Here is a 56,778-nt window from a genome sequence, read left to right as displayed (position 1 = left end):
TGAAAGGCCGATACCTCGACGCCGGTTCTCAGCTGGAACGGGCGACGATCTGCTCGACGACGGACAAGCGTTGCCCGCACTCCGGGCAGGTCGCCTCACCGAAGGCATGAGTCAGGGCGTGCGCGACGTCCTCATGGCCGTCGGTCAGGGCAAGGTCGTAGAGGCGTCGGCCGAGACCTTCCAAGGCACGGGGATCGGCCGGATGGAGAGGCAAGGTCTCGACGTCGTCGTCGGAGAGGGCGTAGTCCTCCGCCGTGCTGAAGAAGCCCCGCTCTCCGAGAATCACCCACAGCGACGTGCATCCGTCGGGATCGGGGCACTCGAGCTCGTATTCCTCGCTGACGACGCCCCAGATCAGGTCCTCCGCCCAGTGGATGTCGCCCTCGAGGTTCAGGATCGCCTCGACCAGATGGCAGTAGTCGTTCCGATCGGCGGTGACCGGCCGCCACTGGTTTGCGGCGTCCAGTAGGCGTGTGACTTCCGGCGTGTACTGGTGGCGCAGGTTTCGGGTCTCGTACCGCTGGTCGGCTTGGATGAGGAGCGCGCCGGCCAGGTGGAGCGCAGAAGCTGCCACGTCGGCTTTGCCGGACTCCGCCATGTCGGCCAGCGTGGGCAGCACAAGTGGATGGGCGACATCCAGAGTGCCGTTGTGGTACAGCTCCGTCCAAAGGTCGCTCCAGGCCTGACTGTCCTGGCCCGTGGCAGCGCGTTCCAGCAGGGCCTTCAGACGGTCGGCATCGGCGTCGTCTGAACGGGGAACAGGGGAACTCGTCGTCATCAGCGGCATCCAAGCAGACTGTCGAAGGTCCCTCGTCGGCAGATCATGCCTGGTACTCGGTGAGATCGATGGCGTGAACGCGCAGCGGGTAGCCGTACACAGGGTGTGCCGCCTCCCGTTCGGGCACCATGCCGAGCTTGCGGCTGATGTTCTCGGAGGCGTTGTCACCCACCCGGTTGATACTGATGACCCGGTCCAGGCCACGGTCCTGGAGTGCGAACTCCAGCGTGGCGTGGGCGGCCTCGGACGCGTATCCCTGGCCCCAGAACTGTGAGCCGATCCGCCAGCTGATCGCCACGGCGGGCATCACCTCCGGCAGGAACTCGGGCACGGACAGTCCCGTGAAGCCGATCAGTTCGCCCGAGGCCAGCAGCTCGATGGCGAAGAGCCCGAAGCCCTCCTCGTCCCACTCCTCCTCCCACCGCTCGATGTCCTCGGCCGTTTGGTCCAGGTCGCGCACCGAGCCGTCGTCGATCCAGTGCATGACCCGTGGGTCCGCGTTGATGTCCGCCATCGGCGCGAGGTCGTCGTCGTGCCAGCTGCGGAGGAGGAGGCGGGGTGTGCGGATCTCGATCATGCGCCCATCCTGCCGAAGGCAAGGGCCTCATCGGTAATCCGGCACTCGTCGGCGCTGCCGTCGCGGAACCACTGGGCGTCAAGCCGCCCGCACCACACACCGTGACCGGTGGAACAGCGGACGGCCGGACGGACGACGTGCCACTTCGTACGACGACCGACGCTCAGCGCCAGCCGAGTTCGGGTGCCACGTGGGTGAGGATGCTCTCCAGTACGTGGGCGTTGTAGTCGACCCCGAGCTGGTTCGGGATGGTCAGCAGCAGGGTGTCCGCGGCCTGGATCGCCTCGTCGTCCCGCAGCAGCTTCACCAGTTCCTCCGGCTCCGCGGCGTAGGAGCGTCCGAAGATGGCCCGGGTCGTGTCGTCGATCATGCCGACCTGGTCCCGGGAGTTGCGGTCGCGGCCGAAGTAGGCACGGTCGAGGTCGTCGGTCAGGGCGAAGATGCTGCGGCTGACCGAAACCCGGGGCTCCCGGGTGTGGCCCGCCTTCTTGTACGCCTCGCGGTACGCCTCGATCTGCTTGCGCTGCTGGATGTGCAGCGGCTCGCCCGTCTCGTCGTCCTTCAGCGTCGAACTCTGCAGGTTCATCCCCAGCTCGGCGGCCCAGACCGCGGTCGCGTTGGACGCGGAGCCCCACCAGATCCGGTCGCGCAGGCCTTCGGAGTGCGGTTCGATCCGTAGTAGGCCGGGCAGGTTGGGGAACATGGGCCGCGGGTTGGGCTGGGCGAATCCCTCGCCGTCGAGGACCTTGAGGAATTCCTCGGTGTGGCGGCGGGCCATGTCGGCGGCCGTCTCGCCCGGTGCGGGGTTGTAGCCGAACAGGCGCCAACCGTCGATCACCTGTTCCGGTGAGCCGCGGCTGATGCCCAGTTGCAGTCGACCGGCCGCGATGAGGTCGGCGGCACCGGCGTCCTCGGCCATGTACAGCGGGTTCTCGTAGCGCATGTCGATCACGCCGGTCCCGATCTCGATCTTCGAGGTGCGCGCACCGATCGCCGCCAGCAGCGGGAACGGGCTGGCCGCCTGCCGGGCGAAGTGGTGCACCCGGAAGTAGGCGCCGTCCACGCCGAGCTCCTCGGCCGCGACCGCAAGGTCGATGGACTGGTGCAGGACGTCCGCAGCCGACCGGGCCTGAGAATGCGGGCTGGGCGACCAGTGGCCGAAGGAGAGGAATCCGATTTTCTTCACCTGGTGCCCAGCGTTCGAAGGCCGCATTTGATTCCCGCAGCCACGCGTGGCCTTGCGCCGGCGCCGCTCATTCCTCCAGGTCGGGAGCAGCGCGGGCGCGGACGTGGTCAGCACCTCGGTGCCGGCGAGCGCGTTTTCCTGCGGCATCAGGCGGGGGTGCTCGCCGGGGTGTGCGTCCTGGCCGGGGTGAGGAGCCCCCGTCGTGCTCCGGTGGAGCCGTCTCGTCACTGTGGACCGGGCGACTCCTCCCGGATCTCCTGCAGTGCCTCCTCGAACAGTCCTCGGGCCCGGGTGAACCAGTCCGTCAGCACTGCGATCTCGTCGGCCTCGTAGTCGGCGAAGAGGGCGGTCAGACGTTGGTACACGGGGCCGTACACCGCCAGGATGCGTTCCTGAGCTGTTTCCTCCATGATCACGACCACCCGTCGGCGGTCGCCCGGATCCGGGGCGCGGCGGATGTAGTCGGCCTTCTCCAGCCGGTTCAGTACACCCGTCACCGCCCCCGTCGTCAGCCGCGCCCGCTCCGCCAGGTCACCGGCGACCAAGGACTCGCCGGCCATGGAGGCCTCGATGAGAAAGCCCAGGCAGGTGAGGTCCGTGACGTTGAGGCCGAGTCGGCGCGCGATGTCCTGCTGGCCGAACTGCGCCGTCGCGATCATCCGGTCCATGGCGTAGAGCGCCTGGTCGCTCGTCGCGGCCGGACGTGCCTTGCGGTGCCCCACAAATTCCCCTTAGCATCTAAGTAGCTTAGCTCGTGAGGTAATCTAGCTCTGATGAGCGGCTCATGGCCACCATTCCCTCATCCTCACAGCTCTCAAGGAGCACGATCATGTCCATCCACGGGGACGACGCATACGACCTGGGGCACACGGCCGCCGGCTGGACCGGAGCGGCGGTGGCGGCACTGGGCTGCGGATTGTGCGCTCTCGGCGTGATCACGACATGGAAAGCGCTCGTATTCGCCGGCTCCGGCGTTCTCGTCCTGGCGCTCCTGATCGCCTGGGCACTCCACCTGGCCGGCTGGGGCAAGCCGAGCGGGCCGCGTCCGGTCGAGCAGTGGGACCGGCGTGCCCGGGACACGAGCGCGAGGGAGGGGCACCCCGACTGCCTGGGGTGCCGCCTGGCGGGACGGCAGGGCGCGCGGCGCACACACTCCACGGCTGCCGTGGAACCAGCCGAGTCCGACTTCCAGATCCCCGACTCGACCCTCGCCTGACCGCCGACTGCACCGGTCACGGCCCGCTCGAACCGGCCCACAGCCGAATCCGTCCTTGTTGCCCGCGATCCTCCTCCTGACAGGCCATCTCATTTGGCTCGTTCGATAGCCGCCGGGCGTGGAGGTCGTTGAGCGGCTGGTGCCGGACGAGTTGTGGGAGTTGTTCCAGCGGGTGGCGCCGGAGGCGCCGACCCGTCCGCAAGGAGGAGGTCGACGTCGGCGCGGAGACCGGGAAGTCCTGGCTGCGATCGTGTTCGTGGCCACCTCGGGCTGCACCTGGCAGCAACTGCCCTCTGCCTCGTTCGGGCCATCGGGGGCGACGGCTCACCGACGCTTCACGGAATGGTCGAAGGCCAGGGTGTGGGCGAGGCTCCACCGCCTGCCTCCATCTCAGAGGAGAGCTCTGACGGTACTCGGCCTATCAGGCGAATACCCTCGCAGGTGACCTGAGCTCGCGATACGCCAATATCAACCACCTACACACCCATCCTCGGCCTCGACATCCACCGTTACGCCCATCTCATGCCGAGTGCGGCGAGTTGGTCTGCGGTGAGCACGTCGCGTCTCGATTTGGTGTTCGAGACCCACACGCCAAGGGCTCCTGGTCGGCAACGCCTGGGGCCGGGACGACGTCCCGGCCCCAGGCGTTGCCGACTACTGCTGCTGGTCGCGGTGGGTCAGTGATGGCCGTGGCCGCCGTCACTACGACGGCGTTGGAGCGTGAACTTCTCGAAGACCGACAGCTCACCTGTGGGCGTGATGATGTTGTAGTAGGTGACGTGGATGCGGGTCATGTCACCGGGGCGACGGCCCGGGTCGACGGCGAACTCGGCGAAGCCGTACGGATGCTCCGCGTCGCGGACGCCGATCCAGACCGCCGTCTCCTGCTCCTTGACCGAGTTGAACTTGCCGACGTGCTCCGTCTGGACGTATGCCGAGTGATGCCCGTGACCGTCGGCGTCGTCGGTGGTGAAGCTGTTGTTGGTGATGCCGGACACGCCGCCACCGCCGAGGACCATGTGCGTGGTGCCATGCTCGCTCTCGATCACGTCGAGTGCGGTCTGACTCGGGTTGGGCGTGAGGGTGACGCTGCCGGAGACGACGCCACGCACCGCCAACGAGCGCTCGTAGTCGTGCTCGTGGCCACAGACCACCAGGTCGACGCCGTACTTGTCGAACAGCGGGCCGTACGCCGCGCGCAGCGCGAGATCGGCGCCGTTCGCGGCGGTCGCCGAGCTGATCATCACCTGGTGCATGCAGATGACGATCCAGTCGATGTCCTTCGAAGCCCGTGCCGACTTGAGCTCCTTCTCCAGCCAGGCGAGCTGCCGACCACCGGAGTAGCCGTTGATGTAGACGTCGCCGCCCTCCTGCAGGGCGATGTCGTCGTTCTGCAGGGTGATCACCTTCACCGAGCCGACGGTGAAGGAGTACCAGAGGTTGTCGAGTTCGGGCTGGGTCTCGGTCGAGGGCAGCTCGAAGTAGGTCTGGTACGCGTCGAGACCGAGCTTGCCGTTGCCCAGCTCGATCTCATGGTTGCCCGCGGCCGGCATCCACGGACGGAATCGCGCCGAGCGGCTGTTGTTGGCGAGGAAGTCGTGCCAGACGCGGATGCGGTCGGGCCCGGTGTTGGCGTAGCAGAGGTCACCGTTGAGGAGGTGGAACAGCGGGCCGACCTTCTCGATGCCGGTGACGATGTCGGCAGCGGCGGGCGTGGCGTTGGGCTCGAAGTCCCGGCCCGAGGCGTCGGCCGGGTTCGCTCCCGTCTTCCACGTCACGCTGGGCGCACCCTGGTCGCCGAAGCTGGTGAAGGTGAACGGAGCTCTGCCGGACGGCGCCGTGTGGAAGGTGCCGGCGTCGGGGGTGGCGCCGTCGTGCTGGGCCGCGTACAGGTAGTCGGTGTCGGCCTTGAGCTTGCTGATCAGCGCGTGATGGACCCAGACCGTCCGCCCGGAGGTGCCGTCCACATAGGTCTTCGTCGTCGCGTGCACTGTGGAGCCGAAGCCGCCACTCAGCGTGCCGTAAACGACCCGGGGGTTCTTGACGGCAGCGTCGGTGACCCACGAGACGACCATCTGGCTGCGTGGGTCGGCGCCGAAGGTCAGGTGCAGGCCCTGGACGGGGGTGGTGGCCGAGCCGGTGGTGAGACCGGTGACCTCCGACTTCGCCGGGACCGCCTCGGCGGTTCCGGCGCCGAGGACCAGTGGCCCGGCGGCGGCGCCGGACACTGTCGCGCCGAACAGGCCGAGCGCGTTGCGACGAGAGATTCTGGTTTGCTTGGGTTCTTCGGACATTCCAGGGGCCTTTCGCGTCGTCGGGTGCAGTCGCACACCGACCGGACAGCAGCGCTCCGAACCTGACAGCGGGCTGCGGCAGGTCAGCGGTGCGCGCACTCACGGACGCTAGGAAGCACGGTCGACCGGAGCGGTGAGACAGGTATGAACGCCAGATGTCGGTCACCGCAACGGACGGCAATTCCCGGCGGCCTGGCCCTGTCTTGGCTAATGCCTTGGAGCGGTTTGAGTGTTCGGGCGCGCTCCCGTCAATCGTGATGAAGTCGACGCCCCGAGGCCCGCGCGCCATCTCGTCGGCACAGGGTCTCCGCGACGGTTCGATGTCCCGGTGCGGGACGTCACGTCGGATGGCGCGTAAAGCTCAACCCGCGATCGCTGCGGCGGCATCGGTACGAAAGATCATGCGAGGCCGGGCGCGAGTGCCAGCAACTGTTGCGCAACCACGACCTGCAGTCCCTCTCCAGGCGCAGCTGGCCGCGCAAGCGAGGCATCCCGCACCGCATCGCCCGCAAGGCTCGAGTCCTACACCCGGCTCGGCCGGCACCGCTGGACGATCGAGCGCACGATGTCCCCGCTGGGCGGCTGCCGCCGTCTGCACCGCCGCTACGAACGCAAGGCCGAGCACTTCCTGGCCTTCGCCGCTATCGCCTGCAGCCTCATCTGCTACCGCAGACTCACCCAATGAGACGGCGTCTAGAGCGATCGATCAGGCGTGTGTGGCTACTCGAGCTTCTGCTGATCTGCGTCCTCTGGCGCGCCGTAGGCCACGCAGGACCGACGCCGGTTATTTACCCAACGTCGCTACAGCCTCCCGCAGCTGATACCAGTCAACTTGGACTCCGCGATCAATCGTTCCGCTGCGAGGGACCGAACGAACCCCGACGGCTGATCAATAGAGGCCCTCGGGTCCCCGCTCTCCGTTCTGTGATACCCCGGCACCGTCCGCCTCGTGAGCGGCCGAAGGACAGATCGACCACCGCGTCCTGGTGGGAGCTACGGCACAACTTCGTGTCCCTGCACCACGACCATGGCACGCCCCTTCCTAGTGCAGCTGCACCACCGTGAAGTGCCGCTCGACACCCGGGCTTTCGAGTTCGTCCAGTACGGCAACTGCCAAGTCCTCGGCACTGATGCGGGATTCCCCGTCCGGGCCGAGCAGCAAGGTGTCCGTGCCGCGCCGGTACCGGCCGGTGCGGGCGCCGGGTTCCAGCAGGGCCGGCGGGCTCAGGTAGACCCAGTCGGCACCTGAGTGGGCCCCGCAGGTCCGCAGCTGGGCGATTCCGACGGCGGCCACGTCGCGGTACTCGGCGGGCACGTACACGGGGTTGTCGGCGACCGGCAGATCCGGGGTGCCGGGGCTGCGCAGGGCGCCGGCGCCGCCGACCACGAGGACGCGGATCCCGAGCCGGGCCGCGGCGTCCAGCACCGTACGGGTGGCGGTGACCAGGAACTCCTCGTCGGCCGGGAAGGTCCGCACGGTCAGGACCACGGCGTCCGCTGCTGCACCGGCCAGTGACTCGCCCACCGCGGCCACGTCATTCACGTCCACCGCGACCGGCGTCACGCCCGGATCCTCACTCGCCGGCTTCCGGGACAACGCCAGCACCCGGTGCCCGCGCCGGCTCGCCTCGGTGACCACCCTGCAACCCACCATCCCGGTGGCCCCGAGCACGGCGACCGTCATGCGCTGCGTCATCGAACGTCTCTTCCTTCGTCGCGGTGTTCTTCCGTGTGGCCGGGCCGAGTTGCGCGGCCACCAACGCGGTCAGCGCCAGAGCGAAGCCCAGGGCCTGCGGCGGGCTCAGCGACTCGCCCTGCGCGACCCCGATGACCGTCGCGACCAGCGGAGACAGCAGTACCAGGGGTGCGGACGCGGCGACCGTCAGCCTGCCGATCCCGCGGAACCACAGCGCGTACGCGATCAGTCCGCCCATGCTCCCGAGCCACAGGTAGCCTCCGGCGGCGCCCGCGTCGATCCGTTGCGGCACCCCCTCGACGGCCAGGGTGAGGGGCAGCAACAGCAGGCCGCCGACGGTCAGTTGCCAGCCTGCCAGGGTCAGCGGTCCGACACCTGCGGGCCGGCCCCAGCGTTTGGTGAGGACGACCCCGCCGGCCATGGTGGTCGTATGGCCCAGGCCGGCGAGCACACCGACCGCGTCCAGTTGCGCCTGCGGTCCCAGGACGACCAGGCCCACTCCGAGCACACCCAGCACGCTCCAGGCCAGCCGCCACAGTGTGGGCCGGTCGTGGAGCACCGCGAGGCCGAGAGCGGCGACCAGCAGCGGCTGGGCAGCGCCCAGGGTGGCGGCGACACCCCCGGGGAGCCGTTCTGCGGCCACGAACAGCAGGGGCATGGCGCCGATGTTGAGGACGCCGAGAACCGCGGTCTTCCACCACCACTCACCACGCGGCAGCACTCGGGTGATGACCAGCGCGAGCAGCCCGGCGGGCAGGGCCCGCATCAGGCCCGCGAACAGCGGATGCCCGGGCGGGAGCAGCCGTGTGGTCACCACATAGGTGGTGCCCCAGGACGCGGGGGCGAGGGCGGTCAGCAGGACGGTCGTCGCCTGCGTCTTGTTCCGATGCATGAGGGGAGTCTCGGCCGGGCATACCGATGATTCCAAAGCATGGTTGTCATCACAGTCATGAATGAGCACGATGAGTGCGTGGACCTTCAGCAACTGCGCTACGTCGTCGCCGTCGCCGACACCCTCAACTTCACCCGTGCCGCGGAGCGCTGTCAGGTGGTGCAGTCGGCGCTGAGCCACCGGATCGCCGCGCTGGAGCGGGAGGTGGGGGTCCGGCTGTTCGCACGCTCGAGCCGCCGGGTCGAACTGACCGGCGCGGGCGCCGCGTTTCTCGTGGGCGCGCGCGAGTGCCTGGCCGCCGCCGACCGTGCGGTGGCCGACGCCGCGGCCGCGGCCGGTGTGGTGCGTGGGCGGCTCGCCGTCGGCGTGATCGTGACCACGGCCGCAGTCGACGTGCCGGAGGTGCTGCAGCGGTACCGCGCCCGGCATCCGGACGTCCGTGTCGTCCTCCGCTCCGGGCGCAGCGACGAGTTGGCGGCGGCGATCCGGGCCGGGGAGCTGGACATCGCTTTTCTCGGCCTGCCGGAAGGTGAACGGCCGGCCGGTCTGGAGACCGTCGTCCTCGATCACGACCGGCATGTGCTGGTGGTGTCGGCGGGGCACCGGCTGGCGGGTGCCTCCGGAGTCGCGCTGGCGGAGATCACCGACGAGACGTTCGTGGACTTCGTGGCCGGGACGCCCGCCCGCGCCCAGTCCGACCGGGCCTTCGCGACCGCCGGTCTGGTCCGCGACGTGGCGTACGAGGCGGGCATGGTCGAGCTGATCATCCGGCTGGTCGCGCGCGGACTCGGCGTCGCGTTGCTGCCGCAGGCGTTCATCCGACCGCTCGCCGAGGACGATCCCCGACTGGCCCCGATCCCGGTGGCCGATGGGCCGCGCCGCCTGGAGTACCTGGCCTGGAGCCGCTTCAACCCCAGCCCGGCGACCCGTGCGATGCTCGACGTCCTCGGCGTCAGGCCCTCGTCGCCAAGGTCCTAGTCGGCCGCTGCACACACTGTTCGTCCTGCGTCCCGGCGGCAAGCGTCCGGCCCTGCAGGGGAAGACCTCTGCTCACCGCCGAGAACCGCCCCGGGCGTTGCCCGAACCACCCCTGCGAACCCTTCGGTTGCGCCACCACGTCACCACCCACAGGACGTTCACCCCGCCCAGCGTGACCAGGACGGCCACCGAGTCCGCCCGGACCGCGAGACCGTGTCCCGGCCCGAGTCCCCTTACCGCGTGGGCCAGGAGAGTGAGGTCGGCGGGGAGGGTGACGGCGGCCATGAACGCCAGGCAGAGCACGGTGCCGATCACGAGGACGACGCTGTAGATACGGACGGCCCGGCGCTCGTGCCCGGGCAGCCGGCGGCTGGGATCACCGTCCCCGGTCCCGTCGGAAGGGAGTGCTCGGGTGACCCTTCGGACCACGTACCGCGCGTAGGTGCGTCCGTCGCTGTAGAGATTCCGGCAGCCGGTGAGGTCCTGCAGGACGAAGTAGAGGTCCGTGCGGGTGAACACCATGAGCTGGAAGGGCAGCGGCATCAGCGCCAGCAGCAGAGCGGCGGCAAGCAGTCGGTGAGCTGTCGTATCGGGGGCTGTCGCGGTGAGGAGCAGGACGACGGTCGAGGCGACCGACAGATTCAGGGCGATCCCGGCCAGGTAGGCAGTCAACCGGTGGGGTCGGGAGGCGAGTTCGATGCCGCTGATGTCGGTCTGCATCACAAGGAACTGAAGCCGCGTGCCCAGCCGGATGCGCCCCGGCACACCCGCCGCACGCGCGGTCGCCAAGTGCGCCAGCTCGTGGGCCAGCACGAGCGCCCACCCGGCTGCGGCCCCGCTCAGCAGCACCAGGCTTCCGTGCGGACTCCACAGCAAATCCCGGTAGTTCGGCAGTAGTTCGGGACGTCGGATAAGGACCACCACGGCGGCGGCAAGCAGCGTCACGACGGTGAGGGCGAGCGCCGGGTGCAGGGTGAAGCGGACGTGTCGCGGGCGGAGCCACGGCAGCGAAGGGCGCGGTGGCGCACTGTCCGCAAGCGCACGGTCCCCGATCCGCGCTACGAACCCCAGCGCGGCCAGGTCCCCGACGAAGTCCGCGATCTCGAAGTCCTCACCGGTCTCCTCGTGCAAGGTCCGTGCCGTACGGCCTACGCTCAGCCCCGCACCGAGCAGTTCGACGGCTCGCACCCCGACGTCCGGAAGCGCGACGAAGGTCTGAGTCGCCATCCGGCCGACGATCCACTCGTCCCGGTCCCGCCGCACCGCGAGGTCGTGCAACACCACGCGCGCCGACGGCTCGACGAGGGGAGCGTCGTCAGCCACCGCATCGCTCACGAGGGTTTCACGACAGGCGAGTCGGCACTGGACTTCGTACCGCATGCGGGGCAGTCGGGACGTGGATCCGAGCGTTGCATGATCGGATCACCGGGGACCATGAGGTTGAGGCCGAACCGGTAACCGGGGTCGGTTGGCGGGATGCCGCACAGCAGCGCGATGGCCGCGTGTGCCAGCAGGCCGCCCGACAGGCCCGCCGTCACGGCGTTGACCGGGTTCCAGGGCATACGGGGCGACGCCGCGTCCTCGTCCTGACCGGGTCCGAGTCGCAGATCCCGCCGCTCGGCCTCCGTGATGCGCAGGCACTCCCAGCACGCGCCCCGGCCCGGTGCGAAGACCCCGACGCTCACCAGCGGACCCCGGTAACCGGCCTCCGCCCACGGCATTCCGGCGTCCAGACAGACCTCATTGGCCCACCTGCGGATGACGGCGGGCCGGTCGGCGGCGAGCAGGAGCAGGTCGTACACGCCCCCGGACGGCATCCCGTCACCGTCCACCTCGCCCGACAGCAGCCCTGCCAGGTCCCTCGGCCCGCGCACTTCGCGACGCTCACCGGTGACCGTGACCGTCGAGTTGAGTCTGCGCAGCGCCCCAAGTGCGGCGTCGATCTTGGGCGTTCCGAGGTCGCGCTCGCCGTACAGGGTCTGCCGGTTGAGATTGGAGAGCTCGACGACGTCCGGGTCCACGCAGTGCAGTGCGCCGATGCCAGAGGCGACGAGGTCCCGGGCCGCGGCTCCGCCGGTGCCGCCGACGCCGATCAGCAGGACGCGGGCGCGACGCAGCCGAGCCTGCGGCTCCCAGGAGCTCTTCCTCGGCCGCAGGTCCATCCAGCGGAGCAGCGTCATTCCTCTGCTGTACCGCTCCCGTTCCGGCGCGGACAGCTCGGTCGGCGGCGCGGCGCCGGCGTCCTCCACGAACCCTGCCTCGGTCAGATCGGCCATCGCCTGGCGGATGTCCGCGACAGACACTTCCAACTCGGCGTTTAGTAACAAGACTTCGTCGACGATCTCCGATGGGTCCCGCGTGCCGTCCATCGCCTCGACCAGGGTCCATACCCACCCGTCGGGGTCCGTGACCTCGGAACCGATGCCGTAGACGACGCTTCCGATCCTGATGTGACCGTCCACCGTGCGGTAGGGCCGGTGCTCCGGCTTGATCCGGGGCCGTCGCATCACTCGCACCGTCATCTTCACGCCAATCTCGTCAACACCGGCTTCTTCAGAGGCAACAGCGATTGACAACGGTGACGGCTGGCGCGAACTCTGGCAAGAGCACGTCGACCCTGTGCGCCCATGCGGACCCGGCGCACACCGACCGGCCTCACGGAGGGACACGACATGGCGAAGAGCAAGATCGAGATCCGGCCGCTGGACAAGAAGGAGACCACCGGCGAGAGCGGCGGTAACGGCGGCTCCTGATCGGACACGCATTGAACGACCGTTATTTCACGGTCGCGGAAGTCACCGATTCGGCGCGGAAGTTGGTTTCGCGGTTCCCCGGAACCGCCCGACTGCGCCGGATCGGGACGTCCCGTGAGGGCCGCCCGCTTCTGATGCTGTCCGCCGGACACGGCCCTCACGACGCCCTGGTGGTCGCCGGACCGCACCCGGACGAGCGGGCGGCGGGCGGCACAGCCCTCGCGCTGGCGGAGTTGGCGGCACGAGGCGACCGGCAGTCCCCTGCAACCGATCCGTCCCTCGTCACCTGGAACATCGTCCTGTGCCTTGACCCGGACGGCGCCGCCCTCGCGGAGGCGGGAGCCGACGCCGGCCTTGTTCTCGGACGCGGCTTCGATCCCGTGTCCGTACCCGGCCTCGGAAACGGTGCCGAACCCGGATTCGGCCCAGGCCTCGGCCCGACCTCCGCCAAGAGGCCCGCCAGTCTTTCAAGTTACTACCGCACGGCCTACCGCCCCATGGCCGCCGAGCAACCCGAATGGGCCCCCGTCGCAGCCCACCCGATCCCGGAGACCCTCGCCCTCCTCCGCGTGATCGACGAACTGCGCCCGTTCGTCCAGTGTTCCCTGCACAGCACTGATGTGGGGGGAAGCTGGATCCAGTTGACCCGCGACCTCCCCGATCTGGCCGTACCCTTCCGCGAGTCCGCCGACGCGCTCGGCATCCCCCTCCAGCAGGGCACCTACGACGCGCTGTACTGGGAGAACCCCAGCCCCGCGATCTACGTCCTGCCCGCGGGGGACAGCGCGGCCCGCCTGGCGGCCGGGTCGGAGGACATCGCCCGCTCCACCTGGTGCGCACCCCAGCACTATGGCGGCGTCACCGCCATCATCGAAGTCCCCATATGGGCCACCCCCATGGTTGCGGACACCACCCCGGAACCGGAGGCCGTCCGCCTCCTGAGCGACCTGGCCGACCTGGTGCGCGACGGCGGCCGACAGGTCACCGCGGTCCTCGACAAGGCCCGCGGCTTCCTGCCCCCACCCGAGACCGACCCCCTCCGCCGCGTACTGGAGTGGATGGCCGCCGGTCTCTACGACCTGGTCGCCACCTCTTGGCAACCGCTGGCGCAGCAGGTCGCCGCCGCGAACACCCCCGAGGACCCCCGCCACCTGACAACGGCCCAGGTCACCGCATTGGACATCGTGGCCCGCCGCCAACCCCTGAGGGCAGCGGGCCTACTGCTGCGCCTGCTCGAAGCGTCGGCCAACACCGCCGTCCCTGCGCTCCACGACGAACTGAGCGACCTCTTCACCACCTGGAGCGCAGATTTCGAGACCGCCCTGCGCACACATCCCGTCCCCGTCGGCGCCCAGGTGGCCCATCAGACCCGTACGGCAGTGGCAGCGGCGGAGTGCGCGCTGAAGGCCCTCGGCCAAGGCTGAAGACCTCGGGACGGACAAGACTGAGAACACCCGGCCGAAGCGGCACCCGAACCACACCCTGCTGCTCGCAGGACGAGCAACCGACGATCGTCAAGGTCCGCTCGACACGGCGACGGTCTTCTACGGTGCCCCTTTTTCTGTCCGCTCATCCGGCTGGGCGCCGTCCGCGGCAATCGATGTGGAACTGGCCTGCTCGGATCGGGCGGCGCACCGGTACCGCGTGACCTCACGTTCCGTTGATATGGACCTGCCGCTGCGCGGATGGCAGCAGGCCGTCGGCCAGGACTCCGAGCCGTGCGACAGCGAACACATGGTGCTTGAGACTGCCGGTCAAAGGCCCGAGGAGTCGCAGGACGCGCTGCTCTGCCGCCTTGACCTGCCTTGACCGACCGCACGGACGCGCTCGGCACGTTGTGAGGGCGGGTTTCCATCTGGAAGTCCGCGTCGCGACGGGGAAGGACATGCCGTGCATTTGGTGGGCAAGGCCTTCCGCCATCGCAAACTGCGCCGTGAGCGCCTCGAACACTCACACCTAGCCTCGCGCTTTCACGAGGTGGGCTGTCCAGGAGTTGATCAGAAACACGGATGCAGCCCGCAACGTCCTGTTCGAGGGACGTCGTAACGTCGCCGTCGGACGGGTGGAGACGCCAAACGCCTGTGGAGCGCCGGTAAGACGGGCACACGTGCCCGCACAGCGCGGTGAAGCAGGAAGCCCCCGGAAGGGTTAGGCGACCCAGGCCGGAGTCCCTGGCGTTAAGGCCATGGAGCACGTCAAACTCGCCGGATGAACAACTACACGTGCACGCAGTGCGGCACCGCTGGTCTGGCGGAGGGTTTCATCGAGGACGCCGGTGAGCATTCGCGCGGGTACGCGCGCTGGATCGAGGGCGCGTTGGAACGGGGGTTCTTCGGCGGCGCCAAGCGGTTGGGTCGGCCCCGCCGGCAGATTGAGGCGTACCGCTGTCCCAAGTGTGGACACCTCGAACTGTTCGCCGCCGCCGAGGTGTAGCGGGCTCCCGGTGTCTCGCCCGCGTGCCCGTCCGCCTGGGCAGGCACACGGGCGTTGTCGCGTACCGCCCATTGCCACACGTGTAAGAGGCTGACGTGAGACGGCGTGCTGTCGAGCCCGATTCCGTTGCCTGCCTACGGCCTCACTCGTACACGCTGCTCGGCATGCACAACCGGGGCATAGTTCATAGGGTGCCAGTGCCCGGCTTGGACGGCAGGGCCTGGCAGCCCCGCGCTACCTCGCACGCCGCGCGGGACTGCCGCACCTTCTCGGGGACCATCCTGTAGCGGCGTACTTCCGGGGGTGCTATGGCCCTTCTGCGGCGTGGCCAGGGTGCGGCGCACTGATGACTGATGTCACCGTGGAGAACACCGCACGGGCCGTCCACGACCAGAGGATCCGCGGCTGACGCCAGCCGTCGTCAGCCGGATCGCGACTGATAGGTGAGGGCGTGAGCCCCGGCGGTGGTTCGGCACCGCGGATCTCAGAGGCACCGAGCGCTGGCGAGCGCAGTCAACCACCTTGGAGACCTCATGCGTCGAGGCCACCGTACACATGGGCCTTGAGGCACTGAGGTGCCTCAAGGCCAACGGCCTCGCCTCGGTAGAGGGCGATGAGCGAGTCCTTGCCGCGCCACCAGGTGTCGGTCACTGCCTTCACTTCGAGTACCGGCTCGTACCCGCGGAGCTCAAGGGACTGGACTGCCTTGCCGGTGATCTTCGTGACGGTCTTGGCACAGCGACCGGCATGGTCGGCGAGCGCCAAGGATTCCACCCATCCGTCCGTGCTGGCATGCAGGGGTGTCCAGCGATAGGCGTCGATTCCGAAGGCGCCCTCGGGACCGATCATGAATCCGTGGGCCATTGACACCCGGCAGGTCCCGGCCGGGAACGACCAGCCTTCTGCCGCCGAGCCCTCGGGACAGCCGGCGTCCAGGATGCGGGGGCCGCCCCAGCGGTCCTGGAAGTCCGCGGCCCGCTCGATTTCCGCAGCGGGGACCCCATGCCCGATTTAGGCGTCGCGGTGGCGCTGGACGTTCTGCTGAGGAACATGGATGCCGTTCACCTCGATGAACCTCTGCGCCCGGCGGCTCAGGCCAGTTGGCGCGACCGGGATCGGCGACGTGGAGATGTCGGCCCTCATAGCTGCTCGCTGCCGCTGGGGTGGAGCACGACCTCCGCGATCTCCCGCACGCGGTCCATGGTGATTCCCGTGCGCTGTTCGACGGCGAGAGGATGTTCGGTGGGCTCGAGCTCGACGTAGGGGCGCTCACCAACCGGGCGGGTGTGGACATGCGTCTTCAGGTTGAGGGTCGTGGTCGAGTAGACCTGCAGTTCGGTGGTGAGCCAGCCGAAATACGGCTTCTCAGCCTCGCGGCCCAGTCTGTCCCACAGATCTGCACTCGGGAGACGTTCTCACGGCTGAGAGAGACCCAGACGTCCCAGGAGAACACGTCGTCGGTGTCGATAACCGGTATCTCGATCAAGCCCTTGACGAAGTAGTGCTGTCCAAGGATCACGCACTGGTCCGACGAGAGCATGGAGTCGTCGGCGCCGGCGAAGGCCGGATCCCGGGCAAGGGGTACATCGACCCGGATTCCTACGAGGGCGAACTGCGATACCGCCTCGATCGGTGGGCACGGCAGTCCCTCGAGAACCGGACCGCGAGCAAGCGCTACAAGCTGCAAAAGCAGCGCGCTTTGGCGATGTACATCTTCCCCACCTTCGGCAACTGCGACATCCGGTCTGCCGAACACTTCAGCAAGGCAACCATCGGGGCCTGGGTCAACAAGATGCTGAGGACAAAGGTCAAGCGCGGAGCGAGGATCAATGACATGTCGCTGGAGACGCTGCGAGGGCGTAAACGGACTGTTGTCTTCGGTTCTCTAGGAGGCCGTTATCGCCGAGCCGCCGCTTCGGGACCGAAATCCCTGCGATCTGATCCGACTCCCGACGAACGACGACTGGGGCCCTTCCGCCATCGGGCGGGATCTATGCTGTGACCTGCGGCCACCGTCTCATCGTTGGTCCACACAACTCATGATGATCAACGGTGGCCGCACCCGTCTCCGTACAGGCCCACAGTCTTGCGTCAGCCAACCTTGAGCGCGTGCCCACCAAAGGATGGCCTTCTCGGAGCGCGCGAAGATCAGGCGTTCCACCACTCATCGGTTGCACTGCCGACTTCGTAGTGCCACCACCCATCCTCTTGTCCTTGGGTCAGGAGCGCCTTGATTCCGTGGAAGTCGCCACCGGCCGGTGCGTTGAAGGCCATCATCGGGAATTCTTCACTGAAGACCTCGCCACCGAGCCCGAATCTCGAAAGATGCTGATGAACTGCCTGGGGGCTACGTCCCAGCGGGCCGGAAGGCACAGGCACAACGCGAATCGTGCAGTTGCCGGAGGCGCTGACCCGCCCCACGGCCCAGTGAAGCCCCTCTGAGTCGGTCTGGAACCGCACAACGTCACCCTCAGCCACCCCATTCTGAAGAAAGGGGACGTTCTGTACGCGCGCCGTGTCAGCGCTGAGCCTCGTAGCCCATAGACCCTCGGTGTCCTGCGGGAACCACCCCTCGCGAGGAACGAACCGGAACCAGACCTTGATCTTCTCGACCGTGCTCTCCATGCCGGGCATCATGCGCCACCCGCCAAAGGCACGTCGCACCGGGCCTGAGCTGGGCGATCAATCTTCGCTGTCACGAGAGAGCCAGTAGACGAGCCTTGGATGGCAGGTGCTCAAGGTTCGCTGTCACCAGACGCCCATCAGCAAGATCGCGATCTACAGCTGGAGTGCTAAGAAGGTCCTCAGGTCAACTACAGCGTCCTCATACGAACGGCCAGCAGGCTTGCCACCAGTTGCCCACGCGATCAGGAGCAGTCATGAATGACTATGACCCGACACGTCACTCGCCGGTCGGCTCAGCCCAGGCGACCATGGCCGTGCGAGCACGCCACTCAAGGGTGCGGCGGTTGCTGTCGAAGAAGAAGGGTGGATTGATTGTGGCCGCCGGGCTGACGTGTGCGTTGGCCGGACTGGCCACTGCTGGCACGTCCGCCGCAGCGGTTTCCTCGTCGTCCGTGTTGTCCGTTTCTTCCACAGCCACAGCCGCAGCCTCAGCCTCACCGACGGTAACGCCCAGCCGGCCCGCCGGTGGCGGGCCCGTGGCTGGGCCGTCTGCCGGGGGTGCGACCGGCATCGTCGAGACCACGTCCACGTCGGGCTTCACCCTGTCAACGGCAACGGGTGTGAAGGTGACTGTCGACGAGGAGTCCTCCACCACCTATAGGAAAGGGACCCGCCGCGCCTCGGGGCGAGCCGTGAAGGAGGGCGCAAGCGTCCTCGTCCTGGGGACGGTCGACAGCCCGACCATCACGGCTACGAGGGTCATCGTGCAGCCCAAGGGTGACGGCGGAGTTGCGGCTGCCGAGGCGGCAGGGGTGATCCCCTTCAAGCAGGGGACGCCGTCACCGGCGAAGTCGGTCGGTCAGATCCCGGACTACACCGAGGGAGAGGGGACGATCGTCAGTGGGGCGGCGGCTGACAAGGCGACCAAGGCCGCGCAGGCCGTCGTCCCCGGAGGCATCAACGACCGGGTGGTGAAGCTGAGCAATGGTGAGTATGAGGTCCACAACATCAGCGTCAACTGGCCGCACCACATCTTCGTGAGCAAGAACTTCAAGGTCCTCGGCTACGAGTAGTCCCCGCGATAGTGCGCCGGTGCCCGTGGCTGGCTTGAGTCCCCTGGTGGAGTGCCGCCAGGGGCAACCCGGCCTTCTGGACCCACGGCGCATCAGCGTTCGCCGAGCGGACCGAGGTCAGGATGTGGGCCGGGCTCCACCGGGCTGCCGACGCTTCCCGCCCCCGCCGGCAGCCCCCATTGACGTCCGCGCGGTGAATCAGCTCCACGCGGTCACGCCCCGGCACGATGGGCGACCAGGGCCGTGAGGTCGTCGTCGAGGGCGCCTGAGACGTAGGCGCTCAAGTCATGGTGGAGGTGGGCGAGGAGCTGGCGGGGAGTTGCCAAGGACCATCGGCGGATGCGCTGGCTGAGGGGGTAGAAGGTCCCGGTGAGGTCGCGACTCTCACTGACGCCGTCGGTGTAGAGCAGCAGCCGATCGCCGACGGTGAAGGGGACGACGTCGATCTGGTACTGGGCGCCGAGCAGGGCAGCCAGGTTGACGGGCGGTGACGGCGCGCTGGGTTCCACCTCGCGCACTTCTCCGTCGTGCAGCAGCAGCGGAGGGGGGTGCCCACAGGTGACCAGGCGCGCGATGGACTGCCCAGCGGGGATCTCGACCAGCAGGGTGGTGACGAAGCACTCCATCGCGTCCTCACTGGCAAGGTCCTCGCAGTATTCGTTCATGCTGGTCTCCAGCCGGGCTGCCAGGTCCGCCAGATCGGGTGCGTCGCGCACGTTCACCCGGAACGAGCTGAGCACCACGGAGGCGGCCTCGACGGCTGGAAGTCCTTTGCCGCGCACGTCGCCGATGATCAGCCGCACCCCGTGCTGGGTCTGGCGCGCTTCGTAGAAGTCTCCGCCGATCTGGGCGTGCGGGGCAGCGGCCTGGTAGAGGAGTTCGATGTCGACGTGCCCGAGGTGGGGCGGTAGCGGACGTAGCAGCACCTGCTGCGCGGTCTCCGCTACGGTGCGGATGTCGGCGAGGGTGCGCTCCCGGTGCTGGCGTACCCGGCTGGCGTAGGCGGCGGCCAGGGTGATGGCCGTGATCGCCAGCATCGTGAACAGGCTGGATGTCCCGCCCAGGTCGTGGTTGTAGGTGGCCGCGAGCCCGATGGCGGCGACGAAGGCGAGCAGTCCGATGGCCAGCGTGCCGGCCAGTGGCCACGTGGCGGCGGCCAATGCCGGCGCAGCCCCCAGCAACCGGTTGAACTGCAGGTGGGGCGTGAGGGTATCCGCCACCACGGTCAGCGCTATCAACAGCAGTGGGGCAAGGCGGATCCACTCGAACGGCTGGCCCACTTGCCGAATCCACCGGAGGCGCCAGTTCGGGCCGATGCGCTGCCGCAGGGGCCGAAGGGGGATCCTCCGGGATGACGTGGGCTCCTTGACCTGCGCACTCATGCCTGGGCTCCTGGGACGGGAACGGGATGTACACGCGCGTGTCCGTGGAGCGAGTACATGTCGGACCGCGGCGGGCTCGACTTCGACGCCCGTGGCGACCAACGCACAACGTGCTCTTGAAGGGGGTGGCGGCTTTCGGGATGGCGGCTCATGTCGGAAGGTCTTGTTCAGTCCAGACGGTCTTGCCGGAAGCGGTGTAGCGAGTCCCCTGATGCTGCGTGAGCTGCGTCACGATGGGCAGGCCGCGGCCGCTCTCATCGCTGCGCTCCGGCTTTCGCAGACGGGGAGCCGCGCTGCTGGTATCGGAGACCTCGCAGATGAGTGTGCGGTCGTCATTGATCAGGCGGAGTTCCACCGGCCCCGTGGAGTAGCGAATGGCGTTGGTCACGAGTTCGCTGACGATCAAGGCGGTGGTGTAAGCGAGTTCGTTGAGCATCCACCTCGCCAACTGCCGGCCGGTCCACCTGCGGGCGGCGGCGACAGCGGCGGCGTCAGGCGGCAGGCTCCGGGTCGCTACGTTGTCGGCGTCGAACGCGCGAGTGCGGGTCACCAGCACAACCGGCTCGTGTCCGCAAGACACGTCCCAACGGACAGCCTCAAGGATCTCCTGTGCATCTGGTCCGGATCGGCTCAACACCTCGTAGAGACGTTCTGCAGTCGCCTGTGCGTCGCAAAGCGGGGCGTCATCACCGCCGCTGTTCAAGAGCAGGATGCTGCCCGAGTGTACGTCGATCTCGGTGGCCTCGAAGGGCTGGCCACCGGCGCCCAGCGGTGGATGGGAGGCCAGGACGGGGGAGTTGACGGTGCCGTCCGGGTGGACGACCACGAGGTCGGCATCGCCCGCCCGGGACAGGGAGCAGTGCGCGGTGACGGGGTCGTAGACCACGCATATGCAGCTGGAACCGACGTACTTCAGGCCGAAGGGGTGCTGAAGGTGAGCCTCGTGTTCTCGGTCCAGACGGCTCGCCACCTCGTCCAGGCACGAGAGTATTTCGTCGGGCGCCAGGTCTTGGAGGGCGAGCGTGAGGATCATGGCTCTCAGCTGGCTCATGCCCACCGCGGTGTCGGCGCCCTCCCCTTCCGTTGCGCCTACCACCAGAGCCACCCGCGCGCCGGACAGAGGGATGATGTCGAACCACTCGCCGCCGGAGCCTTCCACCGGGACGTGACTACGGGCAGCCTCAAGTGCGCTGAGGGATGGAAGCGCCTCAGGAAGCAGGGCCCGTTGCAGGAGCCGGGCGCGGGCCCGCTCTTGGATGCGGCGGCGGACGAGGTCGATACACAACGCAGCACGTTCCGCGAACGTGGCGGCCGCTTGAAGGTCGCCCGCGTCGTAGGGACCCGAGTCGGCTCGGCGATACAAGGCAACCAGGCCGAGGACAACGCCTTGCACAACGAGGGGCACCACCACGAGGGAGTGCACCCGCGCCTCCCGCATCACGCGTGCGCGCGCTGCATCGCGGGCGAGCCACAGGCTGTCGTCGTTCAGCTCGCGGATGAGACGTGGGCGCAGATGGGCAAGGGTCTGTCGGTAGGGGGTCGTCGGCGGGACCGGAATCATGTCACCGACCGCATACGCGGGCCGGACCCCACTGGCTCCCCGCCGAGACCGGAAAGCGGCGCGCCGCAACGGCGTACTTCCGCAAAGGGCACCGGGTGGGGGCACCTCGCCACGCAGAGTCAGCTCCAGCAGCTCCACGGTGACGATGTCGCCCAGCTCGGGCACTGCGGCCTCGGCGAGATTCTCGGCAGTGCGGAACATGTCCGTGCCAGTGTCGCTCGCCAAATTCTCCGGTTCTGAATGGATGCGGGCAATCACGGTGATGGTCCTATACGCAGGGGCAATCTCTGAAGCTGAACGTCGCGAGGCTGGATGGGCGCCGTGTCGCGGAACGATCAGCCGTGCTCGGCGGGGGCGCAGCGCGGGCACGCGCCCCAGAAGGTCACCGCAGCCTCGTCCACCCGATAGGACTCGGGCAGGTCGGCCACAAGACACGGAGCCTCGCCGATAACGCAATCCACATCGATGATGTCGCCACAAAACCGGCACACGAAGTGGTGATGATTGTTGTGCCGCTCGGCCTCGTACCGGGCCTGCTGGCCGGTGATCTGCGTACAGCGGACCAGGCCGACCTCCGTGAGAACGCGCAAGACGTTGTAGGTGGCCTGCAGGGACAGCCCGCCTGTGACCTCTTGCGCCCGACCCCGGACGGCCTCGGCATCGGGGTGGCCGCCCAATTCCTCGATGGCGGTGAGCACCGCCATGCGCTGCACGGTCACCCGAAGCTCCGCCTCACGCAAGCGCGCCGCGGCTCGAGCCATGGGGTCGTACACATCTCGATCCTTGCCTGCTGTCTCGGCCCGATGGGTGCCCTGATGCACAAGACCCGAGCCTGCTCGAAACTTGGCCATCGTTCCTCTTCTGGGTGAGTTACGAGCCCGAGGGCCTCTCCGCACCGGCTTCGAAGCCGCTCAAAGTCGCGAGGTCGTGATCTCGGAGGCGTCCTGCCCCGGGCGACATGGGCTGTTCGGCTGTCTCGATTTACTCTAGTGTCTTGAGTCATTCAAGACAATAGGGACAATCCACTCTTCCATCTCTTACTGCCTTTGAAGGAGCCAATCCAGTGTCCCGCTACCTAGCATCGCCGCCCTCTCCCGCCCTACCAGGAGGTGCTGGACGTGCACATTGCCGCGATGCGCCGCCAGCTCGGCGTGCCGGGTTTCTCTGCGCCGCCTGCAGACCGATCACCTCGACCTGTACCAGATTCACCACCCCGACCCGACGGTGGACGTGGAGGAAACCCTGTCGGCACTGTCCGATCTGGTCCACAGCGGCAAGGTCTGCACGATCGGCGCGTCGACCTTCCCGGCCTCGGACGACGGCGAGGCGCAGTGAGTTGTCGAACGGCGAGGTCTGGAGCGCTTCCGCACCGAGCAGCCGCCGTACGCGATCATCAACCGGAGCATCGAACGCGAGGTGCTACCTACCTGTCAGCGCTACGGGATAGGCACGCTGGTCTGGAGTCCGCTCGGCCAGGGGCTGCTCACCGGCCACTACCGCAAGGGCAAGCTGACCGACACCCACGGCGCCGGCACCATGCCGCAGCACTTCAACGACGGGCGCAAGCTCGATGTGGTCGAACAGCTCGTCCCGCTCGCCGAGAAGGCCGGCCTGCCGATGACCCACCTCGCGATGGCCTTTGGTGGCCGGCGTTCTCGTGCATGGCCTACAGCGCGGCGTTCAGCCTGGGATCCGCGGATGCCTGTTACCAGCGGGGTGCGGTCGGGCTGCGGCTGAAGCCGTTGCAGATGGCGAGCACCAGGAGAACGTCGAGGAGCCGGTCCAGCACGGTAGGTTGGCCGGGCTCAGGGGTGACCAGTCGTGCGAGAGCGGCGCGATCACGTCAGCGGATCGCCGACCGCCACTGACAGGTCAGCACCTGCGGCAGTGCCTCCGGTATCCCGCTGCCGATGTCGCCAGAGAACCGGTAGGCGCCACAGAGGATGACGGTCGCCCGCGGGTCCTCGGCACCCCCGTCGTAGGCGTGCCGGGTCCGGAAGTCCTCCGGTTGAGGCACCCGGCGTCCGGCTCGTGGCCGATGTGGTGATCGGGGCCGCCGCGGACGAGCATCACCTGGCTCGGCACGAGTTCCACCGCGCCGGCGGGGTCGTCGAGCCAGCCATCCCCTGCCCCGGACGATGGTGTGCACAAACCGCTGGATCGAGCCGGCCGGCCGCAGCCCCCACGGCGGCTCGGCCACCGTCCGGGCGAAGACGGCGCCGGAGGCGCGTGCCCGCGCAAGGCGATCGTGCAGTATGTGCACGCAACCAATATCAGCGAGACAACCACATCGGCCAATGATCCGAGCGTTTGGCATAAAAGAACGAGCGATCTGCGCATTTATTCACCTATGGCACACCCTCACGCCTGATCCATAACCGCAGGAGGGGGCCCGGTAGAGCCGCTGCCGGTCCGCCTTCTCCGTGTGCGATCCACGCCTCCACTGGAGACTGGTGACTGAGGGTGGGACTGTGAGGTTGTGGGTCATTTGTGGATGTCATGGTCGCTCGACGGTGTAAGCGTTGCTGGGGCGGAAGTAGCCGATCTGGCTGCTGCGGTGACGGTTTTGGATCGCTCTGTGGACGGGGCGCGACGGATGTTCCGTGGTGCTGGCGCTTGGGAAAACATGCGGCGGGGGGCAGAGGTTGTGAGGGCCCTCATGCTCGATGAGGGGGGCGAGGCTTTGGAGCGCGGCCAGGATTGGTCGTCGTGCCGCGGCGGCGTGCGTGTACAGCTGGCTAGGCGGCATGACGCGAAGTAGCCGGCCCCTGCGTGCAAGGTTTCTCGCCCCCAGCTGGCGGGGCGGGGAGGTCCTGACGGAGCGTCAGGGGCCTACTCCCGCCGTGTTCCCACGGGAACACGGCGCAGGTCGCAGCACGACGGAATGCGTGAAGATCCATGGAAATCCGGAGAGATTCGGGGAGACCATCGCATCGCCGCAGGTCACAGGCCTGTATGGACCCGGTTCGAGTGCGGTTCGGGCACTACTCGCACCTGGCGCAGGGCGCGGGCCCCGGTACGTCGGATGCTGCTGGGGATGATTGCGGGCGCCGTCAACCGGCGCTGGCTCGGCTTCTATGCCTCGTGCGCTTACCGGTTTCAGCCGACCTGGCGTCAGGTGCGCAGGCCTGGCCGGCGTGGGTTGGGGTGGGGCGGAAGGACACAGGTCAGAACCCTGCGGGCATCCGATTGTGCGGGAGACGCGGCAGGGATGATCCCTCATGGTCGCGCGGGAACATGAGGGCGCCGCCTGGGAATCGGTGAAGATCGGGGAAGATGCGGGGGAATCTGCCCAGGTCTACGCATCGTCGCAGGTCAGGGCGTCGTGGAGGGACCACACGGCCGGGGCCTCGGCTGTGTAGTTCATCGGCAGTCCGCCCCGGAGAAGATCACGCTGCCGAAGGTACATGCGGCGTCCATGGAGCAGGACAACTCCAGCAGCGGGACTGGCACCATGTGATGGTGCCTGTTTCCTTCGAACTTCCCGACATCGCGCAACCGGCCCTGGAAGTGCTGCTGCGTGGTCTGGCCGGCAATCCCTCGGCGCCTGCGGAGGTCCTGATTCGTCTGACGGCGGCGAACATCGATCGGTCTGGGCTGGCCCAGCGCCGCGACCTCCCCGCGGAGGCTGCGGCGGCGCTTGCCTCCGACCCTGATGTGGCCGTGCGGTTGGGTCTCGCCTCGAATCCGAACCTCCCAGCTGCGGTTCAGGTCGTCCTTGCAAGCGATGCTGACCCGCGGGTGCGGGGTCGGCTGGCTGAAGGAGCGGAGTACTTCACCACCTCCGGCGTGCACGGGCGCCGAATCCCAGACCCACTGTCGCGCGAGGTCTACGAAGTACTGTCCCGCGACACGGAGCCGAAGGTCCGCCGCGCGCTGGGCTTCAACCGTCATCTGCCAGACGACGTGCGGGCCGTGATGCTCAATGACTCGGACCCGCGAACGGCGGCCATTGCTGCTGCCGAATGGCCTTCGGCCCCGACCGATCGGATCGGAGAACTCCTGGCGCGGGTGACCGGCGCCTTCGGCCGGCAGATGCTCCTGCTCCGCCTGGACGGTCCGCTTCCCGCAGAGGCAGCACACGCCATGCTTGCCGACCTCGACTCCGCCGCAGACAATGAGTACGGCAGGGGTCTGCTGGGGCAGATCGCCGAAGTGGTCGACCTTGACGCCGGTCTGACCGACCGCTTCATGGCCAGTCCGGACTTTCGCGCGGCGGTGGCGGCCAACCCGACGCTGTCAGCCGAGTATGTCGCGGACTTGACGCACGATCCGGACAACCAGGTTCGCGCGGCTGTTGTCGCACGGCGCGGCCTCGATCCGGCGTTGCGCGAGTCGATACCAGTCGACTACAACGACCGGAGCAGCGACATCGTCGGCTGGCTGCTCACTGAGGACCTGTCCGAGCAAGAACAACTTGCCTTCGCCCGAAGCCGTCATCAGATCTTCCGCAAGACCCTGGCCATGCGGCCCGATCTACCGGAGGAGATTGTCGAGATCCTCGCCCGGGACGAAAGCTTCGCGGTTCGACTGTTCGTGTGCGAGCGGCAGTCGAATGCCCCCGGCTGGCTGTTGACCCAGATCGTCGAACAGTGGACCAGCTACAGCCGATGGGACATGCTCGCCCACAAGAACTTCCCCGCCGATGCCGCCACTCGCCTGGCCGGTTCCGATGAAGCCCACGACCGTGCGGTCGCCGCAGCACATCCCGGTTTGTCGGCCGACACGCTCGAGATCCTGCTGGCCGACGGCGATGACGCTGTCCGAGGTCGTGCCGCGACCAACCCTGCCATCCCAGCCGACCGGCTGATCGAACTGCTCGGGTCCGCCGACTCCGTCATTGCCGCAGGAGCTGCCGCGAACCGGATGCTTTCCGTGGTCACGATGCGCCAGATGGTTGATCAAGCAGGTCTGTGACGACACGGCGCGATCACCGGCCTGGTCGAGATACTCGATGATCTGTGCTTCGTCCACTGGGCCGAGCTGGAGCTTCGAGTCGGTGGTCGCGCCGCCGGCTGGTCAGATACGTAACCGTGCAACCAGTTCCAGCCGGACACCTGACGGTTCCGCTCCAGACTGACGGCCTTGTTCATGGCAACTATCAGCGCGCCGAGCACGTCAGGGCGTCAAGTTCCGCAGACCGGGAGCTCCCGGCGCCATGCGGAGCTGGGTGAAGTACTCGGTGCGGAGGATTCGTTCGCGGCGCTCGCCGTCGAGCCGGGAGAGAAGCGCCGGCAGTGGCCGCTGGCTCACGAGCTGGCTGCGGTGAGAGCGGATCGCGGCCCACTTCTGATCGAGCCAGGCCGTGACGTCCACGGTGGCGGTCGCGTACTCGTCCGGCACAGTCAGGAGCGTCTTGCCGACCCCTTGGAGGAGGGTCCCAGGTCGCCGATCCCGGAGTGGGGATGTGTGGTCGCGTAGAGAGCGCTGGTCTGCCACGGCTCTCCGGCCTCGGCGTAGAGATGGGTGAGAGCGGCAGCCTCGACCGCGAGGAGCGCCACCTGGTGGGTGCGCCGATGATCCGGATGTCCGGTGAGTTGGCCGAGCACGTCATGAGTCACTACGACCGTAGGACGGAACTCCCGAATGTGGGCCACCACTTGGGCGACGGCCTCGTCCAAGTCCACGTCGCACCATCGGGGCCGCCCGGGTGCCGACGCCTTGTTGCGGGCGTCGCGGTACCCGAGCAGCCGCGACGCGTCCGCGCCGAGCACTGCCGAAGCGTTGGAGAGTTCGGTGGCCCGCGGACTGTCTTGGGACCAGGTCGTGGTGACGACCGCCGTGCGGGCACCGGCAGCGGCGTGCTGGGCGAGCACGCCGCCGGCCAGGAGGCTCTCGTCGTCGGGGTGGGCGAACACTCCGAGCATGGAGGAAGGCTCCGGCTCGGACGGCGGGGGAGTGGGTGTCGCCACGGGTTGGAAGCCCTTCTTGAGGAGGGTGGTGCTGTGGTGAGGTCAGATGGCGGGTGAGCGGCCGCGCACGGGGATTGGTCCGTGCGAGTCAGGCACGCTGTCCCCCTGCTGCGTGCAGGCCCTGCGCACCCCCGGGAACACGGCCCGGCCACTGGAAGACGAGCCTCGCCGACGGTTTGTCGAGCACGTCACCGGCAGGCAGTTGCTCGTCAGGCGTGCCGGCCGGGTGGACGGTCATCGATGGGTAGCCGCTCTCGCGCACCTTCCGGTCCCAAGTCCGCACGCAGTCGGCGAAGCGTTCCGCGAGCTTGTTGGCGGCCGGGCCGTAGGCGTGGATGAGGAACTCGGTGAGACGGTTGTCCGGGTGCGGGGCGTCCTTGACCTTGCGGTGGGTCAGGTAGGCGAGGGAGCCGTCCGTCACCGTCGCGGCAGCGTCCTGCTGCGAAACCAGCGTGGAACCCTGCGGGGCGGCCAGGCGGCAGAACCCTGCCAGCGTCGTCGCGGCGTAGATCTGCAAGGTCTCGAAATTGAATGCACCTCGGGTTACGAGGTCGGTGGTGAGTTCGTGCCGCGGCCCGCGCAGCGCCTTGTCGAGCCCCGCGGCGTCACCAGGCTCCCCGTCCTCCCACCGCACTGTGACTTCGTCGTCGGCCAAGCGGACGGCCGGGGCTGTGCGGGCGGCTGCGCCCCGGTCCCGCACGAACCCGCAGTACGTCCAGTGCTCCGTATGCAGCACGTCGCCACGCCTGGCCAGGGTGAGCGAGCGGGTGTATCCGCCGATCTCCAGCGGCACGACCAGCCGTGCTCCCTCCGCGATTTGTTCGCGCCAGGCCGGGGCGATGTCGTACGCGTTGTGCGTGATGATCACGCCGCCGAACCCGCCGGCCGGGACGTGATGGGGTGGTGCGCCGTGTCTGCCGTCGCCGAGGACCGCGGTGACCCGGCCGCTGCCGGCTTCCGCACACAGCCGCCGGGTGCGGTGCACCACGTATGGGTCGATGTCCACGGTGACCACGCGGCCGCCTTCGCCGAGGACGTGCGCCAGGAGCTCGGCGTTGTACCCACCCGATCCGACTTCCAGCACGGTCGTACCCGGCTCCAGCCGGAGTTGTTCGATCATGTCGGCCTGCAGCCAGGCCGCGGAAACGGAGCTGAGCGCGGTCTGGGGCGACTCCCCGACTGTCACCACGGCGAGGTCGTCGTGATAGGCCGTCTCCAATGGAGCCTCAGGCACGAACCGGTGCCGGGGGACCCCGCGCAGCGCGGCATGGACCCGCGGTGAGGGCGCCCAGCCCTTGCCGATCACGGTGTCCGCCATCCGCTCGCGCAACCGGATCGCCTCGGCAGGCTCCCCGTGCACGGGTGGGGCGGCGGTGACGCACTCGTAGGAGCGGACAGGTGGCAGTTGGGGCAGCACTCCGGGCCACACCGCGGTGAGAGCCTGGGCGCTGGGCGCGAAGATCTTCCCCAGAGTGTCCAGGGTGTTGAGGTCATGCCACTCCCAGCGCACGAATCGGTGCGGCTCGGGCAGACCGAGTTCGCCGTTCCAATTGGTGACGCGGACCACGGCGGTGATGCGGCGCACATCCAGCCGGTCGTCGTGGAGCACGGTGATGACGTGAGCGTCCGCCTCGTCCGCCGTCAGCCCGGTCTCCTCCGCCAACTCCCGCACAGCGGCTGCCGGTGCGGCCTCGCCTGTCTCGATGCGGCCTCCGGGCAGCTCCCACATACCCTGGATGGAGCGGCCCAGCAGGACCCGGCCGGACACGTCGGTGACCACAGTGGCGGCACCGAGGACGGCCTGCGGCTCGGGCCGTAGCTTCTCCTTCGAGCTGAACGACGCAGCCGGCCCGCGCAAGGCCAGCACCCCCAAGCCCTCCGCGTCGAACCGTTCGACGTGCTCGAAGCCATCGGTGATCGCGGCGAGTTCCTTCTCGTCCAGCGCGATGTTGCGCCGCTCTGGCGCGGTGTGCTCCACGACCGGCGTGATGATGACGAGCACCCCGCCCTCGCGCAGCCGCGCGGCCAGACGGCGCAGGACTCGGGCACGATCGCGGATGAAGGCGATGGACAGCCGCAGGACGATCAGGTCGTAACCGTCCTCGGCGAGGTCGGTCAGGTCGTCGTGCTCCACGTCCAGGCACAGCCAGCGCACTCCCTTCACCTCGGCTTGCTCTTCGCGGGCTCGATCGAGCGCGCCCGACGCGAAGTCCACGCCGTCGACTGTGTACCCGAGCGAGGCGAGGTAGGCGGCCATCTCGCCGGTTCCGCAGCCGACGTCGAGGGCGCGGCCGCCTTCGGGTGCCGGGGCGTGCTCGACGAGCAGGCGCTTCTCCACCTCCCCGAGCCGCCGGAAGCCTCGCCCGCCGGTGTAGTGCTTGGACCAGTCGGTCCGGGTGATGCCCACGGATCGCTCCTCGTCGTTCGTGAAAGGCGGGGTGATGATGCGGTGTCAGGGCAGTTCGACGGGGCCGTACGCGGACCCGTCGTGTTCCCGCGGATTCAGGGCGATTCCGCGCCGCGGTGAGACGGACGACGTGGAAGACCATCTTGATCGTGCTGCAGGGCCGGTCGAACCGGTAGCGGTCGCACTCGGCGCCGGCCGCAGCCAACAGTGCCTCCTCTCCCGTGGGCGGGCCGGGGAGGGAAACGTCGGTACGGGTCATCTGGTTGCTCCCTCGTCGAGCGGGCGGGGTGCGGGAAGGAGCCAGGACAACCGACCGCACGCCGATGCGGCCCGCTGGCTACCGTTCGGCTCGAAGTCGAGGCGGTAGCGGCTGGGGCTGTCGGCCGCCCGCCACCTGTCGGCCAGGTCCTGGAGTTCCTTCCAGATGTCGCGCGGACCATGGGTGGTGACGTCCCAGCGACCGCGCCCCACCGGCTTGACCCGCAGCCACGATCCGCACCTGGGTGCGCCGATCACCAGGTGTTCGGCGCCGAAGTCGCGCACCAGCCCGCCGAGGAGGTGGTCCACTGCGAGCCACAGGCCTCGGTCGGTGTCCGCGGGCGGCGCCAGCATGCTCCGCTGGGTCCAGGTGCCCCGGTCGGTGGCGATGCGCCGCCGGAACTCCTTGCTGAGCCGGATCCGTTCCATGCCGTGCCCGGCCCGGTGGGCGAAATCCACCGCCCGCAGCTCCGCCGTGATCCGCCCGCCGGTGGTGCGCTGTACGACGGCGAGGGCGGGCCACGAAGGGGAGGTGCTGGTGACGTGCGCCAGCAGCCGGCCCCCGGAGGCAAGCTGCTCGACGAGGGCAGCCGGCACACGCGCCACCGCGTACGACACGAAAATGCGGTCGAACGGCGCCCGCGCGGAGCACCCCTCGTCCCCGGACCCGCACACGGTCTCCGGCCGGAAGCCGAGGTCGGCAAGCCGGGCCGCGGCCGAGTCGGTGAGGTGCCGGTCCCGGTCAAGGGTGACCACGCCCTGGTCGTCGCAGATCTGGCAGGCCACCGCGGCGGTCACCCCCGCGCCCGTCCCGACGTCCAGCACGCGCTGACCGGAGCGCAGATCCAATTCCTCAAGCAGTTCGGCGGTCAAGCTCATCACCGTCGACATCGACGTGATCGACGCCCCCGACCGCGTCCCGTGCGCCCGGCCCAGCAGCGCCTCCCCATCGTGCTGGACAAGTACGCTGGCCCCGCCGTACAGCAGCGCCAGCAATTCGGGACGATCCTGCGGCACCGACCAGTCCAGCAGGTCCCACCGCGGCGGCTCCTCGCCCGGGGCACTGCGCCGCACGTACGCCTGCGGCATCAACACCTCACGGGGCAGTATGAGCAGGGCGTCGCGGACCGGACCCGGCCGCAGAGCCCCTTCCTCCTCGAGACGGGCGACCATCGCCGCCCGCGCGGCTGCCGGATCCGCGTCCGCGCCCGTCGGCGCGGCACCGCTGTCCCGGCCCGGGGAGTGCCCAGGTACCTGGTCTCCGGCGGTGGGGCACGTCTCCAGAGTGCTCATCGCTCGCCCCAGCCCATCTCGGAGTAGCGGCGCCCATCGAGAATCCCGTCGATCGCCTGTCGGGTGTACGGCACCACCTCGGCCGGGAGGTCCTGCGGATTCCACCACCGCCACTCCACGCACCGGTCCGGCTCGAGTACTTCGGGGTTGCCGGCCCAGGACCGGGCCTGGAAGACGAGGCCGATCCTGGGCTGTGCGTTGGGTGAGTCGACGATGTGAACCGTGTGTACGAGCTGGACGTCCTCGGGCGCGATGGTGAGGCCCGCCTCTTCTTTCGCCTCCCGCACCAGACAGGCGATCGCGGCTTCCCGCTCGCAGTGGCCGGCCAGGAAGTGCCAGGTGCTCGGCGCGAACGTCGATCGGGGGTGACGCAGGCCGAGGAGGAACCGGCCTCGCTCGTCCTGGAGGTGGAGATGGACACCGACGATGTGGAACTCGGTCCCCGCCGGGGCGTTGCCGGGCAGTGGACGGGCACCGTCCGGCTGTTCCGCCGGTGCGGGGAGTTCGGCCGCGTGGCGGCGGATCAGTTCCCCGAGTCCGGGGCTCGGGTGGAGCCTGTCGAGCATGTCAACGGTGAACCATTTCAGTAGGACGCCTTCGCGGAGGTCCACAGAGTCGGGGTCACCACTCCAGCGGCCGGCGTAGACCTGGATGGGCACCGCGAGACCGTCGATGCTCGTTGTTGCCTCCACGGCGAACGGCATCAGATCGGTTGGCTCCAGGCCTGGCGCCTCCTCGGCCAGTTCCCGCCGCAGGGTCGCCTCCAGGCTGGTGTCCTGGCTCGTGCGGCCGCCACCGAGAAGAGCGAACGTGCCAGGAGCCCAGACGCCTTCACGGTGATCCCGCAGGTGAAGGAGGTATCTGCCATGGCCGTCGTGGATCAGAGCGGAGGCGTTGACGGGCTCGGGCTGCCCGCCAAGGCCACGGTCTTCGGCGTTGAGGAGCTTGGCGCGCAAGGACGGGGACCTGACGTCGGCGAACTCAAGCCACTGGGCACCGGCAACCTCCGCGTCCTGCAACGAAAGCCGCGGGTGCCGCTCGGGCACGAGGTAGAAGGCGAAGCGGAAGTCGAAGTGCAGGTGCGCGCCCTCGCCCTTCGCGGGGTTGGCGTCGATGGCGTGGACGTCGATGTCGATCGGAGTGCCGAGGAACTGCGGTGTCAGGCACAGGCAGGCCGGCAGTATGCCGGTCTCCTCGCACACCTCCCGTAAGGCCGCGGCCAGGAGGGTCCGGTCGTCGTCGACGTGGCCGCCCGGTGCGAGTAGCAGCCCGGTGGCCTTGTGGCCGATGTGCAGGACGCGTCGCTCACGGTCGATGACAGCCGCGCTGCAGGTGACGTGACCCGGGAGCGTGGCGCGGCTGGTCGGATCGTCGGCGCCGTCCAGGACGGACAGCAGCCCGGTGAGGGTCTTCCGCTCGTGCGCATGCCGGGCCAGGTAGGCCTCGACGGTCACGCGAATGTGGGAACGGGTGGGCGGCACGTCATCACCTCTCGGTCGGTGGGGGCCGGCGCAGGGGTAGGACGACCTGGGGGCCGGCTACGGACGATGTGTCACGTGGCTTCCTTCGGGACCGAGGTCGCGGAGCGCCGGGCTGGAGGCAGTGGTGCGTCCGCAGGGGCGGTAAGCCCGTACTGGGCGGCCTGTGCGGTGAACATGCCGCGGTAGAGGCCGTCGTGGTGGGCCATGAGGTCGTCGTGGGTGCCCTCCTCGGCCACGGCCCCCTGGTCCAGGACGTAGATGCGGTCGGCGTTGGCTGTCGCGGCGAGGCGGTGGGTGACAAGCACGACGGCGTGCCCTTGTTCGGCCAGGGACCACAGCCCTTCGAATGCGGCGATTTCCGCGTGCGGGTCGAGCGCGGAGGTCGGCTCGTCGACGAACAGGAACGGTGCGCGCCGATAGAGGCTGCGTGCGGTCCCCAGCTTCTGCCACTGGCCACCGGAGAGCTGTACACCGCGCTCGTAGCCCTTGAAGACGATCGAGTTCCAGCCGTGTGGCAGCCCCTCGACGAGGGTGAGTACGTTCGCGTCTGCTGCGGCTTCTCGCACGCGGCCCATGTCCCGCGGGCGATCTCCGGCGCCGATAGCCACGTTCGCGGCGGCCGTCATCTCCCAGCGGGGAAAGTCCTGGGCAAGCAGACCGACCGCGGCGAAGAGACGGGTCCGGTCGGCCTCTCGCAGCTCGATCCGGCCGTCGTTCCCGTCCTCCCACCACACCTGCCCCTCCGTGGGCAGCAGCAGCCCGGCCAGCACCTTGGTCAAGGTCGTCTTGCCGGAGCCGTTCGCCCCACCAGGGCCGTCACTTCGCCCCGGCGGACCGTGAGGCTCACTCGATTCAGCGCGGGAGCGTCGGCCCCCGGATAGGTGAACGACACGTCGTCGATTCGCACTTGGTTCACCTCTGCGGGGAGCGAGGTGCCCGTCGTGGGAATGGCGTGCTTGCCGGCCGTCTCGATGGCGGTCTCGGTGTCGGTGAGGAACAGCAGTTCCTCGTACAGCCTGTTCACCTGCTGGACAAGGGACGTCAGGCGTGCGGTGGAGGTGCGGATCGCGATGACCGCGGTGCCTCCGACAGCGAGCGGCAGCCCTCCGCCGGCCAGCAGCCACCACAACACCCCGTAGCAGGCCAGTGACGCCAGACCGGCGAATCCGCCGGCGACCAGGTCGGTGGACGCCTGCGCGCGGGCCAACCGACGCTGCTCGGCCTCGGTCTGCCGCGACATCTCCTCGTAGCTGTCCAGGAGTTTGGTTCCGGCCGCGTGCACACGGATCTCCCCGGCGGCGTGCGGCCGGGTCAGGTAGGCCAGTAACGACGCGATCGCCCGCCGGTGGTCGACCCAGTTCAACCGCGAGATGTAGTCGCGACGTGCGGAACGAACCGCCCCCCATCCCTTCGGAAGGGCGATCGTCAGCAACATCGGCAGCAAGGCCCAGTGTAGTGACGCCAGCACGACTGCCGCCGCCACCATCCCGATGAGCACGTTACCCACGCCCACCGACAGCCGAAGCATGCTGCGCGCGGAGTCGGTGCCGAACTTGCCTGCCTCCAGCACCCGCTGGATCTCCGGCCGCTCGGTCGCCTCCACCTCGACTCGGGTGACGGCCGTGTAGTACCGGCTGGATACCGCCCGCTCCACCTGTGGCTCCAGCCGGCCCGACATCGCCGTCGACCACGCAGAAAGCAGTGCCGCCGCCACTGCGGTCAGCCCCAGCACGATCAACGCAGGGAGCGCCTGACGTAGTTTGTCTGCGGTCGGCCCGTCCGAGAACAGCTGCGTGAGAACGCTGTTGACCGCGATCAGTCCCCAGGCGGAGGTCACTCCCTGGCCGAGCTGCGCCACGACGACCCCGGTCAGGGCCTGCCGATCCGTCTGCCATCCGGTGCGCAGCACCATGGCCATCATGCGCGGCAGAGCGGCCGCCATATGCCCGAACGACAGTCGGGTCAGCGGGCCTTGATGACGGACGTAGGACTGGTCGTAGCGAAGCCGACCCCCGTAAAGCTCGTGTTCCGCTTCGGAGATTCCATCTTCGGTCCCTGTGGTGCTCGCGTCGCATGGGGCATCGCGGCGTGGTCCGGCGTGGGTCAACGGCGCTCCCTGTGAACGGCTGTGGCGGTGTCGCTGGGTTCAACGACACCGCTCTGGTTTCGAACACATGTCTTTCGGCCGGTGTGAAAAGTCCCGTGCTGTAGGGCTCCTGGAGAGTGCGAGATGCATGGACCCTTGTCCCGCAAGAACGCAGTGCGAGAGCGGGTTGGCCGAAACGCCGATGGTGACCGGACGATAGGGGTGGCCCCGACCATGTGCTTGGACCGCGAGAAGCGCCCGTGGCTTACAGCACGCCAGGTGCCGACGCACAGCCATCTGCGTCCCTCCCGGCCGATGCCTCGGGCCGGACAAGCGGCGATGCGCCACAAAAACCTGCCATAGAGGATCCGTGTGACGCCCTCCGCGACCGGCTCGTCGTGATCCGTCCCGCAGTGCGGGGGCCGGCCCAGCGAGTATCCTGCGCGCATGCGCGGACAGTTCACCGGCTGGCCGGAGCAGGCCATGGACGTGTTGTGGCAGCTTCAGGGCGAACCGAACCACGCGACTCGTGAGCGCCACCGCGCGGACCGCGAACGCCTGGTCCGGCAGCCGATGATCGCCCTGCTGAACGAGGTCGCGGACACCGACCCCCGGTACGAGGACTTCTCCGTCTGGCACTACCGCACCAACTCCTGGTGGTGGCAGCACCAGGGCGCGGTGATCCGACTCGGCCGCAAGATCGAGATCGGCCTCCGGTTCGACCTGGACGGCCTGCGGATCCAGGGCGCCTGGTGGTACCCCGACCCCGGCCAGGTGGACATGTTCCGCAAAGCTGTCGCCGCCGAGGGGAGCGGCCGCGAACTGTCCTCCATCGTCGAGGACGTGCAGAAGAAGGGCTACGACATCTCCGGGGACGTGATGAAACGCCCCCCGCGCGGCTATCCGACGGACCACTCCCGTATGAACCTGCTGCGCCACCGTTCGTTGATCGCTGCCCGTCTCCTCGGCTGCGAGGAGTGGCTGCACACCCCCGAGGCGGTCGACCGGGTCCTGTCGGCAGCCGCCGACCTGGACGCCCTGCTGATGTGGCTGGTCCGCCACGTCAAGCGCGACGCCTGAAAGGGCGGGCGACGAGGGGGCTGTCCGTGCGGCAACTGATGGGGCAGGAGATCGACAGGTTCTCCTCGGGTTTCGGCCACGTCGTGGGACCTCTGCTTGGGGTGAGTCAGGACGGGAGCCGCTCCTCAATGTCGGCGCCTCGAGCCGCAACTACCGGTTCTTCGCAAACGTGCAGGTCATCATCAACGCCGACCCCCGCCTGGTCGTGGCCACCACCCGCCGGGCCCCGGGGACATGGCCGACGCCCACCGCTCGCTGCCAGGGACTGGCCGCAGCGGTCACGGCGGCCCTCTTCACCCAGGCCCGCAACCACGGAGCGCAAACGGTCCTTCTCGCCTATGCGCAGGAGAGCGCCGCTCGTATCTACCGCCGCCTGGGCTTCTGCCCTGCCGATGCCACTCTGCTGATCGCCAACCAACCCACACGGTCGTAGATTTGCGGTCCGTAATGATGGAAAGGCCCGTCTGCCAGGTTCTGGAGCCCAGTGGGCGTTTGCACGTCTCCTTCTGCACGGCAGTCCAGGTGAGCCCAAGGCTTCGGCTGGCGAGTCCGTGCCCTCATATCGCGCCTACGTGACGGGAATAGGGCGACGGTAGGTACGCTCCCGCCATTGCTTTGCCTCTGGATCCCACGTGAAGGCGACGCGGTATCCGTCTTCACGTACCGTCGCGGCGATCCAGTAGCCGTCGCCGTCCCAGCGGATCGTCGCGGTCGTGCCGGGGCGCCGATCGGACTCGCTGAGCGGTGCATCCGCGGCGCACAGCTCCGGAAGCTGAGCAAGCGCCTCGGGTTCGACGGCTACCTTCATCTCGACCAGCCACCCGTCCTCGGTACGCAGGTGGATGAGATCCACGACGTCGGCAGGATCGTCGAGACTCGCTCGCGCCTGTCGACGAATGAACCGGTGCATGATTTCGCGCGTCCCCGAGCCCATCCCCTTGGCCAGAGCGTTCCCGAAGTAGGTGGAGATCGCCTGCAGGAACGGCGTTGCTGTCATCGTCGCTACGACGAGTATGACGTCTGACAACTCGGCAGCAGGTGATGCGGCTTGGTCGCTGCCGGGTTTGTCCTCGGGAAGTCCTCGTGGCCCGTAGGTGCGTTCGCTGCTCATGATCCCCTGCTTTATCGCCGGTACTTGTCACTCGTTGAGCACCCAGGGTATTGAGGGGCCGTCTCCGTTGACTCGTGCTCGCGCGCAGTCCTTATCGGCGCCCCATAGGGCGGCCGCCGTGGTGATCAGCGAGTCTGCATCGGACGGCGGCTGTGGTCAGCTGCACTCGGTCCATTCCTTGAGTGCAGCGTCCAAGTTACGCGCGTCCACCGGCCGATACCTGGGCGGCGAGGTCGGCGGCTTCCTTGGCGGTGACCCGTACGGGCAGGCCGCTGGTGTATTGATAGCCGACCGCGACCGGGGCGAGGCGAGTCCCGTGATCGCACCGATTCTCGAAGACGGGTGATCCTCATGACCGGCTCCGATGCACGGCATGGTTCCCGGCATCTGCCCCGTGGCGTTCATGAGGCGGTGGAGCCGGCGGGTGCGCTGCTCCGGCTGGAGACCAGGGGGGCGCGCGAAGGCGTCCTCGATGGTGCCGGCCGACCAGAGGGCGGGGCCGGTCCGTGCGTCCACCGCGAACAGGGCGTGGGGGACGTTCGCCCAGGAACCGGAGAAGAGGCCCGGCGTTCCCACGGGAGACGGCAGGTCTGCCTGACGGGCGCTCCCATCAGCTCCCAGGGAAGGTCCAAATACCCGGCCCGTCCGCACAGCCCTGCACTGGTTGTCTGCGCAAGCCCGGAGCTGACCGGTATGCCTGAATCGGCGCTGGACGAACTCGTCGACCAACTGATCCAGGAACTGGACGCGTTACGAGCATGGACGGCTCCGGCAGCGAGGAGGCGGGCGCATCCGTGCTCGCGGCGCAGGCGGCATCAGGAGGTACCGTCGTCCGCCTCGGCTGCGAGTGCGACGCGGCGCAGCAGGTTGGACAGGGAACGGCGTTCTTCTTGCGTGAGGGCGTCGAGCAGCCGATATTCCTCGTGGCCGATCACGTCCATCGCAGCCAGCCAGGTTGCGCGGCCGGGTTCGGTCAGTTCGACGTCGACGCGACGCCGGTCTGCCTTCGACGGTGTACGGCGCACGAAGCCGCGGCGCTCCAGGGAGTCGAGGCGGCCCGTGATCGAAGCCGGGGCGAGGTCGAGGTCGGCGGCAAGCTCGGACGGGGTGGCCATGCCTGCGCGGGCGGCGAGCTTGTGCAGGGTGTCGAACTCGTGCCGTTCCAGATCGCAGTTGACCAGCGACCGCTCGCGGACCTTGCTCAGGTGCGAGGTGATCTTCTGCATGCGGGTCACCGCGCCCTCGATGTCCGGATCGAGGTCGGGCAGCACCGCCTTCCAGCGGGTGACGTGCTCGTCCGTCCAGTCCTGCCCCGTGGGCGCGATCCGCTCCATGGCTCCAGGATACGGCGTGACGCTTCAGCCTCGTATATTTCGGTGTCTGATGTTTTGTTGCCGAAGTTTCGATATCGAAATACATTCGGGGGCATGCCACACAGACTGCTGCGCAACCGTGCTTTCCAGCTGCTCTTTCTGGGGCGATCGCTGTCCCTTGTCGGCGACGCGGTGGTGCCCGCTGCGCTCTCCCTCGCCGTGCTGCGGGCCACCGGCTCCACATCCGCTCTTGCACTCGTCCTCGGTTGCTCGATGGTCCCGCGACTTCTGCTTCTACCCCTTGGCGGAGTCGTCGCCGACCGGTTCAACGCCCGGACCGTGGCGCTCACAACCGACCTGGTACGCGGTGTCACACAACTCTGCATCGGCTTCCAACTCCTCAGCAATACGTCGGAGTTGTGGCAGATCGCGTCCGCCTCGGCGGTCGGCGGGGCTGCCTCCGCGTTCGCCATGCCGACCCTGCCGCGGCTGATCACCGGCACGGTGCCGGACACGGACCGGCAAGCCGCCAACTCCGCGCTCGGCGTAGTCAGAAGCGCCACCGGCCTAGGCGGCCCGGCTCTTGCCGGCGTACTCATCCTCACCGTGGGACCCGGCTGGGCGTTCATCCTGGACGCCAGTTCCTTCGCGGTCAGCGCATCCCTGCTCGCCGTAATCCGCATCGCGCACGTCCCGGTCGGGCACAGCTCCCTCCGAACCGACCTCGTAGAGGGCTGGCAGGAGGTCCGCAGCCGTGACTGGTATTGGGCAAGCCTGATCGCGCACGCCGTTTGGAACGGCGCCGCGGCCGTGCTGACGACGCTCGGACCTGCACTGGCCATACGGCAGTTGGGTGGTGAGCAGACCTGGGTGGAGATCCTCCAAGCCGGCGCAGTCGGACTACTGCTCGGCTCCCTCCTCGCCGGACGTGCCCACCCCCGCCGGCCGATCTTCGTGGCCAACCTGGGCCTCGCGACGTACGCTCTGCCCCTCGCCCTCTTCGCGGCCGGCGCTCCAGCCGTCGCCGTTATCGTCGCCTACGGCCTCGCCCTCGCTGGCCTCGGCTTCCTCAACCCCGTCTGGGAGACCTCCGTCCAGGCCGCCATCCCGCCCGGTGTGCTGGCCCGCGTCACTTCGTACGACTGGCTCCTGTCCCTGGCCGCCATGCCCCTCGGCTACGTTCTCGCCCCGCTCGCGGCGAGCGCCTGGGGCCCGCAGGCGCCGCTGTGGGCCGCGGCGGCCGCGGTGGCCGTGGCCTGCGCCGGAACTGCAGGAGTACCGGGCGTGCGCCGCTTCCCGGCCACGGACAACGTGGCCAACTCCCTCACACCGGCGACCACCGCCAGTAGCCAAGACAGGGACGAGCACACGGCCGAACGGGCACGCACATCAACCGATCGTTAGAACACGCACCAAGCGGAGGTACCAGGCAGGGCACGATACCCCTGCGCGACAGCTGCCAGACCAACTGCGCGCCGTCGGACATGGTTGCCATCTCCTGCTCCGGCGGCTGCGTGAGCAACGGCGCCCTTGCATCAGGCCCGCGTGCCCGTACTCTCGTCGGCGGGGACTGATGATGTTTGGGGGCAACGGGGGTATGGACGAATTCGGGGCTGCGGCGGGGGTCGTGCCTGGCGGGGTGGTGAGCGGGAAGCGCGTGCTGAGTCCGGCTCGCAAGGCGGTCAACTCGTTGAAGTGGGCCGTGGCCGTTCCGGTGCTGCTGCTGTTCGGAGCAGGGGTGGCGCAGTGGGTGACGTTGCTCGGGGTGGTGGTCGTGCTGGCCGTCGTCGCGGTCGCGACGTGTCTGGTCGGCGGAGTGTGGCATCGGGCCGGGGCGGCGACGCTGGCGGCTGTGGCCGGGTTCGCGCTGACGCTATTCGCGGGGCCGGCGGTGTACGAGGGGTACATGCGGACTGTCGGAGAGCCGGTGGATGTGGTCGTCGTGGACGTTGTCGACCTGCACCGCAAGCATGGCGCCGACATGATGTGCTCGATCCGCGAACTGGGCGGTGAGCAACGCACCTTCGAGGCCTCCCAGATGCAGAACTGCTTTGGCCAGGCCAAGAAGGGCGATCGTATCGTGGTACGCGAGGACCCGCTGGGGTTGCTCGATCCATGGCTGCCGTACGGATCCGAGGATCAGGACACCAGTGAGATCACCCTTGTTACGACCATCGGGCTGACTCTGGTGGTCGGGGCGTCCCTCTTCTATGGAGGACAGCGGCGACGCGACGGTTAGAGCGCGGTTTCCCCGCGACCAGCTTTGCGTCACCGCATGAGCCGCATTTCGTCCCTAAGCTCCTGGCGTAGAGCGTGCAGTTTGCTGCCCTTCTTGCCTCGGTCGACCGGATTGAGCCCGGTCAGCGATCCCCGTTTTTGCACGGACGGATGCCGCGTCCCACGATGGCGGAGGTCCAGTCCAGCTCACCTCGGGTGCCGAGCTCGTCCAGCACGGCCAAGTGCAGTCGCCGCCACAGTCCCGTCTCGGTCCACGCGGTGAACCGGCGATGTGCGGCGGCCGGCGAGACGCCGAAAGTCTCGGGTAGATGCCGCCGTCACAACCACTGGTCCGCACGTAGACCACGGCCCTGCACACGGCCCGCTTGTCGACCGGAGCGGTCCCTCCTCCCTGCGGACGCGCGGAGAACGAGGGCAGCAACGGGTCAACCAGAGACCAGAGTTCGTCAGGAACCAACCACTGTGACAGCCCAACACCCATGGCAAAGCATCATGCCGCATCAACCTGACGCCACGTGAGACAAGCTCGTGACGTCCTCTGACCGGTAGGGGGCGGGCATTCCGCCAACGGTGAACGGAGGCCCTGTACGGAAGGAGGACATCAGCGCGCCGAAGGCAGACCTCTGGTTCTTGCCACCGCCACCGCTCGTTGTACGTGACTGTCTGGGCCGGCAGCTCTATGTCTTCGCAGTGGCGGTCGCTGGTCACGCGGGGATGGCCAGAGGTCGCCCTTTAAGCAGCTCAGGACAACAGCCGAACCCTCGGCCCCTTGACGACGACACCACCCTCCCGCGCCCCGGGGGTTGATAATCCTGCGCGAGTGGCCAGGCCTGGGTCCCTTCACCTGCAAACGTGGCTCAGCAACACTGGGTGCTCTCATGATCGTCACTCTCTGGCGAGGGATAGTTCCAGCGGGGTAGCTTTGGCTGCGATCGTGGTTCGCAGTACTATCCGCGCGCTTCCGTATGGACGTTTTGCTGTGCAGTGCCTGAGGACCAGGGCGATCACCTCCCGGGCCCGTGCAGTGCGGGTCCGATATCGACTGAGAGGCACCAACATGGCCAGTGGAACCGTCAAGTGGTTCAACGCGGAAAAGGGCTTCGGCTTCATCGCGCAGGACGGGGGCGGCCCCGATGTCTTCGCGCACTACTCCAACATCAACGCGTCCGGCTTCCGCGAGCTCCAGGAAGGCCAGGCCGTCACCTTCGACATCACACAGGGCCAGAAGGGCCCGCAGGCGGAGAACATCACCCCCGCCTGAGCAGGCACTGCGTGCGCCAGGCCTCCTGGAGTTGGGCTGAAGGAGGCCTGGCGCATTGCGCTCAACCGTCGGGAACTCGGCAAGTGACTGACGTTGCCGGCCGGCCCATTGATTTGTCGTTGCGGAGGCCATCGGTCCCGTCCATGTCGTCGGGATCGATGGTGCGAACCTCTAGTCGGCGTCGCCACGCTTGCCCAGATCCTGATCACCCTCCGCAGGGCGTCAGCCTCGCCTTCCAGACAGCACCGGGCATCACGGCCTGCGGGCAACGCCTGCGTATCGTCGGCCCCGCATCTCGTCTTCAAGACGGGAGGGGCCCTGAACGAGGGCTACTTCACAGCAGCCCGGCGTGAGTGGGGCCAGGCCTTCGGCGACGAGGTTCTGGCCCCCGCGATCCTCGACCGCCTTCTGCACCACTGCGAGGTCGTCCGATCAACGGCAACAGCTACCGGTTCAAGAACCGCCTCCGGCCATCGATCGGGACAGCGACATGGCCTGAGTAGGGGTGCACGGAACTGTGAACTCGGTGCTGCACTCAAGCGAGTACGCCCGAAACCCCCGGCCAGCGGCTGACCACCGCGGGCGACAACGAGGCCCGTGCCCTGCCCAACCGCCAGGTCGGCGCACTCGTCGGTTGCACACCACTGCCCATCCCGGGCGACGGCCTGGATGTGACCGTCTGCTACGACGAGCCCCGGACACTCCTTGAGGCCGCATCCCACCGCCTGGCAGGCAAGGAGTCGGTCACTCCGGAAGGCTTCGCCGACGCGCCTCTCGTGGCCTGCGCCGGTATGGCCGCGCTGTGGACCGGGTTCTGGCGGCTCGATCCCAGTCCGGACGGCAGGCCGGGCTGCACTCGGTCCGATGCGTCCCACCCGCAGACGAAGCACCCGCGCGCTCGTCGCAGCCAGGCACAAGCTGGCCGTCTCCATCCGGGGTGGCCTGCAGGAGCTTTCCACTCACGGTCAACCGCCCCTGTTGAGCGGCACTGGCTTGAAGTCGATGACCTTCCAAACGCCACTACGCGTCAATCCCTCATCGCCGTCAGCACTCGCGCCTGAGCGTGGTGTGGCACATGCTCACCCTCGACATCGCCTACCACGCGACGTCGGCCGGTGACCCCGGAGGCCGGGAGGCGTTCCGCCTTGGAGGTGCCGATCAGAGTGTCGCCGTCCAGAAGCACGGCGAAAGCAAGGTTCACAACGCATGGGGCGAGTGTTGGACTGCTACCAGGAGAGCCGGTCGCCCTCGACGACGACGTGAGGAGCCACCAGTGCCGCCACGCCCGCGGCCTCACTTCCTGTTGCCGTGTGTGATGTAACTGTTCGCATTGGCCCGCTCACGCGGCGTCGCTTGTTGGGGCAGCGGCGCAACGGCGACGGGCGGATCTCCCGAAGGTGGAGACAGCGATAGGAACCCTCGTTCTTAAGTAGTGTACGTTTGTTCCTATGGATGACAGGGGAACCCGCAACGGGCGAAAGGCGGCAGGCCACGAGGAGCGACGGGCGCGGCGGCACGATCCGCAGCGCAGGGAGCGGATCCTGGACGCCGCGCTGGAGGTACTCGTCGCGGACGGGGTGGCCGGCCTGACGCACCGCAAGGTGGCCTCCCGCGCGGACGCGCCGCTGGGCTCGGTCACCTACCACTTCGCGAGCCTGGCCGATCTGCGGACCCAGGCCTTCGCCTGGTACGTCGAACAACGAACCGCCGAGTACGAAGCCCTCTTCACCGGGGTGGCGACGCGCGAGGACCTGGTCGATGTCTTGGCGGACATGGTCGAGGGAGGACCGTCCCGGCACCGCAGTGCGGTCCTCGGCTTCGAACTGCACCTGGCCGCGCTGCGCGACCCGGCTCTGCGCGCACTGACACAGGAGTGGACCCGGGCCAGTCGCGCTGTCCTGGCCCGCTTCACCGGACCGGAGACCGCCGCCCGCCTGGACGCCCTGCTGGAGGGGATGATCATGCATGCCCTGCTGTCGGCGGACCGGGAACCGCGTGAGGAGACGCGGGCGGCCATCGCGCAGACCCTCGGCCCGGCCATCGGGTCGGAGACGTGAACGCCTGTGCCGACGGCCCGTGTTCGCATGAGACCGCGATGGCCGTACGGTCGACGTACCTGGTCTTCGCCGCCCTGGGTCTGGCCGGCGCGACCTGGGTCTCCCGTTTGCCGCAGATCCGCGAGCGAATGGACCTGGACGCCGCATCGGTGGGCCTTCTTCTGTTGCTGATCGCGGTCGGCGGTGTGCTGGTGCTGCCTCTGGCCGGAACCGTCGTCACACGTCGCGGGCCGCGGCGGACTGTCAGCGCGGTGGCCGTGCTCGTCGGCGTCGGTCTCGGCGCGGTGGCGCTCGGCTTCGCTTTGTGGCCGCCGCTGCTGTTCACCGGGCTCTTCCTGCTGGGCACGGCCACGGGCTTCTGGGACGTCGCGGTGACCGTGCACGCCGCAGCCGTCGAACGGCGGCTCGGCCGGGTCCTCATGTCCCGTTTCTTCGCCGGATTCAGTCTCGGCACGGTCACCGGTGCCTGTCTCGGCGCGCTCATGAGCGCCCTGCACGTACCGGTCGGCCTCCACATAGGCGCGGTGGCCCTCCTCGTCACGCTACTGACGCCCTGGGCTGCTCGCTCCTTCCTCTCCGAGCTCAGCCCCACGGCACGGCCGCCGGGGGTGAACGTGCCGGGGACGGGCCCGGGCGCGTGGCGGGAGCCTCGCATGGTGCTCATCGGTCTGGTCGCACTGGCCTTTGCGCTGGCGGAAGGCGCGGGGAGCAACTGGATCAGTCTCGCCGTCATCGACCGTCACCACACCACGGCCGCCGTCGGCACGCTCGCCTACGCCGCGTTCCTCACGGCGGTCACGCTGGGCCGCTGGCTCGGGCCGCTGATCGTCGACCGTCTCGGCCGGCCCGCCGCGCTGCGCGCGGCGGCCTGTTCGGCCTCCCTCGGTGTCGTCCTGTTCGCGTTCGGCCCCGGCCTTTGGACAGGCTTCGCCGGAGCGCTGCTGTGGGGAGCGGGTTCGGCGCTCGGATTCCCCGTCGGCCTGAGCGCCGGTTCGGACGATCCCGCCCGCGCCGCCGCGCGCGTCGGAGTGATCACCTCGATCGGGTACTGCGGCTTCGTCGGCGGCCCGCCGCTGATTGGATTCCTCGCCGAACGGACTGCCCTCGCACCGGCGTTGCTGGTGGTCGCGGCGCTCATGGCCGCCTCCGTCGCCCTGGCGGGCGTCGCCCGTGCCACCCCGCCGACCGCACACGAACAAGCGGCCGACACCGCGTCCGCCGCGCCCGCACACTCAGCACACAGAGGAGAGCACCATGCCGACCGCCACACCTGTGATCAAGGTCAGTGACACGGAACTGGATGACCTGCGTGCCCGGCTGCGCGCCACAAGGTGGCCCGAGCCCTGGCCGATCGACGGCTGGGAGGCCGGCACCGACGCCACCGAGCTCGGTCGCCTCGTCACCTACTGGGCCTCCGGCTACGACTGGCGGACCCACGAGGCCGCCATCAACGCCCTGCCGTCCCATTTCGCCGACTTCGACGGCACCCCCGTGCACTATCTCCGCTACGACGGCGAACACCCGGACGCCCTGCCCATCGTGCTCACCCATGGCTGGCCCAGCACCTTCCTGGAACTCACCAGTCTCGCCGAACGACTGGCCACGCCTTCCCGGTACGGCGGGCGGACGGAGGACGCCTTCACTGTGATCGTCCCCTCACTGCCCGGCTTCGCCTTCTCACCTCAGCGGCCCACCCTCTCCGGCGCCGAACAGACCCACGACCTCTGGCACCGGCTGATGCAAGACCACCTCGGCTTTCGGCACTACGCGGCACACGGCGGAGACCTGGGCGCCGGCATCACCTCACGGCTCGCCGAAGCCCACCCCGAGGCAGTGGTCGGCATCCACCTGCTCGCCGCCGCGGCCCCGGCCGACCACGACCCGGTCGGACTCACGCCCGAGGAGGACACCTACCTCGCCTCCGTCGCCGCCTGGCAGGCGCAGGAGGGCGGCTACATGCACCAGCAGAACACCCGCCCGCTCACCCTCGCCCCCGCGCTGACCGACTCACCCGCCGGCCTGCTGGCCTGGATCATGGAGAAGTACCGCGCATGGAGCGACTGCGGAGGCGACCTGTCCAGGCGCTTCAGCGACGACTTCCTGCTCACCCAGACGTCCCTCTACTGGTTCACGGGCACGATCTCCACCTCGTTCCGGCCCTACTTTGAGTACGCGCACCACCTGACCCGACGAGTGCACCGGGTGGACGTCCCCACCGCACTCGCCCTGTTCCCCGCAGACCTGAGTCAACCACCACGAAGCTGGGTCGAGCGCACCTACAACCTCACGCGCTACACGCACATGCCCCACGGCGGACACTTCGCCGCCCATGAGGAACCCGGCCTGCTGGCGCACGACATCACCGAGTTCTTCCGCGACCACCGCTCACCACTGCCTCCCGTCCCGCGGCCTGCCGCGTAACAGACCAAGCCACGCAATGACGTCCCCCGACAGCACGGCGATCGGCCAGGTCCGCGCATTGCCGAGGGGCGCATCATCAGCGACTGCCGGCGTACTCGTGAACGTGCTCGACGAGGTCGACGCCGAGTCACGCAGAGGCACCCTGGCCAAAGGGCTCCTCGCCGACTGTTCCACCGATCGACCGCTCGCGTCCCCACGCGGCCAGCGGCTGGAGTGCGTCATTGAGGCGCACGCCGTCCTCGGTCAGTGAGTACTCGACGCGGGGCGGCACCTCGTCGTACGAGACGCGGTGCACGATGCCGTCTGCTTCCATCTCACGAAGGTGAGAGGCCAGCACCTTCTCGGTGATGCCCGGAAGCAGTCGACGCAACTCGCCGAAGCGGCGGTGGGGATGCTCATGGAGCGCCCAGAGGATCAGCACTTTCCACTTGCCGCCGATCACCTCCATCGCGGTGTCGATCCCGCAGGCGTGTTCGTCTGGTGTGCTCGGCCGGTTCAGCGTCGTCATGCCCACCCCTCTGACGTGCTCGCTCACCCCGGGGTAACCACCCACTCCAAAGTAGGTACTTGATCACCTCCGGGCTTGTGACCAGCCTAATCGGCATGGCACAGAACACCGTTGAGAAGACCCCCGTCACGCTGCTGGGCCTCGGTGCGATGGGCACCGCACTGGCCCGTACCTGGCTGGCCACCGGCCATCCGCTCACCGTCTGGAACCGCACCCCGGCCCGCGCCGCAGTGCTCGCCGCCGAGGGGGCGAGCGCCGCGGACAGCGCCGCTGAGGCGGTCGCAGCGAACACCCTGATCGTTGTTTGCCTGTTGGACGACGCCTCGGTCGACGAGGCGCTGGCCGGCACCGACCTGGCCGACAGGGACCTGGTCAACCTGACCACCAGCACCCCTGCCCAGGCCCGCGCCCGCGCCGAGTGGGCCCGCGAACGCGGCGCCCGCTACCTTGACGGCGGCATCATGGCTGTCCCCCCGATGATCGGCGTCCCGGAAGCCGGCGGCTACGTCTTCTACAGCGGCTCGCGGGAGCTGTTCGAGCGACACAAAGAGACCCTGGGCGTCCCGGCCGCCACTACCTACGTCGGCGAGGACGCGGGCTTCGCAGCCCTGCACGACGTGGCCCTGCTCAGCGCCATGTACGGGATGTTCGCCGGGACCGCGCACGCCTTCGCCCTGATCCGCAACGAGGACATCGACCCCGCGTCGCTCGCCCCACTGCTTGCCGACTGGCTCGTGGCGATGGCCCCGGCAGTTCACCAGACCGCCGACCACCTGCGGAGCGGCGACTACACCAATGGTGTCGTATCCAACCTCGCCATGCAGGTGGCCGGCACGCCGACCTTCCTGAGCACCGCCGAGCAGCAGGGCGTCAGCCCGGAACTGCTCCGCCCCTACTTCGAGCTGATGCGCCGCCGCCTGACGGAGGACAACGGCGAGGAGGGCCTGACGGGCGTGATCAACCTGCTGGCGCACTGACCGGCCACTTGCCACCCCAGAAGCGACCGCGTTTGCCCCCACCCTGGGTGTAGCGCCTGCGGCCTTCGACGGATGGCGGCTCCTCAGCTCCGTGGGGAAGCGTCAGTGCACGGTGGCGTCGCTGTGGTGAGCCCGATGGCCGAGGCTTTGAGGAGGCTGTCGAGTTTGGGCAGGAAGTCGAGTGCGGCATGGCCCCAGCGCGGCTCCTGCTCGTAGAGCGAGGCAAGGGTGGGAGTCGGATGGGACGCCTGCCACAGTCCAGCGGCCACCAGCACGGCCACCGCCAGCAGGCTCTCGACTTGGGTGCTCGTCATATCCGTGGCGCGATCGAGCGTTCTCACGATTTCGTCATGAGCGGCGAAGGCATTGGCCTTGTACCGGCGAGCACGCTCGATGTCGACGTCGCCCTCGAGGTGCAACGAGGCATGAGTCAGCAAGTCACAGAAGACGGGCAGGGACGCGAGAGTGGTACTGACCACTGCTGCGGTCTGCACGGGGTCAAGGCCGGTGCGGTCGCCGACCTCGGCCAGGACCGCGTCGCGCCACTGACCCCAGCCGCGTTCGGCAAGTTCGAGCAGCAGTTCCTCCTTGCTGGAGTAGTACCGCCGAACCCCGGTGCGGTGCAGCCCGGCTCGCTCGGTGACCGCGGCCAAGGTGACATGACGCACGCCGCCGAGTTCAAGCGCGATCGCCTCGGCCGCCTTTAGAAGCTCTTCGGCGCGGTGGGCCTTGTCCTGGAGGGAGCGGGCTCGTTGACGCATGCCACGAATCATAACGCACCTCGTGCTGCCTTAACGGTCGACCGAGCGCTAGGCTCCACTTAACGCATCACGCCGTGCGTTATCGAGAGGAGATCCTCATGAAGGCTGTCGAGGTCACCCGCTTCGGCGATCCATCCGTGCTCACCCTCGTCGACCTGCCCGATCCGCTGCCCGGTCCCGGACAGGTCGCGATCGACGTCACCCACGCCGCGGTGGGGCTCATCGACGTCTACCTGAGGCAGGGCCTGTACAAGGACCAAGAAGGGCTGGCGCAGCCGCCGTACGTGCCTGGCCTGGAGGTCGCCGGCACCGTGCGCGCCGTCGGTGAGGGGGTCACGCGTTTCACCGTGGGCGAGAAGGTGGCGGTGCTGCCCGGAAACGGCACGGGCGGGTATGCGTCCGTCTTCATCAGCGACCAGGACCGTGTCGTCTCCACCGAGGCCTACGACATCGACCCTGCCCTCGCCGCCGCAGCCGTCCCCAACGCGATCATGGCGCACATCGCGCTCACCAAAGCCATCACCCTTGCCGCAGGTGAGAGCGTCCTCGTCCATGGAGCCCTCGGCGCGTTCGCGTCCGCTTTCCCCGGCATCGCCCGGCAGCTGGGCGCCTCCCGGATCGTCGGCACGGTCCGCACCGCCAGGTTGGGCCCCGCCGCAGCCACCAAACTGCCCTACGACGACATCGCCGACTCCGGCAATCTCCCCGATGCCCTCGGCGGGGAGAAGTTCGATGTCATCATCGACCCCGTCGGCGGCACCGTCCGCACCCAGAGCCTGGACCTGCTCGCACCGTCCGGCCGACTGCTGCTGGTGGGCAACGCCAGCGGCGACTGGGATCACACCATCCCCAGCAACGCGATGTGGTACGGCAACACCGTCGTCGCCGGGTTCAACGCCGGCGGATACGTACCGGCGCACCCCGAGACCATCCCGCCCGCTGCCCGCGCTGCTCTCAAAGCCGCCGCATCCGGCCTTCTCCAACCCGAGATCGAACTACTTCCCCTCGCCGAGGCGGCAACCGCGCACGCCAGGCTGGAGAACCACACCGTCAACGGCCGAATCGTACTTGTGCCGTAAGAGCTCCGCCCAGCCGGCTTTGGTTGACGTGGGACTGGCGGGTGCCCCCTGTCGCTTGGTCAGCCTGAGGCGAGCCCGTGGTCGGTATTCCCGTCGACCTGCCTGACCGAACAGTGGCGCTGATCATGGTTCTTGTGTGGCTACAGGTTGCGTGATCTTCCTTGTGGACGCCGTCACCGGCACTCCCTTGACGAAGATCCGCCATCGGCTTTGGGCGGGTGATGGCGCAGGGTTCAGAAGGCGGGCTTGCACCATCACCGGAGACGCCCTGGAACAACATGGTTGCGCGAGTGGTCGCCTAGGACTTGTCCGGGCGATCTCTCAGGTAACGGCGTCCGACACCCGCGAATCTCGTTGTCGAAGGGCTCGTCGAGTGAGGTAGAAGGGCGGCATGGATTCCGCCGTACTTGAACAGATGCTGGACGAGACCTTCGATCATGCTGTCGTGCACCACGGATACACCAACTACATGCGCGACTAGGGCCGGAGGGCCGTTCGTGGTCACTGCCACAGTGGCACCTCGGTGCCCAGCCCCTGGACCAGCGGCGCCGTTCAGGTCAACGATCAGGGGTCGCTTGGTATTCAGATGGGGAGGCCCTGCTTCTGCCGCTATGTGGGAATGTCTTCCGCGGCTCACTCGACATGGGGGCGAGCGAGGCCGTGGTCGTAGGCGAAGATGACGGCTTGGACGCGGTCGCGGGCGCCGATCTTGGCCAGGACTCGGCCGACGTGGGTTTTCACCGTGGACTCGGACAGGACGAAGTGAGTGGCGATCTCGCCGTTGTTCCAGCCTTTGCCGATGGCGGCGAGGATTTCGCGTTCGCGGTCGGTGAGGGAGCTCAGTCGTGTGCCTTCGGCGGGGCCGCCGGGGCGGGGTGGTACGAGGTGGGCGAACTCGTGCAGGAGGCGGCGGGTGAGAGCGGGTGCGATGACGGCGTCGCCGACGGCAACGGCGCGGATACCGGCCAGGAGTTCTTCGGGCCGTGCGTCCTTGAGGAGGAAGCCGCTGGCTCCGGCGCGCAGGGCCGCGTGGACGTATTCGTCGAGGTCGAAGGTGGTCAGCACCAGGACGCGGGAGCGGTCGCCCGTGGCGGTGATGCGGCGGGTGGCCTCGATGCCGTCCATGCCGGGCATACGGACGTCCATGAGGACGACGTCGGGGCAGAGTTCGGCTGCCTTGCGGACCGCTTCGCCGCCGTGGGCGGCCTCGCCGACGACCTCCGTCTCGGGAACGGATTCGAGGAGCAGGCTGAAGCCGTAACGTTGCAGCGGCTGGTCGTCCACGATGAGCACGGTGGTCACTGGGCACCGCCTTGGGGGGTGAGGTCGAGGATGGCCTCGACCGTCCATCCTCCGCCGGCCGGGCCCGCGCTGAGCCTCCCGCCGTAGAGAGCCGCACGTTCTCGCATGCCCACCAGACCGTGTCCTTCCTCGTTCGCTGGATCAGGCCGGCGGCAGGCACCGGCCGGGCGGGTGTCCTGGACCGTGATGGTCAGCCGCATGTCCTTCACGACGATGGCCAGGTTCACACGGGCGTCGGCTCCGGCGTGTTTCAGTGTGTTCGTCAGGGCTTCCTGAACGATGCGGTAGACCGTCAGTTGGACCCCGCTGTCCAGGGCGTCGACGTTACCGGCGGTCCGGTAGACGACTTCCAGGCCGGCGGCCCGAACCCCCTCGCACAGTTCGTCGATGTCCGTGAGGCTGGGCTGTGGGCTGAGTTCCGGGCCGTTTTTCGGGCCGTCCGACGCCTCCCGCAGGACGCCCAGCACGCGTCTCAGTTCGCCGAGAGCCTGCCGGCCCGTGTCGCCGATGAGGTGGAGGGTTTCCCTGCCCCGTTCCGGAGCGACGGCGGTGGCGTAGGCCCCGGCGTCGGCGAGGGTGATGATGACGGACAGGTTGTGGCCGACGATGTCGTGCATCTCGCGGGCCACCCGGGCGCGTTCGGCCGCGGCGGCGAGCCGGCTGCGCTGGTCCCGTTCGATTTCCAGGCGGGTCGCCCGCTCCCGCAGCCCCGCGAGCTGGGCCCGGCGGATCCGGACCACAAGACCGAGGGCGAGGGCTGCGGTCGCCGTGCTCAGCAGGAAGAACAGCGCGTCGCCGACGGACACCGCCGCCGATGCTCGCACGGCGACCAGCACCAACGCGGCCGCCATGACCCCGCAGGCCCAGGGCAACTGCCGTAGCCGCCCGTGCAGGGCGAGACTGTACAGGGCGATGAACAGGGCGATGTCCGCGCGCAGCGCGGCACCCAGCGACCACTGCAGGACGAACACGCCGGCCACGGCGCCGAAAGCGACCGCGGGGCCGCGTCGGCGCCACAGCAGGGGCAGTACGAGCCCGGCCTGCAGCGCGAGCATTCCCGCCACCGGCAGTCGGGTGAAGGCGAGCCGGAACCGGCGGGGCCCATCGCCATCGCCGCCACCTGCGTGCAGCAGGTCCGGCAGGCAGAACACCAGGAAGACCATCACCACCACCGCGGTGTCCAGCACCCACGGATGTGCTCGGTCGGCCTGCCGCAGCCGCTGGCTGGCCCGGGAGAGCCGGGCGACCAGCGGTCCCATCCCACCGATGTCTTCGGTGGGCACGGCGGCCTCGGGGGTCAGGGGGGTCACTGGGGTCACGTGTTCATGGTGCAGGGCGTCACACGTCGCTGCGCAGCAGCCGGTACGCCGCCCCGGCCAGGGCGAGTGCCGTCCAGCCGAGGAAGACCAGCAGGCCGGCCCCGGGCGACAGGCTGGTGGCGTCCTGGGTCAGGGCGAAGATCGACTCGCCCGCGTTGCTGGGCAGATAGGGGCTGATGTCGTCGCGCCAGGAACTGGGCAGCAGGGAGACCAGGCCGGGAATCAGCATCAGCGTTGCGACGAGGACAGAGATGCCGCCGGCCACCGAGCGCAGCAGGGCGCCCAGGGCAGTGCCGATCACGCCGACCAAGCCGAGGTAGAGACCGGCGCCCAGCAGGCTGCGTACGACGCCGGCATGCGAGAAGTCCATGGCGGCGGGTGTGCCGGAGACGATGCGGCTGCCGAAGAGGAAGGCGACGAACACGCCGAGCGTTCCGATGACCAGCGCGACCAGGCCGAACACGGCTGCCTTGGACCACAGGACCGGGAGCCGGCGCGGCACCGCCGCCAGGGTGGAGCGGATCATGCCGGTCGAGTACTCGCCCGCGGTGACCAGCACGCCGAGGACGCCCAACGCCAGCTGGGCGAAGTTCGTTCCGAAAAGGGACAGGCTCACGGCGGTCGAACGGGCGAAGTCCCGGTCCATGTGGCCGGAGCCGATCCCGGACTTGTACCGGCTCGAGGCGATCAGCCCGAACGCGATCAGGAACAGCAGTCCCAGTCCCAGGGTGATCCAGGTCGACCGCAGTGACCAGAGTTTGGCCCATTCCGAGGCCAGCACGCGCCGCCCGGTCACCCGGTAGGCGGGGCGGGCGGGGGCGGCGGGAGGCGTGTTGGTGGTGGCGGCGGTGAAGGTGGTCATGCGGTCCTCTCAAGGGGCTCGACGGTCTCGGTGCCGGTCGTGGACCCGTGGTACTCCACGGCATCCCTGGTCAGGTCCATGAACGCCTGCTCCAGCGACACCTGGCGCGTGCTCAGTTCGAACAGCGCGATCCCGTGCTCGGCGGCCTTCAGACCGATCTCGCGTGCGGTCAGCCCGGTCACCTGCAGTTCCTCGGAACCGATGCGTCCGGTGATGTCGACGCCCGGTCCGGCCAGGACGTCCCGCAGCCGGGCCGGGTCCTGCGTGGCCACCTGCACGGTGTCGCCCCCCGCCTCGCGGACCAGGTCCCGCACGGTCGTGTCGGCCAGCAACCGGCCGCGCCCCACGATGATGAGATGGTCCGCCACCAGTGCCACCTCGCTCATCAGGTGCGAGGACACGAACACCGTGCGTCCCTCCTCGGCGAGTGACGTCAGCAGGTTGCGTATCCAGAGAACGCCTTCGGGGTCCAGCCCGTTGACGGGTTCGTCCAGCATGACCGTCTGCGGGTCGCCCAGCAGCGCCGCGGCGATGCCGAGTCGCTGGCCCATACCGAGGGAGAAGGCACCGGCCCGCTTCTTCGCCACGCTGCCGAGCCCGGCGAGTTCGATGACCTCGTCGACCCGGCGGCGCGGGATGCCGTGCGTCAGCGCCAATGCCCTGAGGTGGTTGTAGGCCGAGCGGCCCGGGTGGATCGACTTCGCCTCCAGAAGGGCGCCGACCTCCTGCAGCGGTGCCCGGTGTCGGGCGTAGCGATGCCTGTTCACCGTGACGGAGCCGCTGGTGGGGGCGTCCAGCCCGACGACCATGCGCATCGTCGTGGACTTGCCCGCTCCGTTGGGCCCCAGAAAGCCGGTCACCGTGCCCGGCTTCACGACGAAGTCCAGGCCGTCGACGGCCGTCTTCTCCCCGTACCTCTTGGTCAGCTGCTGCGCGTCGATCATGGGCGCACTTTCTCTCGGGCTCGGCGTCCGTCGGATCCGGCGCCTCACCCGCAACGCTAGGGCCCCGATCGCCCCGACTCCGTGGTACCGGAGGCTGAAACGGCCCGCGCACGTGGTACCGCGGTACTACGCGACTCCGAGTGCGCGCCGCTGTGAGTGTGCCCCGCGGGACAGCCCACGCGTATCACCAGCACAACCATCGTGACCAGGGCATTTGCCGAGCTGTTCAGGTTGCGTTCAGATGGTCCGTGCGGTGTTGAAATTCATGCCCCAGAAGCCCCAAAGCAATGGCAAACGCGTCCAGGACCCAAGAGTTCACCATGTCATCGTGCGATCATGACTACAGCGCACCTCCTCGACGACCGGCCCCTGGCCCCCGTACGGCAGATGGCGAACAAGGTGCCGGAGGTGACCGTCTACTTCTGGATCATCAAGGTGCTCACCACCGGGATGGGCGAGACCGCGTCGGACCTGCTGGCCCGGGTGCTCGGCCCGGTGCCGGCGGTCGCCCTCGGTGGTCTGGCCCTGGTGGCTTCCCTGATGGTGCAGTTCGCCGTCCGCCGGTACGTCGCCTGGGTGTACTGGACCGCCATCGTCATGGTCAGCGTGTTCGGCACGATGGCGGCCGATGTCCTGCACGTCGGCCTCGGCATCTCCTACACGGTGTCCACACCGCTCTTCCTCACGGCCCTGGCCGCCGTGTTCGCCCTCTGGTACGCCGCGGAGCGGACGCTGTCCATCCACGGCATCCGGACCCGCCGCCGCGAGACCTTCTACTGGGCGGCGGTCCTCGCCACCTTCGCCCTCGGCACCGCCGCCGGCGATCTGACCGCCACCGTAGGCTTCGGCTACCTCGGATCGGTCTTCCTCTTCGCCGCCGCGATCTGCGTGCCCGCGCTCGCCCACCGCTTCGCCACCCTGAACGCCGTGGCCGCCTTCTGGACGGCCTACGTCATCACCCGCCCCCTCGGCGCCTCCCTCGCCGACTGGATGGCGCTCGGGCACACCCGGGGCGGGCTCGGGCTGGGGCTGGGGCCGGTCACCCTTGCCTGGACGATCGCCATCGTCTGCTTCGTCGGGTACCTGGCCACCTCGCGCCGTGACACGCCCAGCGGTGAGGCGAACTGACGGCCGGGACCGCACGCCACGGTTCCAGTCGGTAGCCGCGTCCCTGCCGGCGGTTGTTCGCCGACAGCCGACGGAAACGGCCGGATGCCCCCGCCGCCTGAGCCAGACGGCGGCGCAGACCGACCATGCCACGTCCGAGACGCCCTCGCAGGCCCGGAACGATCCTCGTCCCACGCCTCCGCCCAAGGTGGCGGGCGAGTCCACTGCCCCGGGCGCCGGGGTTGATGCACCTGCCGGGCGCCATCCGGCACTGTTACGTTGCCCGCGAAGGGCGCGCCTGGCGCTCCTGAGGCCAGCTCCGCACCCGCCGGACCGAGCCCCTGGCGATGCGCGGGGCGAAGGTGCGCTCCCCGTCGGGCAGCGGTGATGACGGGGACGTGTCCACGTTGGCCGTACCAGGCGCGTGACACCTCCGGGGAGGACATGTGAAGCCCGCCCGCACTGCCTCCGCACCGCCGAACGGACCTGCCCGACGCCTGTCGCCGTGGCGGTTCGTGGTGGTGTTCGGGGCCGTCAGGCTGCTCATGGACCATGTCTACGAGGGCGCCCGCTCAATCACCGGCCCGCTGCTCGCCCACCTGGGAGCCTCGGCCGCCGTGGTCGGCGTGGTCACGAGGGCGGGGGAGGCCGCCGCGCTCGGACATGCGGCTGGTCTCCGGTCCGCTGGCCGACCGCAGCCGCCGTTTCTGGGCCTGGGCGATCGCCGGATACGCCCTGACCGCGGTCAGCGTTCCGGTGCTCGGTCTGACCGGCGATCTGTGGGTGGCCTGCACCCTTGTGGTCGCCGAACGGGTCGGCAAGGCGGTGCGCTCTCCGGCCAAGGACACGCTGCTCTCGCACGCCACCGCCGCCACCGGGCGGGGCCGGGGATTTGCCGTGCACGAGGCGATGGACCAGGTCGGCGCGTTGCTCGGTCCGCTCACGGTGGCCGGCGTCACGGGGGTGCGCCGTAACGCGACACACTTCAGAAACTCACCCCGGGCTCAAAGCGACATGACCTGCGTGGGACACGTTGTCTGCCGACACATCCCAGCCCGCAGCCGACGTCAAGGGCACGGCCGCCCTGCGGGGCCGGGACGAGCTCGGTCAGCAGCCGGCGTTTCGGTGTCCCCAAGGCGGCTGAAGGCTTTGCCGCTTGCGGAATAGGCGTCCCACTGGGCGGATCGGGATGTGTCCCACCTGCAAGGCTCCTTGCTGACGCTGCGGGGATGGTTCACAGGAAGGTGTCGGTAGGCCAGGGTGACGGGAGTCCGCCTTGTGTAGCGGCCCGCCTCTGGTCGCTCATGGTCTGAGCCGCCTATCGGTCCCGATGGGACAACTACCTGGTCCGGAGGGCCGCTTCAAGCTCTCCAGCGTGGGCTGTCCCGCCTTCGGCGTGCGCCCGGCGCACAACATGGGAGTATCACCGCTCACCCTGGAGAGGGTTATCCCCAAGTCCCGTTCCGCGCCGCAGGCTGCTCTGCCAGACTCACAGGCATGCCGAAGAGCTGTGGTCGCCGCACGTCAGGCGGCGGCAATAGACGAGTCCGCCGTTCG

At 68.6% G+C, this 56,778-nt stretch carries 47 protein-coding genes and 8 pseudogenes; 24 read left to right on the top strand and 31 right to left on the bottom strand.

The genetic code is table 11. The features are described 5' to 3' along the window. Positions 1-28 precede the first annotated feature (28 nt). The 4 genes from ADL25_RS20655 to ADL25_RS20640 all read right to left on the bottom strand — a co-directional run bounded on the left by ADL25_RS20655 (position 29) and on the right by ADL25_RS20640 (position 3,209). Positions 29-778: a hypothetical protein gene (locus tag ADL25_RS20655; protein WP_159044966.1), complete on the bottom strand. Its 750-nt coding sequence runs from the start codon at positions 776-778 to the stop codon at positions 29-31. Positions 779-821: 43 nt separating this feature from the next. Beyond that, a complete protein-coding gene (locus ADL25_RS20650) occupies positions 822-1,355 on the bottom strand; it encodes a GNAT family N-acetyltransferase (protein ID WP_059129233.1) in 534 nt (177 codons plus the stop codon). Between the two features lie 163 nt (positions 1,356-1,518). Next, entirely contained in the window at positions 1,519-2,541 is a 1,023-nt protein-coding gene (locus ADL25_RS20645) for an LLM class flavin-dependent oxidoreductase (RefSeq protein ID WP_059129286.1), read from the bottom strand. A gap of 224 nt (positions 2,542-2,765) precedes the next feature. Further along, a complete protein-coding gene (locus tag ADL25_RS20640) occupies positions 2,766-3,209 on the bottom strand; it encodes a MarR family transcriptional regulator (RefSeq protein ID WP_059129285.1) in 444 nt (147 codons plus the stop codon). Between the two features lie 161 nt (positions 3,210-3,370). On the opposite strand from ADL25_RS20640, the gene ADL25_RS20635 reads away from it, so the two are divergent. Both ADL25_RS20635 and ADL25_RS46365 read left to right on the top strand, forming a co-directional pair. Beyond that, positions 3,371-3,757 carry an HGxxPAAW family protein gene (locus ADL25_RS20635; RefSeq protein ID WP_059129232.1) on the top strand — a complete coding sequence of 129 codons (387 nt, stop codon included), beginning with the start codon at positions 3,371-3,373 and terminating at the stop codon, positions 3,755-3,757. A 118-nt stretch (positions 3,758-3,875) separates the two neighbouring features. Next, positions 3,876-4,187, top strand: a pseudogene (locus ADL25_RS46365) (transposase); the annotation flags it as partial. 247 nt (positions 4,188-4,434) lie between these two features. Here ADL25_RS46365 and ADL25_RS20630 read toward each other — a convergent pair. Continuing rightward, positions 4,435-6,051: a purple acid phosphatase family protein gene (locus tag ADL25_RS20630; protein ID WP_059129231.1), complete on the bottom strand. Its 1,617-nt coding sequence runs from the start codon at positions 6,049-6,051 to the stop codon at positions 4,435-4,437. Positions 6,052-6,516: 465 nt separating this feature from the next. Between ADL25_RS20630 and ADL25_RS48205 the strand changes: the two are divergent. Beyond that, positions 6,517-6,736 (top strand): annotated as a pseudogene (locus ADL25_RS48205) (transposase); the annotation flags it as partial. A gap of 357 nt (positions 6,737-7,093) precedes the next feature. On the opposite strand, the gene ADL25_RS20620 reads toward ADL25_RS48205, so the two are convergent. After that, entirely contained in the window at positions 7,094-7,735 is a 642-nt protein-coding gene (locus tag ADL25_RS20620; protein WP_059129230.1) for an NAD(P)-dependent oxidoreductase, read from the bottom strand. Further along, entirely contained in the window at positions 7,626-8,639 is a 1,014-nt protein-coding gene (locus ADL25_RS20615; protein WP_079050492.1) for an EamA family transporter, read from the bottom strand. Before ADL25_RS20615 ends, ADL25_RS20620 begins: the two co-directional genes overlap by 110 nt. Positions 8,640-8,717: 78 nt before the next feature. Here ADL25_RS20615 and ADL25_RS20610 point away from each other — a divergent pair, with 78 nt between their 5' ends. Continuing rightward, positions 8,718-9,617, top strand: coding sequence for a LysR family transcriptional regulator (locus ADL25_RS20610; protein WP_059129284.1), 900 nt, complete (start codon positions 8,718-8,720; stop codon positions 9,615-9,617). 72 nt (positions 9,618-9,689) lie between these two features. Here ADL25_RS20610 and ADL25_RS20605 read toward each other — a convergent pair whose 3' ends face one another. Beyond that, positions 9,690-10,952 (bottom strand): hypothetical protein, encoded by a 1,263-nt coding sequence (locus ADL25_RS20605; protein WP_059129229.1) that lies wholly within the window; start codon positions 10,950-10,952, stop codon positions 9,690-9,692. Further along, positions 10,949-12,124 (bottom strand): HesA/MoeB/ThiF family protein, encoded by a 1,176-nt coding sequence (locus tag ADL25_RS20600; RefSeq protein WP_234380982.1) that lies wholly within the window; start codon positions 12,122-12,124, stop codon positions 10,949-10,951. Before ADL25_RS20600 ends, ADL25_RS20605 begins: the two co-directional genes overlap by 4 nt. A gap of 120 nt (positions 12,125-12,244) precedes the next feature. Here ADL25_RS20600 and ADL25_RS51575 point away from each other — a divergent pair, with 120 nt between their 5' ends. The 3 genes from ADL25_RS51575 to ADL25_RS20590 all read left to right on the top strand — a co-directional run bounded on the left by ADL25_RS51575 (position 12,245) and on the right by ADL25_RS20590 (position 14,803). After that, positions 12,245-12,370, top strand: a complete 126-nt coding sequence (locus ADL25_RS51575) for a hypothetical protein (protein WP_267889265.1) — start codon at positions 12,245-12,247, stop codon at positions 12,368-12,370. Positions 12,371-12,381: 11 nt separating this feature from the next. Next, the gene (locus ADL25_RS20595) at positions 12,382-13,794 is read left to right on the top strand and encodes a M14 family zinc carboxypeptidase (RefSeq protein WP_059129228.1); all 1,413 of its coding nucleotides are present in this window, start codon (positions 12,382-12,384) and stop codon (positions 13,792-13,794) included. Between the two features lie 784 nt (positions 13,795-14,578). Further along, positions 14,579-14,803 carry a hypothetical protein gene (locus tag ADL25_RS20590; protein WP_059129227.1) on the top strand — a complete coding sequence of 75 codons (225 nt, stop codon included), beginning with the start codon at positions 14,579-14,581 and terminating at the stop codon, positions 14,801-14,803. Between the two features lie 531 nt (positions 14,804-15,334). Here the strand turns inward: ADL25_RS20590 and ADL25_RS50665 are convergent. Further along, entirely contained in the window at positions 15,335-15,814 is a 480-nt protein-coding gene (locus tag ADL25_RS50665) for a hypothetical protein (protein ID WP_416070692.1), read from the bottom strand. 128 nt (positions 15,815-15,942) lie between these two features. Then, positions 15,943-16,400 (bottom strand): annotated as a pseudogene (locus ADL25_RS46360) (DUF2199 domain-containing protein). Here ADL25_RS46360 and ADL25_RS49815 point away from each other — a divergent pair. Beyond that, on the top strand, positions 16,305-16,805 hold the full coding sequence (locus tag ADL25_RS49815) for a hypothetical protein (protein ID WP_199839189.1): 501 nt from the start codon (positions 16,305-16,307) through the stop codon (positions 16,803-16,805). The pseudogene ADL25_RS46360 and the gene ADL25_RS49815 overlap by 96 nt on opposite strands. Positions 16,806-16,951: 146 nt before the next feature. On the opposite strand, the gene ADL25_RS20575 is transcribed toward ADL25_RS49815, so the two are convergent. Together ADL25_RS20575 and ADL25_RS50660 are read right to left on the bottom strand one after the other, a co-directional pair. Next, positions 16,952-17,428 carry a DUF4265 domain-containing protein gene (locus tag ADL25_RS20575; protein ID WP_234380980.1) on the bottom strand — a complete coding sequence of 159 codons (477 nt, stop codon included), beginning with the start codon at positions 17,426-17,428 and terminating at the stop codon, positions 16,952-16,954. A 277-nt stretch (positions 17,429-17,705) separates the two neighbouring features. Beyond that, the gene (locus tag ADL25_RS50660) at positions 17,706-18,080 is read right to left on the bottom strand and encodes a hypothetical protein (protein ID WP_234380979.1); all 375 of its coding nucleotides are present in this window, start codon (positions 18,078-18,080) and stop codon (positions 17,706-17,708) included. A gap of 40 nt (positions 18,081-18,120) precedes the next feature. Between ADL25_RS50660 and ADL25_RS50655 the strand changes: the two genes are divergently transcribed. Next, positions 18,121-18,501 carry a hypothetical protein gene (locus ADL25_RS50655; RefSeq protein WP_059129224.1) on the top strand — a complete coding sequence of 127 codons (381 nt, stop codon included), beginning with the start codon at positions 18,121-18,123 and terminating at the stop codon, positions 18,499-18,501. 212 nt (positions 18,502-18,713) lie between these two features. Here ADL25_RS50655 and ADL25_RS20565 read toward each other — a convergent pair whose 3' ends face one another. The 3 genes from ADL25_RS20565 to ADL25_RS20555 form a co-directional block, all read right to left on the bottom strand. After that, positions 18,714-19,781 (bottom strand): PP2C family protein-serine/threonine phosphatase, encoded by a 1,068-nt coding sequence (locus tag ADL25_RS20565; RefSeq protein WP_234380978.1) that lies wholly within the window; start codon positions 19,779-19,781, stop codon positions 18,714-18,716. Between the two features lie 250 nt (positions 19,782-20,031). Next, positions 20,032-21,702, bottom strand: a complete 1,671-nt coding sequence (locus tag ADL25_RS20560) for an ATP-binding SpoIIE family protein phosphatase (protein WP_159044965.1) — start codon at positions 21,700-21,702, stop codon at positions 20,032-20,034. 77 nt (positions 21,703-21,779) lie between these two features. Next, complete coding sequence (locus ADL25_RS20555) at positions 21,780-22,295, bottom strand: Fur family transcriptional regulator (RefSeq protein ID WP_234380977.1); 516 nt, start codon at positions 22,293-22,295, stop codon at positions 21,780-21,782. Positions 22,296-22,605: 310 nt separating this feature from the next. On the opposite strand from ADL25_RS20555, the pseudogene ADL25_RS20550 reads away from it, so the two are divergent. Then, a pseudogene (locus tag ADL25_RS20550) lies at positions 22,606-23,085 on the top strand (aldo/keto reductase); the annotation flags it as partial. Positions 23,086-23,287: 202 nt separating this feature from the next. Here the strand turns inward: ADL25_RS20550 and ADL25_RS46350 are convergent. Then, positions 23,288-23,761, bottom strand: coding sequence for a cupin domain-containing protein (locus ADL25_RS46350; protein ID WP_079050489.1), 474 nt, complete (start codon positions 23,759-23,761; stop codon positions 23,288-23,290). A gap of 1,145 nt (positions 23,762-24,906) precedes the next feature. Here ADL25_RS46350 and ADL25_RS20545 point away from each other — a divergent pair. Further along, the gene (locus tag ADL25_RS20545) at positions 24,907-26,361 is read left to right on the top strand and encodes a hypothetical protein (protein WP_234380976.1); all 1,455 of its coding nucleotides are present in this window, start codon (positions 24,907-24,909) and stop codon (positions 26,359-26,361) included. A 201-nt stretch (positions 26,362-26,562) separates the two neighbouring features. Here the strand turns inward: ADL25_RS20545 and ADL25_RS52225 are convergent, their stop codons facing one another. The 6 genes and pseudogenes from ADL25_RS52225 to ADL25_RS52220 all read right to left on the bottom strand — a co-directional run bounded on the left by ADL25_RS52225 (position 26,563) and on the right by ADL25_RS52220 (position 34,902). Continuing rightward, a complete protein-coding gene (locus tag ADL25_RS52225; RefSeq protein WP_402525412.1) occupies positions 26,563-26,787 on the bottom strand; it encodes a hypothetical protein in 225 nt (74 codons plus the stop codon). A 2-nt stretch (positions 26,788-26,789) separates the two neighbouring features. Next, positions 26,790-27,311, bottom strand: a complete 522-nt coding sequence (locus ADL25_RS20540; RefSeq protein ID WP_402525409.1) for a PIG-L deacetylase family protein — start codon at positions 27,309-27,311, stop codon at positions 26,790-26,792. A 133-nt stretch (positions 27,312-27,444) separates the two neighbouring features. After that, positions 27,445-29,763 carry a methyltransferase, FxLD system gene (gene fxlM / locus ADL25_RS20535; protein WP_079050488.1) on the bottom strand — a complete coding sequence of 773 codons (2,319 nt, stop codon included), beginning with the start codon at positions 29,761-29,763 and terminating at the stop codon, positions 27,445-27,447. Between the two features lie 255 nt (positions 29,764-30,018). Further along, positions 30,019-31,314, bottom strand: coding sequence for a protein-L-isoaspartate O-methyltransferase family protein (locus ADL25_RS20530; protein ID WP_079050487.1), 1,296 nt, complete (start codon positions 31,312-31,314; stop codon positions 30,019-30,021). Continuing rightward, positions 31,311-32,795: an NUDIX domain-containing protein gene (locus tag ADL25_RS20525; protein ID WP_059129221.1), complete on the bottom strand. Its 1,485-nt coding sequence runs from the start codon at positions 32,793-32,795 to the stop codon at positions 31,311-31,313. The genes ADL25_RS20530 and ADL25_RS20525 overlap by 4 nt, the downstream gene beginning before the upstream one ends. A gap of 71 nt (positions 32,796-32,866) precedes the next feature. After that, a pseudogene (locus ADL25_RS52220) lies at positions 32,867-34,902 on the bottom strand (ABC transporter ATP-binding protein). Between the two features lie 426 nt (positions 34,903-35,328). Here ADL25_RS52220 and ADL25_RS20515 point away from each other — a divergent pair. Both ADL25_RS20515 and ADL25_RS52215 read left to right on the top strand, forming a co-directional pair. After that, positions 35,329-35,961, top strand: a complete 633-nt coding sequence (locus ADL25_RS20515) for a DUF2461 family protein (protein ID WP_234380974.1) — start codon at positions 35,329-35,331, stop codon at positions 35,959-35,961. 130 nt (positions 35,962-36,091) lie between these two features. Further along, positions 36,092-36,394 (top strand): annotated as a pseudogene (locus ADL25_RS52215) (GNAT family N-acetyltransferase); the annotation flags it as partial. A 135-nt stretch (positions 36,395-36,529) separates the two neighbouring features. Here the strand turns inward: ADL25_RS52215 and ADL25_RS20505 are convergent. Continuing rightward, a complete protein-coding gene (locus ADL25_RS20505) occupies positions 36,530-37,072 on the bottom strand; it encodes a hypothetical protein (RefSeq protein WP_147317878.1) in 543 nt (180 codons plus the stop codon). Positions 37,073-37,887: 815 nt separating this feature from the next. After that, positions 37,888-38,406 (bottom strand): MarR family winged helix-turn-helix transcriptional regulator, encoded by a 519-nt coding sequence (locus tag ADL25_RS20500; protein WP_059129218.1) that lies wholly within the window; start codon positions 38,404-38,406, stop codon positions 37,888-37,890. Positions 38,407-38,499: 93 nt separating this feature from the next. On the opposite strand from ADL25_RS20500, the gene ADL25_RS20495 reads away from it, so the two are divergent. The 7 genes and pseudogenes from ADL25_RS20495 to ADL25_RS20470 all read left to right on the top strand — a co-directional run bounded on the left by ADL25_RS20495 (position 38,500) and on the right by ADL25_RS20470 (position 46,362). Then, entirely contained in the window at positions 38,500-39,789 is a 1,290-nt protein-coding gene (locus ADL25_RS20495) for an MFS transporter (protein ID WP_063805693.1), read from the top strand. A 253-nt stretch (positions 39,790-40,042) separates the two neighbouring features. Continuing rightward, positions 40,043-40,624 (top strand): hypothetical protein, encoded by a 582-nt coding sequence (locus ADL25_RS20490; protein WP_159044963.1) that lies wholly within the window; start codon positions 40,043-40,045, stop codon positions 40,622-40,624. 1,056 nt (positions 40,625-41,680) lie between these two features. Then, positions 41,681-41,884, top strand: a complete 204-nt coding sequence (locus ADL25_RS20485; RefSeq protein ID WP_037751662.1) for a cold-shock protein — start codon at positions 41,681-41,683, stop codon at positions 41,882-41,884. 351 nt (positions 41,885-42,235) lie between these two features. Beyond that, positions 42,236-42,383, top strand: a pseudogene (locus ADL25_RS50640) (ATP-binding protein); the annotation flags it as partial. Positions 42,384-43,332: 949 nt separating this feature from the next. Continuing rightward, on the top strand, positions 43,333-43,941 hold the full coding sequence (locus tag ADL25_RS20480) for a TetR/AcrR family transcriptional regulator (protein WP_059129216.1): 609 nt from the start codon (positions 43,333-43,335) through the stop codon (positions 43,939-43,941). A 38-nt stretch (positions 43,942-43,979) separates the two neighbouring features. Further along, the gene (locus ADL25_RS20475; protein ID WP_063805691.1) at positions 43,980-45,230 is read left to right on the top strand and encodes an MFS transporter; all 1,251 of its coding nucleotides are present in this window, start codon (positions 43,980-43,982) and stop codon (positions 45,228-45,230) included. After that, positions 45,196-46,362 carry an epoxide hydrolase family protein gene (locus ADL25_RS20470; RefSeq protein WP_107116658.1) on the top strand — a complete coding sequence of 389 codons (1,167 nt, stop codon included), beginning with the start codon at positions 45,196-45,198 and terminating at the stop codon, positions 46,360-46,362. The genes ADL25_RS20475 and ADL25_RS20470 overlap by 35 nt, the downstream gene beginning before the upstream one ends. A 127-nt stretch (positions 46,363-46,489) precedes the next feature. Here the strand turns inward: ADL25_RS20470 and ADL25_RS20465 are convergent, their stop codons facing one another. Continuing rightward, complete coding sequence (locus ADL25_RS20465; protein ID WP_059129276.1) at positions 46,490-46,870, bottom strand: winged helix-turn-helix transcriptional regulator; 381 nt, start codon at positions 46,868-46,870, stop codon at positions 46,490-46,492. 95 nt (positions 46,871-46,965) lie between these two features. Here ADL25_RS20465 and ADL25_RS20460 point away from each other — a divergent pair, with 95 nt between their 5' ends. Further along, entirely contained in the window at positions 46,966-47,847 is an 882-nt protein-coding gene (locus ADL25_RS20460; protein ID WP_059129215.1) for an NAD(P)-dependent oxidoreductase, read from the top strand. 83 nt (positions 47,848-47,930) lie between these two features. On the opposite strand, the gene ADL25_RS20455 is transcribed toward ADL25_RS20460, so the two are convergent. Then, positions 47,931-48,608, bottom strand: a complete 678-nt coding sequence (locus ADL25_RS20455; protein WP_063805690.1) for a TetR family transcriptional regulator — start codon at positions 48,606-48,608, stop codon at positions 47,931-47,933. Between the two features lie 98 nt (positions 48,609-48,706). Between ADL25_RS20455 and ADL25_RS20450 the strand changes: the two genes are divergently transcribed. Together ADL25_RS20450 and ADL25_RS52210 are read left to right on the top strand one after the other, a co-directional pair. After that, entirely contained in the window at positions 48,707-49,687 is a 981-nt protein-coding gene (locus tag ADL25_RS20450; RefSeq protein WP_063805688.1) for a quinone oxidoreductase family protein, read from the top strand. Positions 49,688-50,078: 391 nt separating this feature from the next. Next, positions 50,079-50,165: pseudogene (locus ADL25_RS52210) on the top strand (HalD/BesD family halogenase); the annotation flags it as partial. Positions 50,166-50,320: 155 nt separating this feature from the next. On the opposite strand, the gene ADL25_RS20445 reads toward ADL25_RS52210, so the two are convergent. From ADL25_RS20445 to ADL25_RS20430, 4 genes are all read right to left on the bottom strand, one after another. Beyond that, a complete protein-coding gene (locus tag ADL25_RS20445; protein WP_059129214.1) occupies positions 50,321-50,989 on the bottom strand; it encodes a response regulator in 669 nt (222 codons plus the stop codon). Next, positions 50,986-52,248: a sensor histidine kinase gene (locus tag ADL25_RS20440; RefSeq protein WP_059129273.1), complete on the bottom strand. Its 1,263-nt coding sequence runs from the start codon at positions 52,246-52,248 to the stop codon at positions 50,986-50,988. Before ADL25_RS20440 ends, ADL25_RS20445 begins: the two co-directional genes overlap by 4 nt. Before the next feature lie 79 nt (positions 52,249-52,327). Next, positions 52,328-53,170 (bottom strand): ABC transporter permease, encoded by an 843-nt coding sequence (locus ADL25_RS20435; protein WP_059129213.1) that lies wholly within the window; start codon positions 53,168-53,170, stop codon positions 52,328-52,330. Continuing rightward, a complete protein-coding gene (locus tag ADL25_RS20430; RefSeq protein ID WP_059129212.1) occupies positions 53,167-54,114 on the bottom strand; it encodes an ABC transporter ATP-binding protein in 948 nt (315 codons plus the stop codon). Before ADL25_RS20430 ends, ADL25_RS20435 begins: the two co-directional genes overlap by 4 nt. 336 nt (positions 54,115-54,450) lie before the next feature. Here ADL25_RS20430 and ADL25_RS20425 point away from each other — a divergent pair, with 336 nt between their 5' ends. After that, the gene (locus tag ADL25_RS20425) at positions 54,451-55,242 is read left to right on the top strand and encodes a hypothetical protein (RefSeq protein WP_059129211.1); all 792 of its coding nucleotides are present in this window, start codon (positions 54,451-54,453) and stop codon (positions 55,240-55,242) included. Positions 55,243-56,778: the final 1,536 nt, after the last annotated feature.

The organism is Streptomyces sp. NRRL F-5122 (assembly GCF_001507435.1).
Taxonomy (GTDB): domain Bacteria; phylum Actinomycetota; class Actinomycetes; order Streptomycetales; family Streptomycetaceae; genus Streptomyces; species Streptomyces lannensis.
Note: the sequence above shows the minus strand (reverse complement) of the source record. Positions and strands in the feature narration are given on the sequence as shown.

Bases quoted from the DNA above. Each gene is read 5' to 3' on its own strand.
- ADL25_RS20655 (WP_159044966.1), bottom strand. From the start codon at position 778: ATGACGACGAGTTCCCCTGTTCCCCGTTCAGACGACGCCGATGCCGAC.
- ADL25_RS20650 (WP_059129233.1), bottom strand. From the start codon at position 1,355: ATGATCGAGATCCGCACACCCCGCCTCCTCCTCCGCAGCTGGCACGAC.
- ADL25_RS20640 (WP_059129285.1), bottom strand. From the start codon at position 3,209: ATGGACCGGATGATCGCGACGGCGCAGTTCGGCCAGCAGGACATCGCG.
- ADL25_RS20635 (WP_059129232.1), top strand. From the start codon at position 3,371: ATGTCCATCCACGGGGACGACGCATACGACCTGGGGCACACGGCCGCC.
- ADL25_RS20630 (WP_059129231.1), bottom strand. From the start codon at position 6,051: ATGTCCGAAGAACCCAAGCAAACCAGAATCTCTCGTCGCAACGCGCTC.
- ADL25_RS20620 (WP_059129230.1), bottom strand. From the start codon at position 7,735: ATGACGGTCGCCGTGCTCGGGGCCACCGGGATGGTGGGTTGCAGGGTG.
- ADL25_RS20615 (WP_079050492.1), bottom strand. From the start codon at position 8,639: ATGCATCGGAACAAGACGCAGGCGACGACCGTCCTGCTGACCGCCCTC.
- ADL25_RS20600 (WP_234380982.1), bottom strand. From the start codon at position 12,124: ATGCGACGGCCCCGGATCAAGCCGGAGCACCGGCCCTACCGCACGGTG.
- ADL25_RS51575 (WP_267889265.1), top strand. From the start codon at position 12,245: ATGCGGACCCGGCGCACACCGACCGGCCTCACGGAGGGACACGACATG.
- ADL25_RS20590 (WP_059129227.1), top strand. From the start codon at position 14,579: ATGAACAACTACACGTGCACGCAGTGCGGCACCGCTGGTCTGGCGGAG.
- ADL25_RS20575 (WP_234380980.1), bottom strand. From the start codon at position 17,428: ATGGAGAGCACGGTCGAGAAGATCAAGGTCTGGTTCCGGTTCGTTCCT.
- ADL25_RS20555 (WP_234380977.1), bottom strand. From the start codon at position 22,295: ATGGCCAAGTTTCGAGCAGGCTCGGGTCTTGTGCATCAGGGCACCCAT.
- ADL25_RS46350 (WP_079050489.1), bottom strand. From the start codon at position 23,761: ATGCCAAACGCTCGGATCATTGGCCGATGTGGTTGTCTCGCTGATATT.
- ADL25_RS20540 (WP_402525409.1), bottom strand. From the start codon at position 27,311: ATGCTCGGAGTGTTCGCCCACCCCGACGACGAGAGCCTCCTGGCCGGC.
- ADL25_RS20530 (WP_079050487.1), bottom strand. From the start codon at position 31,314: ATGAGCACTCTGGAGACGTGCCCCACCGCCGGAGACCAGGTACCTGGG.
- ADL25_RS20515 (WP_234380974.1), top strand. From the start codon at position 35,329: ATGCGCGGACAGTTCACCGGCTGGCCGGAGCAGGCCATGGACGTGTTG.
- ADL25_RS20505 (WP_147317878.1), bottom strand. From the start codon at position 37,072: ATGAGCAGCGAACGCACCTACGGGCCACGAGGACTTCCCGAGGACAAA.
- ADL25_RS20500 (WP_059129218.1), bottom strand. From the start codon at position 38,406: ATGGAGCGGATCGCGCCCACGGGGCAGGACTGGACGGACGAGCACGTC.
- ADL25_RS20495 (WP_063805693.1), top strand. From the start codon at position 38,500: ATGCCACACAGACTGCTGCGCAACCGTGCTTTCCAGCTGCTCTTTCTG.
- ADL25_RS20485 (WP_037751662.1), top strand. From the start codon at position 41,681: ATGGCCAGTGGAACCGTCAAGTGGTTCAACGCGGAAAAGGGCTTCGGC.
- ADL25_RS20480 (WP_059129216.1), top strand. From the start codon at position 43,333: ATGGATGACAGGGGAACCCGCAACGGGCGAAAGGCGGCAGGCCACGAG.
- ADL25_RS20475 (WP_063805691.1), top strand. From the start codon at position 43,980: ATGGCCGTACGGTCGACGTACCTGGTCTTCGCCGCCCTGGGTCTGGCC.
- ADL25_RS20470 (WP_107116658.1), top strand. From the start codon at position 45,196: ATGCCGACCGCCACACCTGTGATCAAGGTCAGTGACACGGAACTGGAT.
- ADL25_RS20465 (WP_059129276.1), bottom strand. From the start codon at position 46,870: ATGACGACGCTGAACCGGCCGAGCACACCAGACGAACACGCCTGCGGG.
- ADL25_RS20460 (WP_059129215.1), top strand. From the start codon at position 46,966: ATGGCACAGAACACCGTTGAGAAGACCCCCGTCACGCTGCTGGGCCTC.
- ADL25_RS20455 (WP_063805690.1), bottom strand. From the start codon at position 48,608: ATGCGTCAACGAGCCCGCTCCCTCCAGGACAAGGCCCACCGCGCCGAA.
- ADL25_RS20450 (WP_063805688.1), top strand. From the start codon at position 48,707: ATGAAGGCTGTCGAGGTCACCCGCTTCGGCGATCCATCCGTGCTCACC.
- ADL25_RS20440 (WP_059129273.1), bottom strand. From the start codon at position 52,248: ATGGGACCGCTGGTCGCCCGGCTCTCCCGGGCCAGCCAGCGGCTGCGG.
- ADL25_RS20435 (WP_059129213.1), bottom strand. From the start codon at position 53,170: ATGACCACCTTCACCGCCGCCACCACCAACACGCCTCCCGCCGCCCCC.
- ADL25_RS20430 (WP_059129212.1), bottom strand. From the start codon at position 54,114: ATGATCGACGCGCAGCAGCTGACCAAGAGGTACGGGGAGAAGACGGCC.
- ADL25_RS20425 (WP_059129211.1), top strand. From the start codon at position 54,451: ATGACTACAGCGCACCTCCTCGACGACCGGCCCCTGGCCCCCGTACGG.